This is a genomic window from Bacillus sp. CDB3 (assembly GCF_002081505.1).
Classification (GTDB): Bacteria; Bacillota; Bacilli; order Bacillales; family Bacillaceae_G; genus Bacillus_A; species Bacillus_A cereus_AT.
Genome location: NZ_ALBR01000082.1, coordinates 1 through 57,671, shown reverse-complemented (window position 1 = coordinate 57,671; position 57,671 = coordinate 1). Strand labels below are relative to the sequence as shown.

The window sequence follows — 57,671 nt, the reverse complement described above, 5'->3', positions numbered from 1 at the left end:
CGGTATCGATAGCGAGGGTTCAGGAATTGGTCCAAATTGATCCTCTTTTTTCCAGGGCCATATATTATATTACCATCAAAAGATATTTTGTATTTAGAGGTGGATATTACCGAATATGAGCAGTTACATGCAGAATTATCACAAGTTTATATTCGAGGGAGAAATTTGCGTGCTTTTTTACGAGGCGAATAAAGATTGAATGAAAAGAGAGCGAATGCTGAGTGCAACAAGCTATGCACTTCATGTCATTCGCTCTTTTTATTTCATATTTAAAAGATCATTTCTATGAAAAAAAAAGAAAACACAAGAAAATAGATGAAAGAATATTAATAATAAGCAATGTAAGCGTTTAAATAGCGGAATTTTTTCTTGTTTTAAGTAATTTGCCTCTTTACAAGTTAAATTTAGAGGAGTATATTTACTCTCATAAATCATTCATGAAATTTCCAAAAAAAACCTAAAATCGCTGAGTTCCAGAAATGGAGCGGGGGAACCAATTTTGTGCATCGTCACTTGGGGTGAATCTTTCAATTTTGAAAGTAGGGCTACTCTTTAGGCCCGAATCCGACAGCTAACCTCGTAAGCGTTTAGAGAGGAGGTTTACTTTGTGTTGTTCATTTCGAACACTAAGTAGAGCTTAGTGTTCTTTTTTTGATAAATATATGGTAAATTTTAACAAAAGTGAGGGGTAATTATGTTAGATGTTGTAATGATCGGGATTTTTGTTGTGTTAGTCGCATCGATGGCAAGTCTTGCAAGTTGGTCAGATAAAGTTGTGAAAGAAGGGAAGCAATCATGATGATTGCCTTATCGGTTATTGTTGCAGCGATTACGGTGTACTTAGTGTACGCATTATTAAATCCAGAAAAGTTTTAATTAGGGGGAATCATTCATTATGATTTGGGTTGCAGTCGTTATTACAATGCTCTTGTTTATTTTAGTAGCAAAGCCAACGGGGATTTATTTAGAAAAAGCTTTTCAAGGTAGCAAAACGCTAGATAAAGTATTCGGGCCTTTTGAAAAACTTATTTTTAAAATTACGGGTGTAAAAGAATACAATCAAACGTGGAAACAGTACGCATTATCACTCGTTTTACTCAACGGATTTATGATTGTTGTTGTATATTTCATTTTCAGATTACAGGGTGTGCTGCCGCTAAACCCAGCGCATATTGAGGGAATGGAGCCTACGCTCGCTTTTAATACAGCAATTAGTTTTATGGCTGATACAAATTTACAGCATTATAGCGGTGAAAATGGTTTGTCTTATTTATCACAATTAATCGCCATTACGTTTTTAATGTTTGCAGCACCAGCAACGACGTTAGCGATTGTTATGGCATTTATAAGAGGGCTTGCTGGAAAAGAACTTGGGAACTTCTTCGTTGATTTTACGAGAGCTTTAACGAGAGTTTTTCTTCCAATCGCATTTGTTGCGGCGTTAGCCTTTGTCGCACTCGGTGTACCACAAACGTTAGACGGGGCAGTTACAGCACATACGATTGAAGGTGCAAAGCAAAGTATATTACGTGGACCAGTTGCATCATTCGTTTCAATTAAGGAACTTGGGAATAATGGTGGTGGTTTCTTCGGAGCAAACTCAGCGCATCCATTTGAAAATCCAGGACAAATTAGTAATATTTTGCAAATGATGCTTATGATGTTATTACCAACAGCACTTCCATTTACGTACGGAAGAATGGTAGGAAATAAAAAGCAAGGACGTATCCTTTTTGTATCACTGTTCATGGTCTTTTTACTAGGATTTATAACGATTACGACATCCGAATTACATGGGAATCCAGTATTGAACCAAACGGGTATCCAGCATGTGCAAGGAAGCACAGAAGGAAAAGAAGTACGATTCGGAACCGTATTTTCTTCACTTTACGCGACAGTAACGACAGCTGCTGAAACAGGAGCGGTTAATACGATGCATGATACGTTAACACCAATTGGCGGTTTAGTTCCACTCGTAAATATGATGTTGAATACAGTATATGGCGGCGTTGGAGCAGGCTTTATCAATATTATCATGTATGCAATTATTGCAGTCTTTATATCAGGATTAATGGTCGGACGGACGCCAGAGTTTTTAGGTAAAAAGATTGAAGGTAAGGAAATGAAATTAATTGCGGTAACGATATTATTCCATCCGTTGCTTATTTTAGGATTTTCAGCATTAGCTCTTTCAACAAGTTTAGGAACAGATGCCATTTCTCATTCCGGTTTTCACGGTTTAACGCAAGTTGTATATGAATACACATCGTCAGCTGCGAATAACGGGTCTGGATTTGAAGGTTTAGGGGATAATACGCCGTTTTGGAATATTACGACTGGTTTAGTTATGTTTTTAGGACGTTATTTCAGCTTAATTACGATGCTAGCTGTTTCTGCTTCACTGAAGGAGAAAACGGTCGTACCAGAAACAGTCGGAACATTCCGTACGGATAATAGTTTATTTGGTGGCATCTTCATCGGAACGATTGTAATTGTCGGTGCGTTAACATTCTTCCCGATGTTAGTATTAGGTCCAATTGCAGAATTTCTTACATTGAAGTAATGGAGGGTAAATGATGAGACCGGTAGTAGTAAAAGAAAAACAAGTGAACGAGTCACAAATACATGTTATAGAAGATGAGGTTAGACAAGCGAAAACGTTGGATCGTGATATCGTGACGCATGCGATGAAACAATCCTTTGCGAAATTGAATCCGAAAGTAATGATAAAAAATCCTATTATGTTCATTGTGGAAATTGGATTTATAATAACGTTACTTTTATCCTTTCTTCCAAGTAGTTCGAGTAGCGTACCAGGATGGTTTAATATAACAGTTTCTCTCATTCTATTATTTACAGTTTTATTTGCTAACTTTGCAGAAGCGTTAGCTGAAGGTCGTGGTAAAGCGCAAGCCGATTCTTTAAAACAATCGAAAAAAGATGTATTTGCAAATGTTGTAAAAGAAAATGGAGATATTGTTCAAGTTTCAGCAACTGATCTGAGAAAAGGTGACGTTGTTATTGTAAAACAAGGAGAAATGATTCCAAATGATGGTGAAGTAATTAAAGGATTAGCGTCTGTAGATGAATCTGCAATCACAGGAGAATCTGCTCCTGTTATAAAAGAAGCAGGTGGCGATTTTTGTTCCGTAACAGGCGGTACGATGGTCGTAAGTGATGAGATTACAATTGTGATTACGAGTAACCCAGGTGAATCATTTATCGATAAAATGATTTCTTTAGTAGAAGGAGCTGCTCGTCAAAAAACGCCGAATGAGATTGCTTTAAATACAGTATTAACGAGTTTAACTCTTATTTTCTTAATAGTTGTTGTGACGTTGCCGATTTTTACAAATTATTTAGGGTTTCAAATTGATACAGCTGTACTTGTAGCGTTGTTAGTTTGTTTAATTCCGACGACAATTGGTGGGTTATTATCAGCGATTGGTATTGCTGGGATGGACCGTGTGACAAAATTTAATGTGCTAGCAATGTCAGGGAAAGCAGTAGAAGCTGCGGGTGATATTAATACAATTATTTTAGATAAAACGGGTACGATTACTTTCGGAAACCGGATGGCACATACACTGCTTCCTGTAGGAAATGAAACGATTGAGCAAGTAGGAAAATGGGCTGCGATTAGCTCAGTTTTAGATGAAACACCAGAAGGTCGATCAGTTATAGAATATGTACAAACGAAATCTATATCATATAATAGAGAAATTGCAGAACAAGGTGAATTTGTTCCATTTAAAGCAGAAACGAGAATGAGTGGTGTTGATTTACAGGACGGAACGAAAGTGAGAAAAGGTGCTGTTAGTGCAGTTATTGAATGGGTTCAATCGCAAGGCGGAACAATTCCGAAAGATGTGAATCAAAAAGCAGATTTAATCTCAAAAGAGGGTGGGACACCGCTTGTAGTTGCAGTAGATGATCGTATTTACGGTTTGATTTATTTAAAGGATACAGTAAAACCTGGTATGCGTGAACGTTTTGAACAATTGCGCCAAATGGGGATTAAAACGGTTATGTGTACTGGTGATAATCCGTTAACAGCAGCAACAATTGCAAAAGAAGCAGGGGTAGATGAATTCGTTGCCGAGTGTAAACCGGAGGATAAAATTGCGGTTATTAAAGCAGAGCAAGATAAAGGGAAACTTGTAGCGATGACAGGTGATGGTACAAATGATGCTCCGGCATTAGCGCAAGCTGACGTTGGATTAGCGATGAATAGTGGTACGACAGCTGCGAAAGAAGCAGCGAATATGATTGATTTAGATTCGAATCCAACGAAAATTATTGAGGTTGTAGGAATCGGTAAGCAATTGTTAATGACACGAGGTGCGTTAACGACATTTAGTATTGCGAATGATATTGCAAAATATTTTGCAATCATTCCAGCAATGTTTACACTTGCGATTCCGCAAATGGAAGCATTAAACATTATGAAATTAACATCACCGCTTTCAGCAATCTTATCAGCATTAATATTTAATGCAGTTATTATTCCGTTACTCATTCCGTTAGCGATGAAAGGTATTGCGTATAAACCGATGAGTTCTAATGCACTACTTAGTCGAAACTTACTCATTTACGGGCTTGGCGGAGTGATCGTTCCGTTCATTGGAATTAAAGTAATTGATATGATTGTCGGCTTGTTCATATAAGGAAGAGGGGAAAAAAGATGGCGAAAAAACAAAGTATACTTTCACCAATTATTCGTATTACTTTTACATTTCTAGTCTTGTGTGGACTTGTATACCCGCTTATTGTAACTGGTATTGCGCAAGCGGTAATGAAGGATAATGCGGATGGAAGTCTTATATATAATGATAAGGATGAAGTAGTTGGTTCAAAATTAATCGGTCAAAATTTCACAGATCCACGTTATTTTCATGGACGTGTCTCTAGTATAGAATATAAAGCAGAAGCATCTGGTTCAAATAACTATGCACCGTCTGATCCAGAATTAGCAAAACGAGTTGAGAAAAGTATTGAAGACTGGAAGAAACAAAATCCAACCATTCCAGTTACAGAAGTACCGATAGATTTAGTGACGAATTCGGGTTCAGGGCTTGATCCTGACATTAGTCCAAAAGCGGCTTCTGTGCAGGTAGATCGCATCTCGAAATTAACGAATATTCCGAAAGAAAAGCTGGATCAATTGATTAAGGATCAAACAGAAGGTGCTGCGCTCGGCTTGTTTGGAGAAGATCGCGTGAACGTCTTAAAGTTAAATTTAGAATTACAGAAATTAATGAAATAGTAACAACGCTACCTCAATCTAACGGATTGAGGTAGCGTTGTTTCGAAAGAAAGGCTGTGAGTGTTTTGTATGCGGATGACTATAAACCGACGTTTCAAAGGCGAACGCCAGAAGAGTATTTAGAATATATTCGTCAGCAAAATCGCGGGAAGTTAAAGCTATACGTAGGGGCTGCACCAGGAGTAGGGAAAAGTTATAAAATGCTCTTTGATGCAAGAGAGATGAAAAAAGATGGTATTGATATTGTAATTGGTTTAATTGAAACACATGGGAGAATTGAGACGGAAGAAGCAATTGCTGATTTAGAAAAAATTCCGCTAAAAGAAATAGACTATAAAGGAAAGGTATTTTATGAGCTTGATGTGGAAGGAATTATAAAACGTGCACCGCAAGTAGTTGTAGTGGATGAACTCGCGCATAGTAATATTCCTGGATCTAAAAATAAGAAGCGTTATATGGATGTTCAAGAATTGCTAGAGGCTGGTATATCAGTATTATCAGCATTTAATATTCAACATTTAGAAAGTGTTCATGACATTGTAGCTCAAATTACGAATGTAAAAGTAAGAGAGCGTATTCCAGATTTTATTTTGCAAAAAGCAAATGAAATTCAACTTGTTGATGCAACACCTGAGGTATTAAGGAAGAGATTAATAGATGGAAAGATATATAAGGAAGAAAAAATAGAGCAAAGCTTACAAAACTTCTTTACGCTAAATAATTTAGGAGCACTAAGGGAATTATCGCTTCGTGAAGTTGCAGATGATATGGATGAGAAAATTAGCCAAACAGTTATAGAACCGATTGGGGTGAAAGAAAAAATTCTCGTTTGTGTACAATACAGTTCAACAGCAGAGAAATTAATACGGAGAGGTTGGCGCATGGCTGATCGGTTAAACGCTGAATTGTATGTCTTAAACGTAGAACGGGAAAATATAGATTCACTTTCAGTAGGGAAAAAGCAAACAATTGAAGAGTGGAAATCGCTAACAAATCAATTTGATGCGAGCTTTGTATTAGAAGAAGCGAAAGGAAGAAAGCCAGCTGATGTTATTATTGAAGTCGCGAACAGACTACAGGTGACACAAGTTTTACTCGGACAATCGGCGAGAACACGGTGGGAAGAAATACGGAAAGGTTCTATTGTAAATGAAATTATGAGACAAACGAAGTATATTGATATTCATATCGTTGCTGATCAACGAACTTAAACTAGAGACCTCCTTTGGGGAAATCTCTAGTTTTCTTTTTTGTAGAGTATGGGAATTTTATTCCTGTGAGAGAAAGACATGCACTTAGAAGTAGACCTAGGTTAAGAGAATGAAAATAGTCTAACTTTTTATTGACAATGATAATTATTATCTTTAATATTAATTTGATTTTTCATTAAATTTAGGGGGATATGTATGAAAGTTCGTAAGGTTATTGGAAAGATTCATTTATACTTGAGCATGATAGCTGGGATGTTTATTGTGCTGATTGGATTGACAGGGAGCTTGCTTGTTTTTAAACATGAATTAAATCGTGTGTTACATCCTGATTTATACAAAGTAACAGAAGGCGAAAGGGTTACTTATCAGAAAGCACTTCAAACTGTATTGGCAGTACATCCAAAGGGTGAGATTCAGCGAGTATATACCCCGGATGAACCAAGTGCTCAAGGTGTTTATTTATTTAATTTGAAAGAAGGAAAGGCAAAACAAGAAGTTTACATCGATCCAGGAAACGGTAGGATCAATGGAGAGTTAGGTGAAAAATCATTTTTTAATCAGGTTGAGGAACTTCATTATCATTTACTTCTTAAGGATTTTAAGGGGAAAGAGATTGTTGGCATCATTGGATTTATTTTCTTTTTTATTATTTTATCAGGTTTATATTTATGGTGGCCGGGGATTAAAAAATGGATGCGCGGATTTGTTATACGCCGAAGCAAGAATTCGTATGTAAAACAATATGATCTACATAGAGTCATTGGAGGTGTTTCAGTTCCGTTTTTACTAATCGTTTCATTAACAGGTGGTCTGCTTGTGTATGATAAAACAATTTTTGGATGGTTTGGAGCGAAAGCTAGTGTGGCACCATCAAAAGAGATACTTATTTCGAAAACGCTTTCAGGAGGGAAGCTCCCTCTTGATTACTTGTTGAGTGAAGCTGAAAAAGCAGTGCCAAAAGGAATAATTATGCAAGTAAGAATGCCGGAGAAAGCGAAAAAGGGCAAGACAGAAGGGGCTGTTGAAATCCGGATGAGCCGTTCATATGATCCGGGGAATGGGAATATAAAGGTATGGATGGACCAGTATAGTGGGAAAGTATTAGCAAAGCTAGACCCAAAAGTAGATAGCGGACTAACATATCAAATATGGCGTCTTCCTTTACATACAGGAACATTTGGAGGGGTATTTACAAAGATCTTGTATGTGATTGGTGGGCTTACTCCATCTATTTTAATGTTTACTGGTGTGTATATGTGGTGGTATAAGAAAAAGAATAAGAGAAAGGGGAAAAAGGCCTCGATATCTGCAGCGTAATTATATAATTCATATAAGAGTAAAAATATGATTTGATGAAGAGAGAAAGAGAAGTATTAAAATGGTTAGTGCATACTGATAGGTGTAAGCGTCATATGGAGCATGAAAGGTCTTAAAAATGAAAAATATATAACGTAGAGCTGTGTGGTGGTATCCCACATCCACCAATTTAAGGATTAAGACTATTCTTGAAGTTAAAAGCACGTTACTATTCTCTTATGTTAATGAGAATAGTAACGTGCTTTTTATGAATATGCATCAAAAAACAAGAGTTATCTTTATTTTCCGAAGAGTTATATCGATATGTGTCCCCCGCTATACTTAGTCAATTAGCTATAAAAGTAGGTAGAATGAAACAAACACGTAAGTGCCATGGCACCATTTTTTATCTTAATGTGTATGGTTAAATCAACAAGTCGCTACTACTTCTCTTACTCAACTTTGTAGTCAATTAGAAACTCGTCAGGGTTTATTTGATGTGATGCTATCCTTAGGGAAAGAAAAAACCCCTTCTTTTCAAGTCTTTTGAATATAATTTCTAAAAGAACTCATATATAATAGAAAAAGATACTTAACATAGTGAATAATTAAAGAGTTAATATATATAAAGAGGAGAGAATAACATGCTTGAAAATACGGGGTTAGTATTAGAAGGCGGCGGTATGCGTGGTGTATATACGGGCGGGATACTAGAATACTTTATGGAACAAGATTTATATTTTCCATATGTAATCGGTGTATCAGCTGGTGCTTGTCATGCAGCGTCGTATCTTTCCAGACAAAGAAATAGAAATAAGACAGTAAATATTGATTATGCATCACATCCGAAGTATTTATCGTATAAAAACTTATGGAAAAAGCGTCAATTATTTGATATGGATTTCATTTTTCATGAAATTCCAGAAAAGCATGTGCCGTTTGATTTTGAAACATACTTTAGTAGTCCGGAGCGCTTCCTTATTGGAACAACGGATTGTGAAACAGGAAAATCTGTTTATTTTGAAAAAGAGGGAACGAATGATGATGCACTAAATTTATTGCAAGCATCTAGTTCATTACCTTTCATCGCGCCAGTAGTAAATTACCGTGGTAAGCAGTTGTTAGATGGTGGGATTTCTGATCCAATTCCAGTTCGTAAAGCACAATCAGACGGTTTTACAAAATCAGTCGTTATTTTGACGAGAAACCATGGTTATGCGAAGAAAAAATCAAAATTTGGTTGGGTTGCAACGAAAGCTTATAAAAAATATCCGAACCTAGTTAACACAATGCTAGCTCGTTATGAAGTGTATAATGAAACACTTCACTACATTGAAAAAGAAGAACAAGCTGGTAATTTATTTGTTATTCGCCCCGAAGTGCCGCTTCAAGTGGACCGTATGGAAAAAGATACAGCAAAACTACAAAATCTATATGAGCAAGGATATGAAGATGCGAAGAGACAATTTGCAGATTTACAGGAGTTTTTGCAAAGCTAATAATTAGGCTGTGGAGAAGAATTTCTCCGCAGCCTTTTTTTGCATTACTTGCTTATACGCTTCTTTTTAATAAATGAAAAGGCTAAAGCTGTAATTAAAATACTGCCTTTAATGATATCTTGTGCATAATAAGGAACGTTCATCATTGTGAGGCCATTTAATATAATTCCAATTAATACTGAGCCAAGAAATGTTCCGACAATGTTTGGTTTCTTTGCACCAAACATTGCATAACCGATATAGGCAGCTGCAACTGCATCCATTAATAATGGGGCGCCTGCTGAAACTTGTCCTGTTCCAACGCGGCTACATAGAATGATGCCGCCAATTGAGGCAAGTAAACCGCTGATCATATAAGCATATACACGGTAACGATCAGTAGGGATACCGGCTAGTCTAGCAGCTTCTCGATTCCCACCTGTCATATAAAAGAAACGACCGTACGTTGTTTTTTCTAAAAATAAATATGCAATCAAAACGACGCTAAGCATGATAATGACAGGGACTGGGATCCCTAAAACAGAGCCCTGACCGATAAATAAAAAGGATGGAATAAAATGTCCTGTGGCACCAGACATTCCTTCATAAATAGAAGATCCTTTTGAGAATGTTAAGTGTAGTCCATTCACGATATACATGATACTTAATGTAGCTAGTAAATCTGGTAGCTTAATTCGGATAACGAGTAGTGCATTTAATAATCCAACTAATAGTCCACAAAGAATAGGAATAAGGAGTGTGACTATTAGTTCTTGTCGATATAAAACGAGACAAGAAGCCGCGGTAATCGTGGCTAAACTAGCGGTAGAGCCGACTGATAAATCAAATCCATCTACAATTAATGTAAAGGTAACGCCAATTGCGAGTAACGTTACAATAGAAATAGAACGTAAAATATCACTAATATTGTTGTAGGTTAAAAAAGAATCGTTGGCGATAGAGAAAAAAATTGTAACACCTATAATGATAGCAATCGTGCTAAATTGATAAAAAAGATGGGTAGGTAAATATAATTTCTTAGTTTTAGTTTTATGAATGAGATTCAATGGAAAAGCTCCCTTCAGATAAATGTAAAAGCTGTTCAGGAGATAGGTCATTCGGCAAGTACTCACCTACAAATTCGCCGTTTGCTAGTATGAGAATACGATCGGCGATATGTAGCGCTTCATCTTGTTCTCCTGTGAAATAAATTACGGAATTTCCGCCATCTGTAATGTTACGAATGGATTGAAAAATGTCTTGTTTCGCAGCGACGTCTACACCTTTAGTTGGCTCGTCCAAAAGAAATAGATTAGGTTTGAATCCATTCCACTTTGCAATCGAGACTTTTTGTTGATTTCCGCCACTAAGTGAATGAATAAAGGCTTTTGGATCATTTGGTGAGATGCCGAAAGCAGTAATTGCCGCAGTAGCATTATTTAATTCGGTTTGTTTTCGTCTCCAACCTGATTGGTGTAAATTTGTGTGACTTATAATATCTTCCGAAAGAAATACGCCTTGTTTTCTTCTTTCTTCTGGTACAAGTGCGATTTTCGCTTTAATCGCATCTCGCGGTGTTTTAATCGTTATATTTTGACCGTAGATTTCTGCTTGATAAGTATGACGAGCACCAAATAAAGTTTCAGCAAGTGTTGTTTTTCCGCTTCCAATTAATCCGTATATCACAACAGTTTCTCCTTTTCGTACTGTAAGAGAAAGCGGGGGATGGTTTTTATGTAATTGAAGTTCTTGTACTTTCAATATTTCTTCGCTCCCGAGTTTTGGTGTTGTATTAATAGGAAGTGTAAGTTGTTTTCCAGTCATTGCTTCAACAATTTGTTGATCCGTAATCGTTGTAATGGTTTCAGAAAGTGCGACTTCACCTTTATATAAAACAGTTACCTCATCCGCAAATTTTCGAATCTCTGATAAACGATGAGAAATTAGGATGATGCCAATTCCTTTTGATGTTAAATCCTTTAATAGTTTCCCAAAGGTTTCGACTTCTTTCGGTCCAAGAGAAGAAGTTGGCTCATCTAATAAAAGATAATCTGTATTGTTAGATAGAGCTCTTGCTATGAGAAGTAATTGTTTTTCATGTAATGAGCAGTTTGAAACATCTTCAAGAATATTTAAGTTGGCCTGTACAGCTTGCAAGTATTGTTTAGCGAGTGTCACTAATTTTGATTTTGAAAATAGTGCTTTATTTTGCATTGCTAAATGATCGATTAGTACATTTTCTAATACAGATAATCCAGGAATAAGTCCGTGATCCACTTCTTGTGTTACGAAAGAAATACCATGCTTTTTTGCATCGCGTGGTGAAGTAAAGGAAATAGACTGATTATCAATTTTTATATCCCCAGCAACTGGTTGAATTTCACCAGTTGCTATTTTTAGTAAAGTACTTTTTCCTGCACCATTCATTCCTAGTAAAGCGTGAACTTTTCCTTTTTGTATGTTAATAGAAACATTTTCTAGTACAGGGGTAGAGATGTGATAAGAATGTGTAATGTTTTGAAGAGAGAATGTCATCATTTTTTCTCCTTCTCTAATTTTTTCATCCAAGGTGAATATGCATCTTTCGAGTCTCCCCAACCGTTTATATGTTTTGATAATTGATCCATCGTTATATTTCCTTGTGGTAAACTATTTTTCTTTACTAAATAAGGTTCTAGTGAATAAATATCTGGCGTTTGTTCACCAGCGATTTTCTTGTATAAGAAACGCACTTGAACTTTACCGACTTCAGTTGGATCGGTTGCAGCCGTAGCAGTCCAAGGTGAATTTTCTTTTTGCATGAGTTGTAAATCTTCATTACTTAAGTCAATGCTGTATACTTTTATATCTGTACGACCAGCTTGTTCGAGTGCTTTGACAGCCCCCTTAGCAAATTCATCCCACGAAGCGAAAATAGCTTGTAAATCACCTTTTTTCGGATATTTTTTTAGTAAAGCCTCTACTTGTGTTTGTGTATCAAGTGGTGTGTTATTACTAGCGGTACCAAAGCGTGCAACTTCTTGTATATTTGGATAACGTTTATAAAAAGCATCAATGATAACATTGCGACGTTCCATTGGAGCAAATCCGCCAACCCATACGACGGCGATATTCCCTTGTCCATTCAGATCTTCCGCTAACGTTTTTAATGATTTCCATGCAAGACTATAGTCATCTTGATCGATAATCGTTACGCCTGGTAAGCGTAGGTCGTTATCAAATGCCACTACAGGAATGTTCGCTTGTAATGCCTTTTCTACTCCAGGTTTTAACGCTTCAGATCGGCCATGATCAATTAAAATGCCATCAACTTTTGAATTAATAGCAGTATCTAGATTTGCTGCCATTTTTGCTAAATCATTATCAGAATTGTAGACTTGCACACTGCCGCCGAATAGCTCGACTTGTTTTTTGACACCCTCAATATATTGAGAGGAAAAAGTTCCGATGGACATTTGCATAATTAATGCGATTTTTAATGGCTTTTTTACTTGATTTGGAATTTCTGTTTGTAAATGATTTGCTGCTGTAGTAGCTTCTTTCTTCACCGTTTGTTGTCTTTGTGAAGAGATAGCATCTTGTTCACTTGTGCAAGCTGTTAATGCGAGTAAGAGAATAATGAGTACGGTGGAACATAATTTTTTCATAAAAAATCCCTCCTAAATTAAGAAAAGAGAGGAGGGAGTGAAAATAAAAACGCCTTTTCATATAGAAAAGACGTCTTATCATATTACTCTTATCTTTCAACACAATGTGTTGTAAGAATTAGCACCGTGCCCATAAATGGGTCGGTTGCCGGGCTTCGTAGGGCTCATCCCTCCACCTGCTCTTGATAAGACATCAAATATTTAACTATTTAGAATTATTCCATAAGTGTATACTGTTGTCAAATGTTTTTTGTAAATAAAAAATCCCTCACAACGAGGGATTTTAATGTGGTAAGAAAACTAATTGATAAGCGAACAAGATTCCGAATAAATACACAAGTGGGTGAACAGCGCGGAATTGTCCTTTTGCCATTTTCATAAGTGGGTATGAAATAAATCCAAGTGCAATACCTGTTGAAATACTTGATGTAAGTGGCATGCTTAAGATTACTAAAAATGCTGGGAATGCTTCATCGAATGTATCCCAATCGATGTGGCGAACTGAGCCCATCATAAGACTACCAACGATAATTAATGATGGTGCTGTAATAGCTGAAACGCCAGAAACAGCGCTCACTAACGGTCCGAAGAATGCTGCTAATGCAAATAGAACAGCTACTGTAACAGTTGTTAAACCAGTACGACCACCAGCTGCAACACCAGCAGATGATTCAATGTAAGCTGTTGATGGTGTTGTTCCGAACATAGCTCCAATTGTTGCTGAGAATGAGTCAGATAGAAGAGCTCGTCCTGCTTTTGGAAGCTTTCCATCTTTCATAAATCCACCTTGTTGTGCTACACCAAGTAATGTTCCAGTTGTATCAAATAGTGTAACAAGGAAGAATGAGAACACAACGCCGTATAATCCGTAGTTAATTACATCAGATACAGCAGTAATTGGATTTGAAACTATAATTCCTTCTGGTAATCCAGGCATTGATGTAACGCCGTTTGAGAACGTTAATTGCCCTGTGAAGTAAGCGATAATACCAGTTAATAACATTCCTATAAATAGTGCCCCGTTTATATTTAAAGACATAAGGATAATTGTAATTCCAAGGCCAGCTAATGCTAGTAGAACTGGAGCAGAGTGAAGATCACCAAGCCCAACTAAGTTTGCATCATTTTTTGTAACAATTCCCGTTAAGCGCAAACCGATAAAAGCAATAAAAAGACCGATACCAGCAGTAAGTGCATGTTTTAAGTTTTCGGGAATTACTTCCATTAATTTCGTACGGAAAGATGTGAATGATAACAAAATTAAAATCATACCTGCTACGAATACAGCAGAGAATGCAATTGCAAAAGTCATGCCTTCATGAGCTTTTACAACAGAGTAAGAGAAGTAAGCATTTAATCCCATGCCTGGTGCAATTGCGATTGGTAAGTTTGTAAAGATTGCCATAAATAATGTTCCGACAACAGCGGCGATAATAGTAGCTGTAAATGCTTGTTCAAATGGAACGCCTGCATCCCCAAGGATGACAGGGTTTACGACAATGATATATGCCATTGTTAAAAAGGTAATAATACCTGCCATAATTTCAGTTTTAATAGAAGTTTTATGTTTTGAAAGGTTAAACATATAAACATCCTTTCTTTTTACGAATAATTTTCACAACAGTTATATATAATATTCGTTTTTTGACTTTTTTGCAATAGTTTTGCATAAAAACTTTAGAACAATCCATATTTTATGTCTTAAATTTGAATATTAACCGTAAAAACGAGTGGGAATTGCGGTTTTTCATGTGTAAGTAGTTTTTAATATTGTGCACATTATAAGGAGAAAGGAGTTGAAGGAAGTTATGCCACAGCAAAAAAACTTTTTAACAATGCCAGCGCAACATCAACATAAACAGCCTGGTATTGAATCGTTAATGAATCCTCTTCCAAAGTTTGAAGATCCAAATTATAAAGGAAGCGAAAAGTTAAAAGGAAAGAATGTATTAATTACAGGGGGAGATAGTGGGATTGGGAGAGCTGTGTCCATCGCTTTTGCAAAAGAAGGAGCAAATATTACGATTGCTTATTTAGACGAGGATGAAGATGCAAATGAGACGAAAAAACTTGTTGAAAAAGAAGGCGTGAATTGTGTATTACTGCCGGGGGATTTGAGTAGTGAACAACATTGTAAAGATATTGTGGAAGAGACCGTCCGGCAGCTGGGGAGTTTAAATGTTCTTGTGAATAACGTTGCACAGCAATATCCGCAGCAAGGACTAGAGTATATTACAGCGGAACAGCTAGAAACGACATTCCGTATTAATATTTTTTCTTATTTTCATGTTGCAAAAGCAGCGCTATCCCATTTAAAGCAAGGGGATGTAATTATAAACACAGCATCTATCGTTGCGTATGAAGGAAATGAAACGTTGATTGATTATTCTGCAACGAAAGGAGCAATTGTCGCATTTACAAGATCGCTATCTCAATCATTAGTACAAAAAGGGATTCGTGTAAATGGTGTTGCACCAGGTCCAATTTGGACACCGCTTATTCCATCAAGTTTTGATGAGAAAAAAGTATCACAGTTCGGGAGCAATGTTCCTATGAAAAGACCTGGTCAGCCGTATGAATTAGCGCCTGCATATGTATATTTGGCGTCTAATGATTCGGCATATGTAACAGGGCAGATGATACATGTAAATGGGGGCGTTATTGTAAATGGATAGTTTTCATTTATAAGAGCAAAGTAAAGCTAATTGCATTTATCCCGCTATTTACGGGCAATAAGACTCCATCTCAAAATTTGGCTGGAGCAAAGAAGTTAGATGGGAGCCCTGCTGCCCGTAAACGCCCGATTGGTGCGGGCTAATACTCAGTGGGGGATGGACAAAACCTCCACTGAGTAAAGTTTCACTTTATTATTATGTTAGTGCTAGGGAGGATTTAGATGAAGAAAGTATGGTTGATCATAATCCTATTTTTCTGCCTACCAGCTAGCGTTTTTGCTAATACAGATCATTTAATATTAGTTAACCTTAAAACGAATCAGCTGTCTTTTTTTGAAGAGGGAAACTATACGAGAACATTTCCGATAACGACAGGAAGAGATAGCACCCCGACGCCTGAAGGGAATTTTTGTATTATAACTAAGTATAAAAATAAAGAATACCATCGAAAAAAAATACCTGGGGGTGCGCCGAATAATCCTCTCGGTACGAGGTGGTTAGGTCTGGATAAAAAGGAATATGCGATTCATGGAACAAATCGGGAATGGACGATTGGAAGTCGAGAGTCGAATGGTTGTATTCGCATGCATGATCGGGACATACAATGGTTATATGAACGGGTACAATTACAGACGAAAGTAATTATTTCTCGTTTTTATACGAGTCCCGAATATGAGGCGTATAAGCTTGGTTATCGTGTTGTGAGTTGGAATGGTCGTAAAGTAGAAGAAGAACAAATTGGAACACTTACGCTAGTAGACCGTGTAAATATATATTGGCAAGAACCAAATGGACAATTGACGAAAGTAAAAACGGTATTGCCAAATGAAAAATATGCAGTGTACTCCAAACGAAAAGATGGAATATATTATATAGGAAGCAATTTGTATATTGTTGATGAAACGGGAGAAAAAATTCGTTATGAGCAATTACCTTATTCGACCTTAAGTAATATATATAAAAGAAAATATGATGTTCCGTAATAGCTACCGTGTATAGGCGGTAGCTTATTTGTGATGAAGTGAAACTTAATGGGGGAATTGCTCTTCTTTGCTGATTATAAACTTATACTAATTGGGATTCATGTAAATAGCGGGATAAAAAATTGAAACAGCAACTATTATGTTTTGCTGAATATAATACAGTACAGATTGGGGGGCGGTCACATTATGAAAAGTGAATTTGCATTTAAGATTTTCTTAATCACGACTTGTTTATTTATCGTGTATTTATATGCGTTACTCGTCTTCTCCTTTTATGTTCCATATATTGATTTAATATTGTTCGTCGGATTTATTTGGGCGTTTGTTAAAGCGAGGGAAGGGGAGAAGAGTGTATATCGACGCATCACTTTATGCGGGACGGTCCTTCTCGTTATTTTATACTTTTTTATGATGCATGATTTTTGGAGAGGAATGTAAAAAAGCATACGACTAATCGTATGCTTTTACGTTTAATATTTTGGTTTAAATGTATGGCAACAAGTTTCTACACTCGTTGTTACAGAACTTTCAAGCGTCTCGTTTGTTAAAGTAGCGCTTGTATACGAATCATTTGTATTCTGACCAGCCTCTTGTGCATCCGGTTGAACAACGATTGCACTTGCTTGACAAAAGTTACCTTGTCCCCAAAATGAGCAATTGGAAACAGAGCATTTTACTTCAGGCATAAAATCCCCTCCTTATACATTAGTGTGGGATTTTACGTCCATTTCATGTATAGAAGGAGTTTCCTTTTCTCGTTATTTTTTCGTTTGCTCAAGCCATTCTTTTAATTTGTCTTCCGGTTGTTCACCACTAATACGGCTTACTTCTTTGCCATCTTTAAAGTGAATGATTGTTGGAGTTCCTTTAATTTTATATTCATCCCAAGGAGTATCTAGTTTTTCAATGTCCATAACTTTCATATCAACGTTCAAGTCTTTAGCCATTGGTACTACGATAGGAGATAGCTTTTGACAATGAACGCAAGATGTTTGATAAAAGTATACTGTTTCTTCTTTTTTCTCTTTTAAATTCTTTTGGAGATCTGAAAGAGAGATTTTATTTGTATAGTAGTCAGGGCCATTTGTCTTACTATCAGTAGCATTATCAATTTTTTGGCTAGTAGCGTTTTTTTCTTCCATTTGTGTTACAGCGAATATTGCTGCGAACAAGGCGATAATAATACCGCCAAATATAAGCATTTTTTTCATTCTTTCATCTCCTTATTTGTTTTTGATGACAATAAAGCTACAAACAGCGATTGTGATAAAGCCGATAAGTGCCAAAAACGGGATTGTCACAAAACCGAACCAGTTTATGTATTCTCCCGTACATGGTACACGGCCGCAAGCTGCCCCAGCAGCTGAAAATGCTGCTACTTTTTGAATTGCATAATGATATAAAGAAATACAAGCACCAATACTTGCAATTGGTAAAGAATAACTTGCGATGCGATAATCTTTCTTTGCTACAGCGATACCAAGCCATAAAACGAATGGATACATAAAAATACGTTGATACCAACAAAGGACACAAGGCTCAAATTTCATGATTTCGGAAAAGTATAGACTTCCTAGTGTAGCGATAAAAGAAGCCCCCCACGCGGTAAGTAAAGCATATTCTTGCTTTTTTTCTTGTCCCATATTTTATACCTCTCTTATAATAGTTACATACTAAATTATAGTATGAAGTGGCACAGAAAAGAAAGAAAAAATATGTTTATCAATAAAAGTTTTATAAGGAAAAACTTTTATTGATATCGATATTTAAAAAAGCGCCATTCTCCTGAAGAGAATAGCGCTATATTTTACATTTGAATTTGCTCTACTTCTTCTATATGTGACTTTTGGGATGCATGGTCAATATATTGAAATAGGAGCTGCAATTGTTTATCAACTTCTGGTAGTTCTTTACTGTATTGATAAGCGTGTAAAAAATGCTCAATACGCTTAGAAAATAATTGATCGTTCGTTTGGACCATAAGAACGAGTAATTTATCCCAATTACAGCAATACGTGTAATAGAGAGCTTTATCGTAGTCGTTATATGTTTGCACTGTGTACCCTCCTTACTGAGGAGTTATATATAGTGTGTGACAAGTAAGGAGAAATACACTTGAAAGAATTTGTTAAGAAAAAAAGTGAATGAAAAGAAAAAACGAGGTATCTCCTCGTTTTTTAAGCTTTTGGCATTGGTGTAGGTGTTGGTTTTCCGTATCCTTCTTTGTACTTATTATCAATATAGTTACGAATTTCAAGTGTTGATTTTCCTTTTTGTTTCATGGAAGCAGATTCAACAGCGATTTCTAAGCAATTGACACAAGTCGTTGCGTGGGAATCCCAAACAACTTCACCATTCTTTTTTATTTCACGAATAAAGCAGTTTTTATTATTTTTATGCCCTACACTTTCACCACAACCGCAGTAACATGGAATCCAATCTAATAGTTCTGCATTTTGTCCAGCGACAGTGTAGATATCTTTCATTTGTGGATCAAGCTTGTCTAGGAAGGAGGGAAGTGTGTCGACCCCTTTTGTTTTTTCTTGAATGTCAGCTTGCTGAGTATGTGATGCGTGGTCATGCTCTTCTTTTGATTCAGATGATTTTTTTTCATTTGTACCAGTACTCCCGCATCCAGCAAGAATTAAACTCAGTACGGCAAGTAAAGAAAATACATACTTTTTCATTCGCTTGTCCCCTTTACAAATGTATTAACCAAATTGTATCAAATATCATGGTGTGTCGGGTGAAGATTTTTTCGACTGATTTTTGAAGCGCCATCGTAGTGAATGGTATAGAAATAAAATTGGGATATAAGCGTATACAATATATAAACCAGCTTGAGACAGTACTGTATTTAATGTATTGATACTTTCACGATTTGTGAAAAATAAGGATGAAATAAATATAGCTGTAATAAAAAATGGAAGTGTAATTTTAAATGGTACGTGAAAAGATTTTTTACTAATGCAACAAGAAGACCAAATTGTTAAACAAAGATTAGGTAAAATAATAAGATACCATATGAAAATAATGATGTACTCAAACCTTTGGATAAAAGGAATCTTTATGATTTTTAGCATTGTTAGTGTTGGCCAAATTGTATGATGTAGTTGTCCTTGGCTATAGTACATAAGGGAAACGATGGCTAGTATTACGTATAGAATTGTTGTAAAAGCAATACCACCGTGCGCCCATTTATTTAATGATTTTTCTTTTTTTATAAATGGATAAAAAACAAGAATTGCTTCAAATCCGAGAAATTCTAATGCAGATGATTTCGCTGCAGTTAGAATTTCTAAAGGTGAATGAGTTAGAATTGGGAGAATGTTACGGACATGCGCGTATTTCATTGGGAAAACTAAGAAAAATAGGACGAAAATCGGTATTACGACGCCCCAAAAACACATTCCTGTTACAGAGCGAAAACCACCTTTAATTACGTAGTAAGTCACAAGTAAAAATAATAAAGTTAATTTCCACGGTTTAATTGTAGGGAAGACCCAAACTTGAATGACTTCAATATATGTACGAAGGACAGTAAGGCAAAATAATAGAAGGTATGCAGCAAAGCATACGGACAAAAATGTTCCAACCCACTTTCCGAAACATGTCGTATGAATATTCATTAAATCATTATCTTTTTCTAACATTTTAAGCATGCAAAATAGCACGATATGAGTTGCAATGCCCGCAACAATAAGAGAAATCCAAGAATCATAACCGGCATATTGCGCAATAATCCTTTGGTAACCTAACACACCTACTCCAATTTGAAGGGAGTGTAATAGAAGAAATGTGAAATAAGGGGAAACAGTATGTGTTTTATCTTGTCCAGCCATTACAGCACCTCACTATTCGCCGATACCAGATTGTACGATATTAATTTTCACATTAACTGCAACGTCTACGCTAGGATACATTTCTTGAATTTGTTTCATGCTCCATTTTCTTGAGCGACTACGAATTTCTTCACGTATACCGATTGGATCGATTTCTTTTTCTTGGAATTGTTTTATTAATTCGTTTAAATGTTTTTCAAGTGTTTTTTCTACATGTTTTTTTACGTAAGTTACATTTTCGCTCTTTGATAAATCAAGCCAGTCAGGGGCATTTTTTATAAGTCCATTTAATTTCAGTCGAATGTGAACTTTCGGAATGTCACCGGCGTCGGAAAGGGAACAAACACTATTTCCAGATAAGTTTTGGGTTGCGATTAAGCCTTTATGTTTACCTTGACGTATCGGAACTTCGTAACGTCCATTTTTAGTTGGATTAATGAGTAATTTAAATAAAAAAGATCCTGCTTTATCTGTATACATAGCTACTTTATCCTTTTTTAAAAAAGCGAGTCCTTTAATGGAAGCGGACTTGTCTTCTGCAACTTGAATGTAAGGAAGAAATGGATCGCATCCTGATGAATAAAAGTTATACAAAAAAATATTTAAAGCAGTCCGAGGAATCGTCTCATTTTCTATATTCTGCCCCAGTAAATCAGATAGATATAGCGATCCATTTGTTTTGACATGTTTAAGTAATTCTTCTGTTGAACCGTCTACAAGCGCTAGCTGCACATCTCGGCCAATGTTAGGGTCACGTTGTAAGTTGTTAATAATATCTCCGATTCCACGTTCACCGAATGATTTTCCAAATAGGACAACGCGCATTTGACCTACAGCAATCGTATGTGGTGATTTTGCGTTTAGAAGTGAAGAGATTGTTTCAATGGTACCAGCAGTAGTGGATTGAGTTTCTGGTTTTGATTGCACTCCTTTTGTGTAATCTGGATAGAGAATCGTCCCACGAAATTTCTTCTCTTTCGTTATATCGAATCCACCCACATGAATAATCCGCTGTGTATCTACTATGTTAGGTTGTGTACAGCCAGATAGAAAAATTAAAATGATGATGGAAAAGCGTAATAAAATATTTTTCATTTTTCCTCACCGTCGCGTTTTTCTTTCGCTTGGTTTGGATCGTAGCGCCATTTCTTCTTTGGTCTTAGAAAAGAAGCCCGTCCTGCAGTTTGACTAAATGGAAGACGAAGGAGCCCCTCAGCTGTACCTAACCCGCGGAATGGATATAAAGGTAATAAATAAGGTGATCCAAGTGATTTTAAGCGAATTAAATGAGCTAATATGAATACAAATCCGACGATTAGCCCTACACCTCCAAATGCTCCAGCTAAAATGATGAGAGGAAATCGTAATATCCGGATAGTGGAAGACATTTTTACTGTTGGTGTTGTAAAAGAAGCAAGCGCAGATAACGCAACCGCAATTAATAAAATAGTACTCGTTAAAGCAGCCTCAACAGATGCTTGGCCAATGACAATCCCTCCAACAATACCAATCGTTTGACCAACTTTAGTCGGTAAACGGGCTCCAGCCTCGCGCAGTAATTCGATTGTAATTTCTAAAAAAAGTGCCTCCAAAACAGGTGGAAATGGTACATTGGCTCGGGAATAAATGATTGGTCCAAGTAAATCTGCGGGAATCATTTGATAGTGATACGTTAATACAGCTGTATAAATAGCTGATGAAAATAGAGAGAATGCTGCTCCGAAAAAACGAACCAATCTAAGAAATGAGCCTGCTATCCATGGTAAATAATAATCTTCTGGAGATACGAAGAAATCGAGTAATGTTGCCGGTCCAGCTAATGCGTATGGTGAACCATCTGTTAAAATGACAACACCGCCATTAATGAGTGCATAAACAGAACGATCTAAGCGCTCTGTAGGTAGTAAAACAGGGAAGGGAGAGTTACTATTATCGCTAATAAATTGTTCGATCATAGTCGCATCGAAAGGAACATCAAAGTCAATGCCTTGTAGACGCTGCATTGCAGTATTGACGTGCTGATCATTTGTAATGCCTTCGATGTAAGCAACTACGACCTTTGTTTTTGATATAGAGCCAACTACAACTTCTTTGAAAACTAATTGCTCCGTTACAATACTTCGGCGAAGTAAGTGTGTATTTGTATCAATATTTTCAACGAATCCGACTTTGGGACCAATTACACTATATTCATTTTCCGTATCGTTATATAATCGTGTACCTAAAACTGAACTTTCAGCACGAATAAGTGCATATTCTGCTGATTGAGAATCATTTTTTAGCTGTATGAGCACATACCCACCTAATAATTTTTCACGAATATCGTCAATAGAAGGGCCTGTGATAATCTCCTCAAGTGTGACGATATTTGCTATATCACTTATATTTTCAATGTGACCTAATTCTCTTTTTATAGGTGTTAAAATAAATCGATTAATGAGGAGTGATTCAGCTGTAGATTTGTAATAAAACAAACATAATGTCCCATCGTCTACTACGTTATAAGAAACGAAATCACTAGATTCTGTCATCGTGTGGATAAACTCGGGAATGGAACAGATTGTTTTTTTATTCTTTTTAGATGTTGAACGCAACATTTTCTCACCCCTGACATGCATCATTTACTTGTGTTAGTTTTTGGGAAAGACGGGGATTTATACTTAAAAATTGAAAGTTCATGCCAAAAAGGAAGAGTAATGAATATCTCTTCCTTTTTGGCATATTAATTTGTTTTCTTTTCTTTAATAGATTTCACTAATTTAATCATTTCAGCTCGTATATCTTCTTTTTTAACATTTAATTTTTCTGCAATTTGTTTAATTTCCATTCCATCTTTTTTCATTTTTAGTACATCATCGAGAGGGGTATTACTTTTTTGAGCGATGATTGTTAACACCGCGAGCTGATGTAAGCCGATGTTATACTCTTTCATTTTTTGTTTTAGCTTATCAGGTGTAGATTTGTGCATGTTTGCTAATTCTTGCAGTAGTGCTTTTTTCGTTTCTTTATTCATATGATGTTTTTTCAATTTACTTGGATCTACACCGAAATGCTCGGCTGTTTTCTCCCAAGATTTATTTTGCTTATAGTAAGCTAAAACGTCCTTAATTTCTTTTTTGCTTATTCTTGCAATGTGTGCAGCTTTCCAAATTTCATGTTTGTTATAGCCGAGTTTTTCGAGCGACTGCATTTCTTCTTCTGAAATAGGCTTATGATGGTGCATTGTTACTTCTTTTGGCGTAGCAGCGGAAGCAGGAAAGACAGATATCCCGCACAATAATGCTGCCATAGTCATACTTACTACGATTTTCTTGTACATATAAACTCCTCCTAGGTGGATAATGTGGAAAACTTTACACTTATCATTTCCATAAAATGTGAAAAACTTGTGAACACACCAAGTTTTTTTATTCACAACGAGAAATTAATTTTTTAGCTGTTTTCCAACATAAAACATTGATTAATAGTGAAAAACTAGGTTATAATCGAAATTGAAAATCAATATCAATAACAGAATTATACATATAGATAAAAATAAGGGAGAGAAAAATATGACTACATATACTTCCATCGCAAATGTTATTAAAGAAAGACGCTCTGTTCGTACATTTACAAATAAAGCAGTAGAAAAAGAGCTATTAATTGAACTATTAAACGACGCAACATGGGCACCGAATCATAAACATCGTGAGCCATGGAATTGTAAATTATACATTGGAGAAGGCCGTCAGAAATTAGTAGACGCAGTATTAAACTCTTTTACAGAAGAAGAAAGAGCAAAACGCGGCAAAACTTTATCTGATCGTTTCTTAAGTACGCCTGCACAAATCGTTGTTTACATTGATGAAGATCCGCGTCAAATTCCACGTGACGAAGATTACGCTGCAACATGTGCATTTATGCAAAACTTCCAATTGCTTGCTTGGGAACGTGGCTTAGGCTGTGTTTGGAAGTCAGGTGGATTAAACTACAATCCACTATTTATAGAAGGAATCGGTTTAACAAGAGGCCAACGCATCGTTGGAATTCTTCATATCGGTTATTTCGATAAAGCACCAGAAGGAAAAGTGCGTACGCCGATTACGGAGAAGATGGAGATTATTGAAGGTTAATAGATGAGACATTCTCGTTTTTGCGAGGGTGTCTTTTTATTATGTAATCAATCCTCATGAAAGCTTGTTCCTCATCATACACTTTCTTAAGGGAAAGTGTAAGGAGGGAAAATAATGAGAGCAAGTGATGATAAAGCACTGCAATATGCGATTGCGGAAATTACGGAAATTGCGACTGGATTTGGGCTTGATTTTTATCCGATGCGTTATGAAATATGTCCAGCGGAAATTATTTATACATTTGGTGCATATGGGATGCCGACGAGGTTTTCACATTGGAGTTTTGGAAAGCAATTTTTTAGAATGAAATTACAATATGATTTGGGACTTAGTAAAATTTATGAACTCGTTATTAACTCTGATCCATGTTACGCCTTTTTGTTAGATACGAATTCTTTAATTCAAAATAAATTAATCGTAGCGCACGTTTTAGCGCACTGTGATTTCTTCAAAAATAATGTTCGTTTTTCAAATACGAAGCGAGATATGGTAGAGAGCATGGCGGCAACAGCGGATCGTGTGAAAGCATATGAGCATAAGTATGGAAAGGCAGAAGTAGAGACATTTTTAGATGCCGTACTTGCCATTCAAGAACATATTGATCCATCACTTATGCGTCCAAAATTGGCATGGAGTATTGATGATTTAGAGGAGGAAGAAGTAGACAAGAAAAAGGCATCACAATACGATGATTTATGGAATTTAGATGATCGAAATAAAACGAGGGAACGATCCAATATACGCAAAAAGAAGAAGATTCCACCACAGCCAGAGAAAGATTTGCTCCTCTTTATTGAAGAATATAGCCGTGAGCTTGAAGATTGGCAGCGCGACATATTAACGATGATGCGCGAGGAAATGTTATATTTCTGGCCACAGCTTGAAACGAAGATCATGAATGAAGGCTGGGCTTCCTACTGGCATCAACGCATACTTCGTGAAATGGACTTAACATCTTCTGAAGCGATCGAATTCGCAAAGCTTAATGCAGGTGTCGTACAGCCATCAAAAACAAGCATTAACCCATACTACCTCGGTATTAAAATGTTTGAAGATATTGAAGAACGCTACAACAACCCGACAGAAGAAATGAAAAGGCGTGGTGTGAAGCCTGGTTCTGGTCGTGACAAAATCTTTGAAGTACGAGAAATTGAATGGGACGTATCGTTCCTAAGAAATTACTTAAATAAAGAACTCGTCATGAGAGAAGATATGTACTTGTTCCAGCGCCAAGGAAAAGAATATAAAGTAATAGATAAAGAGTGGGAACATGTGCGTGATCAACTTGTAAATATGCGTACAAATGGAGGTTTCCCGTACTTAGTAGTAGAAGATGGAGACTACTTAAAGAACGGAGAATTGTACATTAAACATAGTTATGAAGGAATTGAGCTCGATTTAAAATACTTAGAAAAGGTATTACCGTACCTTCATCAGTTATGGGGAAGAACGGTGCATATGGAGTCCATTGTGGAGAGTAAGGGCGTTGTGTTTTCTTATGATGGGAAGATGGTGCATCGGAAGTATGTGTGATGAAAAGAACGGACATAGAATTTCTTGTCCGTTCTTTTTTATTTGGAACAAAGTTAAATATGCTATTCTTGAAGAAAGGGAGTTATATATAGAAATGGAGCAATTCAAATGAGCAAAGTAGGGGTATGTAGGGTGGATATTACGCCGCCTTTAGGCATTGATTTTATCGGATATCATAGAGATACAGGAATTAATAATATTGAAGAGCGTATTTACGGGACGGTCTTTGTATTTGAAAAAGATGAAATAAAAACTGTGTTTATAAGCATTGATAACATTGGGATGTTAGTAGAGGATACGAATATTATTCGTGAGCGAGTAGCGAGTAGGCTTCATGTACCATTTGAGCGAATAACAGTTGTTTATACACATACACACTCTGGTCCAGAAACTGTCGGTGATGATCCACTAGTACGGTCGTATAAAACGATTTTAGTAAATAATGTAGTGCACGGTGCTGTTACTGCGAATAACAACTTGAAGCTATGTGAAGTTGGCTGGGTTGTTACGACAGGTGATATTGGGGTAAACAGAAGAGAGAGAACATCTGATGGAAGGGCAAAGATGGGAACAAATATAGAGGGTGTTGTAGATAAACGAATTGGTATGTTAGCAATAAGAAATGCTGAAACGAAGGAGCTATCTGGGATTGTAGTATTTTGTACTGCGCATCCGAATGTTTTAAAAGGTGATAGTGATGTATTATCAGCGGATTATCCAGGGATGACGAGAGAGATTCTTGAGAAAATAGTAAATTGTCCAGTTGTTATTGTTCAAGGTGCTGCTGGAAATGTAAATGCGAAGTATCGAGGTTCACAGGAAGCATTAAAACAAATAGCTTACACACTTAGTGGACATGTATTAACGATGTTGCCAATAGTTACATACAGCCCGATTGTAAATTTAAGAACGATTTCAAGTGCGATGCAAATGAAGTTGAAGGATATTCCCGAAATTGATGAGATACGAAGAATGGCTCGCTCAGCTGAGAGGCAGTGGGGGGTGAATACGGATGAATGGCTTACTATCATTTTAGAGAAATATAAGCAAGGTATTCGGCAGGTAAGTATCGATTTAGAAATTCAACTGTTTCAAATTAATGATGGTATGTTCTCTGGGATACCGATGGAACCTTTTTCAGAAACTGCTTTAGAAGTTAAAGAGAGTCTTCAAAATGAACTAGCTTTCTTTGGTGGATATACGAATGGATATATTGGTTACTTACCGACAAAAGAGGAGTATGCATATGGTGGGTATGAAGTGGAATTAAATCCTGTTGTGTATGGAACGGTTACAAACTTGTTGATGCCGCCAGAGGAGAATACAGCAGATTTCATTGTACAGAAAGTTATAGAACTATACGTAAAAGAACTTGGAGCTATCTAGGTTCTTTTTTGTTTCGAATTTGTGAACAAAAGATATATATATTGAAAATGATTTTTGTATATTTTATTATATACCCATACGGGTATTGGTTTTCTGTTTGTAATACATGGAGAAATTAAATAATAAACAACATGGAGGTTTAAAATATGTCTAGAAAAATTGTTGTAGTAGGTGGAGTTGCTGGTGGAGCATCAGTAGCTGCAAGGCTTCGTCGCTTAAGTGAAGAAGATGAAATTATTATGGTTGAACGCGGTGAATATATTTCATTTGCAAATTGTGGATTACCATACTATATTGGCGGTGTAATTACAGAAAGACAAAAACTATTAGTGCAGACAGTTGAAAAGATGTCAAAGCGCTTTAATTTAGATATACGTGTATTGAATGAAGTAGTAAAAATTAATAAAGAAGAGAAAACCATTACTATAAAGAATGTAACTACAAATGAAACATACAACGAGGAATATGATGTTTTAATTCTTTCACCAGGGGCGAAACCAATTGTTCCACCTATTCCGGGTATTGAAGAAGCGAAGGCGTTGTTTACGTTACGAAATGTACCTGATACAGATCGTATTAAAGCGTACATTGATGAGAAGAAACTACATCATGCGACGGTTATTGGTGGCGGATTTATTGGAGTAGAAATGGTTGAAAACTTAAGAGAACGAGGAATTGATGTTACTCTCGTAGAGATGGCCAATCAAGTAATGCCACCGATTGATTATGAAATGGCTGCATATGTACACGAGCATATGAAAAAGCACAATGTTGAGCTTATTTTTGAAGACGGTGTAGATGCATTAGAGGAGAAGGGGAGTATTGTACGTTTAAAGAGTGGGTCAATTATAAAGACAGATATGCTTATTTTAGCAATTGGTGTACAACCAGAGAGTAGTTTAGCGAAGGATGCAGGATTAGAGCTAGGAGTTAGAGGAACGATAAAAGTAAATGAGAAATTCCAAACATCGGACCAACATATATATGCAATTGGTGATGCGATTGAAGTGAAAGATTTTGTTACAGATACAGAAACAATGATTCCTTTAGCGTGGCCGGCTAATCGTCAAGGTCGCATGTTAGCAGATATTATTCATGGGCATACGGATTCTTTATATAAAGGTACGATGGGAACTTCTATAGCTAAAGTTTTTGATTTAACAGTTGCTTCGACTGGAGTAAATGAGAAAATATTGAGACGGTTAAATATACCCTATGAGGTAGTACACGTACAAGCAAATTCCCATGCTGGATATTATCCAAATGCTACCCCAGTACTAATCAAATTAATTTTTAATAAAGAAAATGGAAAAATTTATGGAGCACAGGCTTTAGGACGTGACGGGGTAGATAAGCGTATCGATGTTATTGCGACGGCAATGAAGGCGAATTTAACTGTAATTGATTTACCGGATTTAGAATTATCATATGCACCACCGTATTCTTCCGCAAAAGATCCAGTAAACATGGTAGGGTATGCGGCAAGCAATATAGTAGATGGTTTTGTGGACACGGTACAATGGCATGAAATAGATCGTATTGTTGAAGATGGTGGATATCTTATTGATGTTCGAGAGCCTAATGAATTAAAGCAAGGAATGATTAAAGGTTCTATTAATATTCCATTAGATGAATTACGTGATCGCTTGGATGAAGTACCATTAGATAAAGAAATATATATTACTTGTCAACTTGGTATGAGGGGATATGTTGCAGCACGTATGTTAATGGAAAAAGGATATAAGGTAAAAAATGTAGATGGTGGCTTTAAACTATACGGAACAGTATTACCAGACCGGATTGTATATTGATATTTGTTCATCTTTCACTTCAAAATTTGGTGGAGGATGAACCCCTATGGATTAAGGTTTCACTTTTTGTTTTGCGAACATGTAAGATGAAAAATAAAAATAGGGGTTTACAAAATACCCTATAGGGTATAATATATTGTCATAAGTTATAAATGGTGACATAATGGTAATGAGGTGATTATAGAATGGAATATAATCAAGACATGAAAAATAGATTGAAACGTATTGAAGGTCAAGTTCGTGGTGTGCTTCGTATGATGGAAGAAGGAAAAGATTGCCGAGAGGTTATTACACAGTTAACGGCATCTCGTTCTGCACTTGATCGTACAATTGGACTTGTTGTTGGAACAAATTTAGAGCAGTGTTTACGTGAGCAGTTTGAAAGTGGCAATGGTTCAAATGAAGAGTTAATTAAAGAAGCTGTTCAATTACTTGTAAAAAGCCGATAATCTGTCAAACATAAGTGTTGACAGATTTTCAAAAACGTTTTAATATACCCCTACAGGTATATGTATATGAATTGTGGAGGAATCGACTATGAGTATAAAAGTGGATATGAGTTTAGATTGTAAGGGATTGGCTTGTCCGATGCCGATTGTGAAGACGAAGAAGGCGATGGAAGGATTGATATCGGGGCAAGTGATTGAAATTGAGGCAACAGATAAAGGATCTACGATAGATATACAAAGTTGGGCGAGTAAAGTAGGGCATCAATATATCGGGACGAAACACGAAGGTGACATACTGATGCATTATGTGAGGAAAGCACACGAGCATGAAGTGAATGAAGTTGTGAAATATCCTCATACAATTACGAATACGGAATTACAGTCTATATTGTCTCGCGAGGAAGAGTGCATCGTATTAGATGTTCGCGAAGCAGCGGAGTTTGCTTTTGGTCATATTCCATCAGCCATGTCGGTGCCGTTAGGCGAATTAGACAGTGCAGCGTTAGATCAGACGAAGCAAATATATGTTATTTGCCGAACAGGTAACCGCAGTGATGTAGCTTGCCAAATGTTGAAAGAAAAAGGCTATTCAAATGTGAAAAATGTCATTCCAGGTATGTTAGAGTGGCAAGGGAATATGGAAAAGTAAAATTTTTTAAATATAAATATACCTATGGGGGTAATTGGATGGACGTTAAGATGTTACAAGCAAAAGATGTTGCAGAGAAAGTTTTATTCGGAGAGTTGTTTATTTTAGATGTTCGTAATGAGACGGATTATGAAGATTGGAAAATTGAAGGGAAACAAATTTCTTCTATTAATAAGCCGTATTTTGACTTGTTAGATGGTGTAGATCATATTGTAGATGAATTACCGAGGGAGAAAGAGATTTTAGTCGTATGTGCGAAAGAAGGTTCTTCGCAGTTTGTTGCAGAACAATTGTTGGATGCGGGTTTCAATAATATTTACTATTTAGCCGGTGGTATGAAAGCTTGGAGTGAATATGTAAAGCCGTTAAAAGTAGGAGATGTGCAGGGCGGAGGGAGTATATATCAATTTAACCGTCTTGGAAAAGGGTGTTTATCTTATATGGTCGTTTCAAACGGTGAAGCGGCAGTTATTGATGCGGTGAGAACAATTGAAGCATACGAAGATTTTGCAAAAGAGCACGGGGCTACTATTACTAACGTAATGGATACACATCTACATGCAGATCATATTTCTGGTGGGCGTAAGTTAGCTGAAAAAGTAGGCGGTACGTATTGGTTACCTCCAAAAGATGCGGAGGAAGTGGTTTTCTCTTACGAACCGCTTGTAGAAAGTACTGTTATTACGGTGGGGGGTACCCTAATTCATATTGATGCGCTATACTCACCAGGGCATACGATTGGAAGTACATCATTTATTATTGATGGGACGTATTTATTATCAGGCGATATTTTATTTGTAGATTCAATCGGGCGTCCAGATCTTGCTGGGAAGGCGGAAGACTGGGTAGGGGATTTACGAAATACTTTATATAAACGTTATAAGGAATTATCTCAAGATTTAATTGTTTTACCGGCTCATTATTCAAAAATAAGTGAAATGGACGACAGAGGCATTGTGAGTGCGTATTTACAAGATTTATTTAAGGAGAATGTAGGGTTAAATATTGTTGATGAGGTAGAGTTTCGTAAAACTGTGACAGAGAACTTACCGCCTCAGCCGAATGCTTATGAAGAAATTCGTCAAACGAATATGGGTAAGATTTATCCGAGTGTGGAAGAAGAGCGTGAAATGGAGATTGGCCCAAATCGTTGTGCAGTTCATGATTCATTATAAAATAACAAACTGGAGGAATAGATGATGAATGTAAAACAAGTATTAGATGCGAAAGGTTTAGCATGTCCGATGCCGATTGTAAGAACGAAAAGAGCGATGGATACTTTACAATCTGGAGAAGTGTTAGAAGTACATGTAACGGATAAAGGGTCAATTAAGGATATTCCAGCGTGGGCAAACAAAACTGGTCATGACATCGTAAAGCATGCAGAAGAAAGCGATGTACTGAAGTTTTGGATTAAGAAGGCGTAGAAAGAAATAATTTTATAAATGTAGAGGGGGAGTTATATGAACACAATATTAAGTACGCTTTTCATTGTACTTGCTGCATCGTTTATTATTTCACGTTTTTTACCGGTGAAAGGTGTTCAAAATATAAATGGAAAAGAATTAAAGAGTATAGTGGGGAAAAAGGGGAAACAATTTATCGATGTTCGTACATTAGGTGAATATAGAGGAAATCATATGAAAGGATTTCAGAATATCCCGCTAAATGAATTAGCTAGTAAGGCAAATCAGTTAGATAAAAATAAGGAAATAATCGTTATTTGTCAGAGCGGGATGAGAAGTAAGCAAGCAGCAAAAGTATTAAAAAAATTAGGGTTTCAGCGCGTTATCAATGTTTCAGGTGGTATGAATGCTTGTAATTAAGAAGGAGACGGGAAATATGAAAGAAATGACTGCAAAAGAATTAGAAGAAAAATTATTACGTAAAGAAGCAGTAAATATCGTAGATGTACGTGAAGTAGAAGAAGTAGCCGAAGGGAAAATTCTAGAAGCATGTAATATTCCGCTAGGACTATTAGAATTTCGTATGCAGGAGCTAAATAAAAATCAGGAATATATTATCGTTTGTCGCTCAGGAGGAAGAAGTGCAAGAGCAGTTCAGTTTTTAGAGAGCTACGGTTTTCGAGCGATCAATATGGTAGGTGGTATGTTAGCTTGGGAAGGTAAAGTCGTATAGTACGAAGATAAACGATTTGAGCCTTTTTATAGACAATCAAATACCCCTATAGGTAATTGGAGGGAGAACAACATGGAACAACAGAAGAAAACGACGATTGTTTTATTTAGTGGAGATTATGATAAAGCGATGGCAGCTTATATTATTGCAAATGGCGCAGCGGCGTATGATCAAGAGGTGACTATTTTTCATACTTTCTGGGGTTTAAATGCTCTTAGGAAAGATGAACATGTGAAAGTAAAGAAGACCTTTATAGAGAAAGTGTTTGGAAAAATGATGCCGCGCGGCGCCGATAAGATGGGATTATCCAAAATGAATTTTGCTGGCATGGGGCCAAAGATGATTAAAGGCATTATGAAAAAACATAATGCAATGCCTTTGCCGGATTTAATTGATTTAGCGAAAGAACAAGGAGTTAAACTTGTAGCTTGTCAAATGACAGTAGATTTATTAGGGTTAAAAGAGGAAGAGATTATGGAAGGGGTAGAGTTTGCTGGGGTAGGAGCATATTTAGCAGATGCTTCGGATGGAAATGTAAATTTATTTATTTAAATTACCTTCTTTTTAGAAGGCGAGGGGTACAATATGAGTTTAACATTACTACTATTTATTATTGGGTTTATAGGGTCATTCATATCAGGGATGGTTGGAATTGGCGGTGCAATCATTAATTATCCGATGATCTTATACATTCCAGTATTGCTAGGATTTACTGGCTATACGTCACATGAAGTGAGTGGTATTACAGCGATTCAAGTGTTCTTTGCAACTTTTGCAGGCGCGTGGGCGTACAGGAAAAGTAATGATATGGATAAAACTTTAGTTGTGTATATGGGGGCTAGTATATTAATAGGAAGCTTTGTAGGTAGCTTTAGCGCGAATTTATTAAATGAGCATACTGTAAACATTGTTTACACATTACTAGCTACTATTGCGGCTATTATGATGTTTGTACCGAAGAAAAATAATAGCAGAGCAGTTAATTATAATAAATGGTTAGCAAGTATGTTAGCGTTTATTGTAGGAAGTGTTTCCGGCATTATTGGGGCTGGTGGTGCATTTCTTTTAGTCCCGATTATGCTAGTTGTTTTAAAACTACCAATACGTACGACGATAGCAACATCTATTGCTATTACGTTTATTTCCTCGGTAGGGATTACGACGGGGAAAGTGATTACTGGACAAATAGTTGTTATTCCAGCTCTTATCGTTGCGACAGCAAGTTTATTTGCAGCTCCTCTTGGGGTGAGAGTAGGGAAGAGAGTGAATCAAAAATTTTTACAATATGTATTGTCTATTTTAATTGTAGGCACCGCTATAAAGATGTGGATCGATATGATATGAATAAAGAAGGATGGTGCTGCTTGCAGCCCATCCTTTTATTTATGCCCAAATAACTTTCATTAAGTTTTTATATTCGTCATTTGCTAATTTATATAGCATTCTCGTATGTTCAAAGACAAGTGCTGGATTAAAGTTTGGTTCTGAGAATGCAAGAGATGTTGAAATATCAATTGCATTTTGCTTATTTAGCGTGAATTTTGCAAATCGGTAAGATGTGTTTAATTCATTGATGACATGTAAAATGTCATTTGTTGAATCAGGTACGTGAGCAACATTGAAGCAGTATATATCCACAGTAGGATTTTCGTTGTCGAAAGCAGCGATAAGTTGAATTTTTGCGCCAGCTTCTGTTTCTAGTCCTACTGAGAAATGTACAGAACCATCATTTTCATCTATATTTTCTTCCATATATATATCGTTTGATTTTAAGTACTCTTTAAAATCTGAAATGTTATGTTTTACTGCAGCTTTCATATGTGTGAGCCCCCTGATAATTGGAATAGATTACTATTATTTATTATAATTTAAAAATATTAAAAAAGATAGTTGGAAAGTTCTGATTTTTTATTTTGAAAGCATTAAAAAGAAGCAGTGCTCTACCTCCATAGAGCACTGCTTCACTTTATTCATTGTTATTAGACGATTTTTCTGTATCTTCACTGCTATTATCATTATGTTTATTGTTACTTGATTCATGTTTGTTTGTATCCTCAGAGTCAGATTCTTTCGTTCTCTCTGAGTTTGTTTTTTTCGAATCGGATGTAGATTCTTTCGTTTTCTCTGAATTTGTTTTTTCGAATCAGAATCAGAGTCAGAGTCAGATTTTGTATATGCAGGTAGCCCAAGGTGACTACGAAGTTCGTTTGTAACATTAGCTAAGTCTTTTTTATCTGGATTGTAGTAGTAAGTTCGGCCACCACCAGGAGATTTACTACATGTATCATCACCTTTTGCCATGTAACAGTCGTCACCTTGAAGTTGTAATTTCTCAATTTCCGAATCCGATCCATATTTATAGAATGAAAGCATGTCATCGAATGTTAAGTTTGTAACGAATTGTCCGTTAATATCATCAATGATGTTTCCAACTTTTGTTACAGACCCAGCGCTTGTTAGTTTCTTTAAAATTGCTTCAATAACGAGTTGCTGACGTTGTCCACGCATCGCATCACTATCAATGTGTCGTGTTCTAGCAAGAGCAAGAGCCTCTTCGCCATTTAACTTTTGAACACCTTTTTTCAGGTGAATGGCCTCAGCATTATCATTGCTATCTTGCTCAGTAAATTCAACTGGTACATCAACTTCAATACCGCCTAAGTCATCGACGATTTTTATAAATGATTTAAAGTTAAATTTTACAAAGTAATCGACAGGAACATTCATTAATTTTTCAACTGCATCGATACTTGCTTGTGGTCCACCATCTTTTCCGTTTTTAGCAGAACCGAATGCATGAGCGTGTGTAATTTTATCTTTTTTCTTTTCTACTGGAATATAAGTATATGTGTCACGTGGAATACTTAATAGTTTAACAGTTTTGCTATCTTTATTAAAAGTTGCAAGTAATAGTGCATCCGTTCTTATAGCTTCACCGTATTCTTTCCCACGGACATCACTTTCATCAACACCCATGATTAAGACAGATACATTGTTTGTAATAGGTTTTACAGCTTTAGCACGTAAATCAGACTTATCACCGCGTGCTAAATCGTGAGCGGCGTTTCGAACAGCAGAAGATGCTTTATTTACTAAAAACCATGTATAACCGCCACCTATTATTAAAACTAATAGAATAACGCTTATAATAATTTTTGTTTTTTCTTACTATTTTTCGGTTTAGTTCGTGTATTTTCTTGTAAAGATGGGTTTTGCTCCATTTCTTGTACTCCTTCATTTGGATTGAAATACGACACTCATATCCACTTATTATAATGAAATTTAGCGAAAAAAAACATTACAAATCATTTACATTTCGTAAAAATTCAATTTATTTATAAAAAGTCAGATTTTCTATATTTTATTTTTGAGATGTAGAATAAGTATAAGTTGTTTTAGTAGAAATGAAAATATGTATTGTGAGAAAGTGATAGAGAAGTAAGATTTGTTGAAATATAGCCAAGAAGATGTGATTAGCTGTATATGTACTTCTTATATAATAAAGAAAGATTTTACGGATGAAGGAGAGAGCATAATGAATAATACATCATTCCGAGCAATTGTCGTGAACGAAAGAGAAAATAATCAATTTGAAAGAAAGATTGTTGAGAGAGAAATTAATACTTTACCTGAAGGAGATGTGCTGATACGGGTTCATTACTCTTCATTAAATTATAAAGATGCCCTTTCAGCTACTGGTAACAAAGGTGTAACGAGAACATACCCTCATACACCAGGCATAGATGCAGCGGGAGAGGTAGTTAGTAGTGAGAATAACGCCTTTCAAGAAGGCGATCAAGTTATTGTAACTGGATATGATTTAGGTATGAATACTTCTGGTGGTTTCGGAGAATATATTCGCGTGCCATCATCTTGGGTCGTTCCTTTACCAGAAGGAATGTCTTTGAAGGAAAGTATGATGTACGGGACAGCCGGTTTTACAGCTGCCTTATCGGTATATAAGCTCATTAGAGCGGGAATTACGCCTAATATGGGAGATGTTTTAGTAACGGGTGCTACGGGCGGAGTAGGCAGTGTAGCAGTTAGCATTTTAGCGAAGCTAGGATATAACGTAGTAGGATCAACTGGGAAAATGGAAGAGGAACAGATGCTGCTACGTCTAGGAGCGAAAAAAGCTATTCATCGTGAAGAATTGAATGATAAGTCTGGGAAACCGATGTTGAAGAGTGTATACGCAGGTGTTATCGATACAGCCGGTGGGAACATGTTAGAAAGTTCTTTAAAGGTAGTTAAGTATGGAGGTTGTGTAACGACGTGTGGTAATGTAGCGGGACATGAGTTAAATACAACGGTATACCCATTCATATTACGAGGTATTAGCCTTTTAGGAATAGATTCAGTGCAATGTCCAGTAGACATGAGAAGAGAAGTGTGGGCATTGTTAGCGACCGATTGGAAAAACTTAGAGCTATTATCTTATACAGAAGAATGTACATTAGAAAAATTAGATGAGAAGTTTGCGCTTATACTGCAAGGAAAGTTAAAAGGAAGAACGGTTGTAAATATGAAATAAAAAAGAGACGCTTACATTAGCGTCTCTTTTTGTAATTATAATGATTGTTTTACTGCTAGTTTACCTTGCTCACCTAAAACACCGTCAGCAATATTTACAGCGTGATCACCGATACGCTCTAAGTTACTTACCATATCAACGAAAATGATGCTTGCATCCCCTGAACAGCTACGTTCGTTCAGACGTAATACGTGACGTTTACGAAGAACACGCTCCATTTGGTCAATTTTACGTTCTTTCGCAATAACTGTTTGAGCTAATTCAGTATCGAAGTTTGTTAAAGCTTCGACTGCGTCTTGTAATGTCGAAATTGTTAATTCAAGCATTTCATTTAGTTCAGCTAGTGCTTCATCTGATAGTGAAACGCGGTTTGAAATTTGGAAATCTACAAGTTCTACAAGGTTTTCTACATGATCACCGACACGTTCAATATCTCCAACAACACCAGCTAAAACGGAATGTTTTTCAGAATCTGCAGGTGAGAGCGGCTTTTCTGATAGTAACACTAAATACTCGGTAATTTTTTTATCTAAATTGTTAATAGCTCCTTCTAATTGAGTAGCCATGTTTTCGTGCTTTTTGTCTTGTGTATTTAAATATTGATTCGCTTCTTTTAATCCGTGTAATGAAAATTCAGCCATACGCACAATCTCTTTTTGAGCTTCAGTTAAAGCGATAGCTGGAGATTGCTCAATAAAGATTGGATTTAAATGTTGCGGTTTGAAGTTAATAGATGAATCTTCACCACGAATGATTTTTGTTACAATCCATGCTAATACTGCAATAAATGGGAACTGAATGATTGTATTTGTTACGTTAAATGTTCCATGTGCAAATGCAATTGTCATTTCTGGATTTAAGTTTAATGACGTTTGGAAATACTGGATTAAACTTGTAAACGGTACTAATAAAATTGTAAAGATAATGGTACCGATAATATTAAAGATAACGTGAACTAATGCTGCACGTCTTGCTGCAATTGAAGTACCGATTGCTGCTAATACTGCTGTAATTGTTGTACCGATGTTATCACCGAACAATACAGGAAGAGAAGCTTGTAAATCGATTGCACCTTGACCGAATAGTTCTTGTAAAATACCGATTGTTGCGCTTGAGCTTTGTACAATTAAAGTGAACACTGTACCGACAATAATTCCTAAAATTGGATTGTCACTCATGCTAACCATTAACTCTTGGAATGACTCTAAAGAGCGAAGAGGTTTCATACCTGAGCTCATTAATTCTAAACCGAAGAATAACATACCAAAACCGAATATTACTTGACCTAAAGAATGTACTTTTTTATTTTTAAAGAAGAATAGTAAGATCGCCCCAACTGCCATAATTGGGAGAGCGTATTCTCCGATTTTAATCCCGATAATAAATGCAGTAACTGTCGTTCCGATGTTCGCACCCATAATAACACCAATTGCTTGTCTTAATGTCATAAATCCGGCACTTACAAGTCCGACTGTTAAAGCGGTTGTTCCTGAACTTGATTGAATTAATACTGTAACTAACATACCCGCTAGTACACCCATAAGAGGGTTTGTTGTAAAACGATCTAGAATATCGCGAAGACGATCTCCAGCTGCTTGTTGCAGTCCATCGCCCATGTATTTAATCCCGAATAAGAAAATACCTAATCCACCAATGAACTGGAAGATCATATCTTGAATATTGTATTCCACGCATTCCACTCCTTAAATTTCATGTACGATGTAATTATTAACTAAACCTAGAGACACTGTAAACGGTTTATTAGTAAAATTTACACTAAATTTACAAAGGGATGAAAAGTTTACAAATCTTTAAAGAAACACCTGTATTTTATTGGTTTTTAACTTTTGTGAATGGTATTTTTGTAAAGAAGTCACACTTTTTAGAATAATATTGTTCGATTACATATGAAAAAAAGCGTCTGCGAGTTCATCGTATATTTTTTGATGAAAGTTAAAAAAATATGTAGGGAAATGCATGTAGTTTTATACCATCGAAAAATGGGGAATGTTTAACGTGTATTGATTAGTATGAGGTTATTGTGAGTTGAAAAAAGCCACTAAATTATCCAGCAGCTTTTTCTTTAGTTTTATCTCCATGCTTTTGTTTTCTTATACTTGTAATATAAATGAACAAGAAAGCAATAAGTAATAAAGAGGAATATCGATATACAGTTGCATAGTTAGTAAAGTGTGCAATGAATCCAAAAATAATCGCTCCAGCACCAATTCCAAGATCAAATGCTGAGAAGAATGTTGCTGTTGCTACTCCTCGTCTGTGTGGTGCTACTCGGTCAATCATCCACGCTTGTAGTGCTGGTTGAATGGCACCGAAACCACTTCCATAACACGCTGCGGCAATAATTAAGCTCGGAATTGTAGTTGTATACGACAGCAAGATAATACCTGTAAACGTAATAATAACTCCTGGAATGATGACAAATGTATGGCCTTTCGCATCATATAATTTTCCAGAAAACGGGCGGGTTACAGCGATTGCAAGCGCATTAAATAAAAAGAAGAGACTAATGTCAGCAATCCCGACTTCCGTAGCAAATAATGTGATAAAGCTCCCAATTCCCCCGTACATTAATGTAATACATAATATTAATAATGAAGGAAGTAAAGCTTTGCGCTCAATAAATCCATCGAGAAAGGTACCAGATGTTTGCTGTGGTGGTTGCGGCGATTTTTTGATTTGAAGTAGTTTCGTCAATATTAATGAAACTATTGTGCATGAAAGTGCGCATAAAAAAAGAATCGTGAAGTTATATGTTTGCATAAGCCAAAGTCCGATAAGCGGACCGAGCGCCATGGCAATAGTTCCAGAAAGACCGAAATAACCCATGCCTTCACCGCGGCGAGCTTGCGGAATTAAGTCTGAAACGACAGTTCCATATGTAGTCGTTGTAATACCAAAGCCAGCTCCGTGTAAAATACGAACGGCAAGCAATAGGAAAACGGTTGAAGCGAAAAGATAACTGCCCATAGCGAGTAAACAAATCGCGGTACCGATCATTAAAATGATTTTTTTATTGAATTTTTGCAAGGCGTTTCCAGTTAGCGGTCTAACAAAAAGTGCCGCAACGGTAAACATGCCGACAACAAATCCGATATTGGAACTTGTGCCACCAATTTCTTTCACATAAACAGGTAAAGTTGGAATTAACATTTGAAACCCTAAAAACATACATAAGTTTGCTAGAATTAGTGCAACAAACTCTTTTGTCCATAACGGTTTTCGTTTTACGAGTATCGCTTCTCCCATATATTCATCCCCCTATATAAAATTTATCTCTGTTCTTTCGAGTATATGTATTGGTCAACATAACAGTCAAGGAAGGTGTCTTGAAAGCGGATAACAATTTTTAAGATGAAAAACTGACAAATTTGTGTAAAAGCTACACAACTATGAAAAAAAGATGTAAAGTATAGATGTATAGACTAGTAGTTGTTATGAATGATAGAAATTGTTTTTTCTTTAAAGAAAGCGGATTCAAATGACGGTGGACGAGAAGGGGATACATACTTTTTCACTGCACATATTTGAAAAGGTTTACAATATGATGAAGAAAGAGGCGTGTACATATGAGACGATTAGGTATTTCTATTTATCCAGAACATTCGACAGTGGAGAAAGATAAGGAGTATGTAACATTAGCAAGTAAATACGGATTTACACGTGTATTCACATGTTTATTATCTGTAGATGGCGAAAAAGAGAAAATTATAGAAGAGTTTAAGGAAACGATCTCTCATGCAAATGCATTAGGGTTCCAAGTATTAGTTGATATTAGTCCAGCTGTGTTTGAACAACTAGGTATTTCGTATAATGATTTATCGTTCTTCCATGAACTAGGTGCTTATGGTATTCGTTTAGATGTTGGGTTCTCAGGTTTAGAAGAATCAATTATGACGTACAATCCATATGGCTTAAAAATTGAGATTAATATGAGTAACGGTACGAAGTATGTAGATAACATTATGAGTCATAGACCAAATCGTGAAAATTTAATTGGCTGTCATAATTTCTATCCACACCGTTATTCAGGATTATCATACGATCATTTCATTAAATGCTCGAAACAATTTAAAGATTACGGTATGAGAACCGCTGCTTTTATTTCATCATTCGATGCAACATATGGGCCTTGGCCAGTAACGGAAGGCTTATGTACGTTAGAGCAGCACCGTGAATTACCGATGACAACACAAGCGAAGCATCTATTTGCGACAGAATTAATTGATGATGTTATTATTGCGAACGCTTATGCTTCGGAAGAAGAATTACAAGCACTAGGTGCATTAAATAAAGAGAAACAAACATTTGATATAGGACTATATGATACAACAACAGAATTAGAAAGAATTATTGTGTTAGACGAACCACATTTTTATCGCGGAGATGTATCTGAATATATGATTCGCTCTACACAAAGTCGTGTGAAATATAAAAAAGAAGAGTTCAAACCGCATAATACTCGCGAAATTAAGCGTGGTGATCTTTTAATTGATAATGAACAGTATGGTCAATATAAAGGTGAATTACAAATTGCTTTAAAAGATATGGTGAATACAGGAAAAACAAATGTAGTTGGCCGAATTGTAGAGGAAGAAATTTTCTTATTAGATTATTTACAAGCTTGGGATAAATTTGGATTTACACTAAAGAAATAATGAGAACGGGATAAAGTGAAGCTTTAATCAGTGGGAATGTAGTTCATCCCACTGATTATTAGCCTTCATTAATCGGGGATAAAAGGGAAAAAACTACTGATTTCAGTGGCTTTTTCCCTTTTATATAAAGAGCGAGAGGAAGAGCTATGACAAAAGTGCATCAGCGATTAATTTCTATTTTAGAGGAGTTTTTAGAAGAGAAATCGATGTTAAATCGAGCTTTTTTAGCGAGCCGTTTACATGTATCAACGAAGACGATTCAAAAGGATATAAAATTATTAAATGATATATTAGAAGAAAACGGAGCGAAAATCGAATCGCAAAGAGGGACTGGGTACGAATTAGAAATTATACAAACGAAGAAATTTGAAGAGCTTTGCGTGAGTCTATTTCAAAAACAGGTGGAAAAGATCCCAACTTCTTATGAAGAAAGAGTAGCGTATATTTTACAACGTATTTTAACGACAGATGAGTATGTGAAGCTTTCGCAATTAGCGGAAGAGATCTATGTGAGTAAATCAACTGTAAATTTAATTATGAAAGATGTTACGGATATTTGTAGTCGTTATGAGTTACAAATTGAAAAAAGACCATATTATGGTATACGTATTGTGGGAGAGGAATTTAATATTCGTTCTTGTTTATCACAATATGGTTTACCACGTTATGACCATACCCCGTTTCATGAGCAATTTGAGCAGACTGACACATATTTATCGTTACCTCATATTTCTCTCATCCGCTCAGTTATACTAAAATACATCGAGGGAGGAACGATATATTTATCAGATATAGGGATTGATAATTTATCAATTCATATTGCAATTGCGTTAAAGAGATGTAGGGATAGTCATTACATTCAAGCACTGCATGTGGAGGAATCTGAACTTATAATAAAGAAAGAATATAAAATTGCGAAACAGATTTTAGGGAATTTAGAGGAAGAGCTGGAACTTCAATTTCCAGAAGAAGAAGTTTTATATGTGACGATGCATTTATTAAGTACTGCTGTTACAGCGAAAGATCGCTATGAAAATGTAGAAGAGCTATTAGGAAAAGAGATATATGCATTCATGCAACATATTCTTTTTAAAGTAGCGGAAGAACGGAATCTTATTTTTTATTATGATGAAGAATTATTATTTGGATTGGGTGTTCATTTAAAAACGTTATTAAACCGTTTGAAATATAAATTAAATACGAGAAATCCTCTTTTGGCAGAAGTGAAAAAGAATTATCCATATGCATTTGAAATTGCAGTTCTCGTTGGAGATATAATTGGTGAGTATACAGGTGACTCGATTCCAGAAAGTGAAATTGGTTATATTGCTATTCACTTCGGTGGAGCGATGAGTCGTTTGCAAGAAAAGAATCAAAAGAAAAGATGCTTATTAGTTTGTGCGACTGGCCAAGGGAGTGCACAGCTATTAAAATATAAAATTCTATCACAGTTCCGAGATAAATTAGAGATTGTAGGAATTACAGGCTATTATCAATTGAAGGTAGAAGAACTGTACAAAGATAAAATAGATTGTATTATCAGTACGATTCATATACCGAGTGGTTTGCCTGTGCCAGTTATAAAAGTGAATTCAATATTTGATGATAAAGAGATTAAATCGATTGGTCAGCAGTTATTTACGCATGTGAATACTAGTGTGCAGCAATATATTAAGGAAGACTTGATCTTCTTAAATCGTAGTGCCTCTACAAAAGAAGAGGTTATTCAGTTTTTATGTGAGAAAGCTGCTTTGAAAGGTTATGTACCTGCAAACTTTTATGCTTCTGTTATGGAAAGAGAGAATACATCTCCGACAGCGGTTGGAAATTTAGTTGCGATTCCGCATCCGATGCAGTTATTAAGTGAGAAAACATTTTTGATGTTTTGTACACTTAATAAAGCAGTTGACTGGGGAGATAAGAAAGTACAAGTTATTATTTTATTTAGTGTAAAGCGCAATAATAATGAAGATTTACAAAAGCTTTATGATTTTTTATACGATATTATGTCTAGTCAAAATACGATAGAGAAATTAACTCAGGCTGAAGTAATTGCAGAATTCCAAGAGATATTATTATCTTTATAAGAAAAGTATATAAAAACTTCCGTTACACAACGGAAGTTTTTTATGTTTAATTGTATGCGTTTTCATAATAAGATAAAAATATAGAAAAAACATAGCTTGGGGGGAATTTTAAATGACTGATATGCAAACTCCATTTGCGTTAATTTTACATGGTGGCAACGCGAGAAGCGCGGCACTTGAAGCAATCGCTTTTGCAAGACAAGGAGATTTTGAGAATGCGAATGAAAAGATGGAACTTGCTAGTGAGGAAATATCATCAGCTCATCGTATTCAAACGGATTTAATTCAAGAAGAAGCAAGAGGCAATCATTCAGAAATAAGTTTATTATTAGTGCATGCACAAGATCATTTAATGAATGCTATTACAGTGAAAGAACTTGCTGAGGAATTTATCACTCTTCATAAACGAGTGGAAGAGAAAGTGACAGTGTAATATGTACATTTTATTATGTTGCGCGGCAGGTATGTCAACGAGTATGGTTGTAAGAAAAATGCAAGAAGAGGCAAAGAAACAAGGGAAGGATTATAAAATTAAAGCAATCGATTCAGAACTTGTGAAACTGGAAATAAAAAATGCTGATGTTGTTTTAATTGGACCACAGGTGAAGTATTTGTTTCCAGCAGTAGAGTTTCTTGCGAAATCATACGATATACCAGTTGCAATTATAGAACAACGAGATTATGGCATGTGTGATGGTTTGAAAGTACTTAAGCAAGCAGAACAATTAGTTTTAGCGTAATTATATTTTTTTAAATATAAACATTATAATGTTATAACTTTTTAATTTCGCCACATTGAACATAGGGAGGGTTATCGATGAATGGTTTTATGAGTTTTATGGAACAGAAGATTATGCCGACAACGCAAAAGATTGCGGGGCAACGACATTTATTAGCAATTCGAAACGGAGTTATTTCTACGTTACCGTTAACGATTGTCGGATCATTTTTCGTTATCTTTTTAAATTTACCAATTGATGCATATATGGAATGGATTGCACCGTTTCGTCATATTTTAGATATTCCATTCCGATTTACAGTAGGCTTAATGGCGTTATACGCAGCGTTTGGGGTAGGGGCTTCACTCGCGAACTTTTATCAGCTCAATCAATTAAGTGCAGGATTATTATCTGTACTCGCCTTTTTACTAGCATCAGTTGAACCAATTCAAATAACAAAAGCTGTACCAGGTGTTATTGATGCAGGTAGATATATTTCAGTAGGAACATTAAGTGCAACTTCTTTATTCGGAGCAATTGTTACAGCATTAATTGCAGTAGAAATTTATCACTTTATGATTAAGCATAATATCTCGATTAAATTACCAGATAGTGTACCACCAGCAGTTGCAAACTCGTTTGCAGCATTAATTCCAACTCTAGTAGTTATTCTTTTATTCTGGGGTATTCGTTACGGTTTGAAATTTGATGTAAACACAACAATCACATATTTAATCGCACCATTAAAATCAGTATTAGTAGGAAATAATTTATTCGGCGGTTTATTAACAGTATTCTTAATCGTGTTCTTCTGGTCGTTCGGTATACATGGCCCAGCGATTTTAGGACCAATCATTCGTCCGATGTGGGATTCAGCAATTCTTGAAAATATGGAAGTATTCACGGCTACAGGAAATGCACATCAGTTACCAAACTTATTTACAGAGCAATTTATTCAATGGTTCGTATGGATCGGTGGATCAGGCTCAACGTTAGCTTTAGTAATTATGTTTATGTTCTCTAAATCTAAGTTCTTAAAAGAGTTAGGTAGATTATCATTCGTACCAGGATTATTCAATATTAACGAACCAATTATTTTCGGGGCACCAATTGTAATGAACCCGATATTAATTATTCCATTCGTTATTACACCGTTAGTTACAACGACGGTATCATACTTCGCAGTTGTTTCAGGTATGATTCCGATGATGATGGCGAAGCTGCCGTTTACGATGTTAGCACCAATTGCAGCTATTATTAGTACGGACTGGACAATTATGGCTGGTGTACTTGTACTTGTTAACTTTGTTATCTCATTCGTTATTTACTATCCATTCTTCAAAATGTATGAGAAGCAACAATTAGCAGGAGAGGAGAAAACAGAATGCTCGGAGCAATTATCATCTTAATTACATTCGTGGTCGGACAATGCATTGCTCATTATTCGAAATGGGTGCAAAGTAAATCTTTATTAGTGTTATTACTAGTTTCAGTTTTATTTATCGGTTGTTCAATGGGTGCATATGTAATGTTAGGTATACACTCGCCGTACGTAATTATTGTACCGACAATTTTATGTGCGACATGTTTATCTGCAAAATATAGATTTACAAGCATGGCATTAATACAACGTGTGAAGGAGATGCAAAAGCATGGAGCGTAAATTAGGAATTTCTCTTTATCCAGAGCATTCAACGAAAGAAAAAGATATGGCATATATTTCAGCAGCGGCACGTCACGGCTTTTCAAGAATATTCACTTGTTTACTGTCTGTGAATCGTCCAAAAGAGGAAATTGTAGCAGAATTTAAAGAAATTATTAATCATGCAAAAGAGTACAATATGGAAGTCATTTTAGATGTAGCACCAGCTGTGTTTGATCAGCTTGGTATTAGCTATAGTGATCTATCATTCTTTGCAGAGTTAGGTGCAGATGGTATTCGTTTAGATGTAGGATTTGACGGATTAACAGAAGCGAAAATGACGAACAACCCGTACGGTTTAAAAATTGAGCTAAACGTAAGTAATGATATTGCCTATTTAGAAAATATCCTTTCGCATCAAGCGAATAAAGCGGCTTTAATTGGTTGCCATAATTTTTATCCGCAAAAATTCACTGGTCTTCCGTATGATTATTTCATTCGCTGTAGTGAACGTTTTAAAAAGCATGGTATTCGCAGTGCAGCATTTATTACATCACATGCTGCTAACATTGGTCCATGGGATATTAATGACGGATTATGTACGCTGGAACAACATCGTAATTTACCAATTGAAGTACAAGCGAAACATTTATGGGCGACAGGGCTTATTGATGATGTCATTATCGGAAATGCTTATGCGAGTGAAGAAGAGTTAGAGAAACTAGGAAACTTAAATCGTTACATGTTACAGCTAAAGGTACAATTTGTAGACGAAGCGACTGAAGTAGAGAAGAGAGCGACACTACAAGAATTACACGTAAGACGCGGCGACATAACGGAGTATATGGTACGTTCTACAGAAGTACGTAAAAAGTATAAAGACGCCGATTTCCCAATTCGAGAAAGTGTACTACAGGAAAGAGGTCAAGTTGTAATTGGTAACAACTCATTTGGTAAGTATAAAGGTGAACTACAAATCATCTTGAAAGAAATGCCGATAGATGAACGGAAAAATATTGTCGGTACAATTGCTGAAGAGGAGTTGTTCTTACTAGATTATGTAGGGGCTTGGACGCAGTTTACTTGTGTGGAATAGGGAAGATAGGAGGGGATGCTACGGCATCCTCTTTTTTCTGTTGAAATAGTAGTCTATCGTATATAGAATGCAAAGAGATAGATTTAATTTGGACGGGAGAGAAGGAGATGGAAGAGTATATAGATGATTTATTAAGGCGGATGGGTGATGAGGAAGCAGGTATTCGACAATGTGCATATGAAGAGGCGAGATGGTTAAATGATTTATCGCTTTTTTCTTGTTTACAAGAGAAAGTAACGAAAGCAAGAAAAGCACATATAAAAACAAATCTATATTTTTTAATTACACAACTTGCAATAAATACTAAAGAGATGTATATTGCAGATTATTTGATAGATCGGTTAGAAAGTGAAGAAAGCAGGGTGGTGTTAGATAGTCTGCTCATAGATTTAAGTAAATTATCTGAAGCAAGCAATGCACATAAAATTATTCCTTACATATATCATAAAAATAGTGGAGTTCGTTATTCTGCTGTCATCGCTTTAAAGTTATGTAAATCGTTGGAAGCAGAAGATGCTTTATTGAAGTTACTTACAGTGGAAGAGAAGCGAGATGATGTTGTAAATATATGTGCTACTTTATATGAGATTGGAACAAAGCGATCAATTCTACTTTTAACGAAACTTTTACACTGCGATAGTGCTTATATTCGTTCAGCGGCTATTGAGACTTTAGCGGAAATCGGAAAAACAGACTTACAAATAGTTTATATTGATGCTTTAGCTGATAGAAATGTCATGGTGAAATATGAGGCCATTCGAGCTATTTATACATATGGAGATGAAATGGCGATTAAGCCAATTTGTGAACGTGTGAATAAGGTTGTTGCCAGAAGACGTAAAAATGAAGTAGAGCCTATTGATGAATCAGAGATCATTATTGCTCTTCGCTTCTTACATCAGTTCGCTGATCAAGAAGAGGTTTTGAAGACGCTTGATAAAGTATATAACAAACGAGGAAATTTATTTATGTCAGAGAGAAAGTGGCTTCGAGACTCTATTTCGTACTTTCAAGAGAAAGAAAGAATGTAAGAATCATAAAAAAAGAGTCAGCCTCAAAGTAGAGACTAACTCTTTTTTTATGATTTAGTTTAAAATTTTCACTGTAACTGTTTGGCGTCCCCAGCTACTTGATGAACCTTTGTCTGGCATTAAAACGTCGATTTTATTTCCTTTAATAGCTCCACCAGTATCACCAGCGATTGCTACTCCGTAACCTTCAACCCATACTTTTGAACCTAATGGAATGACACTTGGATCAACTGCAATTAGTTTCATGTTTGGATTAGCTGTTAAGTTATGACCCATAGCTGATTTTACTTGGTCGCCTGCTTTGTAACCATTTTCAAGTGGATCTGCTGTGTAAGCTGTTGCTTCAACTCTTAACTCACGAGAAGAAGATGGTGCACTTGTTTCAGTTTCTTTTGCAACAGGTTGTTGTGTAGCTGGTTTTTGAGCTTTAGCCGCTTCACGAGCTTTAGCTGCCTCTTGAGCTTTAGCCGCTTCACGAGCTTCAGCTGCTTCTTGAGCCTTAGCTGCTTCACGAGCTTCAGCATCTGCTTGAGCTTTAGCCGCTTCACGAGCTTTAGCTGCTTCTTGAGCTTTAGCCGCTGCTTGAGCTTCAGCATCTGCTTGAGCATTAGCTGCTTCACGAGCTTTAGCCGCTTCTTGAGCTTTAGCATCTGCTTGAGCTTCAGCTTCTGCCTGAGCTTTAGCTGCTTCTTGAGCCTTAGCTGCTTCACGAGCTTTAGCCGCTTCTTGAGCTTTAGCATCTGCTTGAGCTTCAGCTGCTTCGCGAGCTTTAGTTGCTTCTTGAGCTTTAGCCTTTGCTTGAGTTTCAGCTAATTCCCCGGCTTTAACTGCTTCACGAACTTTAGTTGTATCTTGAACGTTAGTTACTTTTTCAGCTTTAACTACTGGCTGAACTTTAACTGGCGCTTTCCCTGTTAAGTAAGGAACGTGTACATAAGCTGTTTGGCCGTTATATTCAAATTGAATCCAATCATTTTGTACTTGGTGTGTTGTTTCGATTACATCATCTTTTTTCAATTTACCAAGAATCGCTGAATCTGTATTTGCTCCAGCACGTACGTTTAATACGTTTGCTGTTACGTAGTAAGTATCTTTAGTGTAGTCAGCGCTTATGAAAGCTTCTTTACCACTATTTAATTGAACTTTTGACCATCCGTTTTCTGTATGTAAAACGTTAACTTTATATCCATCTAATAACTTTCCGACAACTTTTGATTCAGTAGTTGGGTTTTCTCGTACATTTAGTACATCAGTTGTTACAATCGTTTCTGCTTTAGCAGATGTTGTGAAAATCCCAAGACCAAAAACCGCTGCTGTTGCTATACCCATAAATTTTTTCATAATAGCCTCCATTGCATTTGTTTTTCGTTGACCTCATTATAGCAACCATTATTTTCTTATTTGCGGAAAACACAAAACTACAAAGCATTCGTAATGAGGCGTTAATATTCCGTAATAATTCCATTAATATCCTGATAGCGTTTTCTTTGCGGTTTTCGGGGGATTATAACATATGATTCATAAAATCAACACTATTTTAATTACTGATAGATTAATAATGTATCAGTAATATTACCTAAATGTTTCGGTGGTATTACAAAATGGGGGTATTTAACTGTTTGAATCGCAACATGGTTATAAAAATATAATATTTTTGCGTGTGGAGTCATATATATAGGGTGAATTTTAATAAAATAGAGATATAATTGTTACAAAATAAGTTGTAGTATGGAAAAAATTACGCCTTGAATTTGTGTTATTACATAGTATTTTTGCAATAATAGGATTGCAGGATAGTTGTAATGTGAAATGGAAGCTGCAAGGATAAAAAGGTAATCGCAACATGAAACATATATAATAGAAGAAACATGATTTAAAGGGACGATATTGTTATGAATTAGTTCGCGAATTGCTTCAGAGTTATATAGTAGAAGTTAGAGACGCAGATTTTTAATAAAACAGCGATAAAATTGAATTTGCTTTCAATAAAATAAAAAACGTAGGAGTTTACACTCCTACGTTTTTTATTTATTCATATCGTAAACATTCAATTGGATCAAGTTTTGCAGCTTTGTTAGCTGGTAGTAGTCCGAATGCAATACCGATTAGCATTGAAATACCTACTGAAAGAAGTCCAAGTTCTTTTGAGATAACGAGTGGCCATCCAGCAAAGATTGAGACGATCCAAGCGAAGAAGATACCAAGCATGAATCCGATGAAACCACCGAGTCCCGTTAAAATACACGATTCGATTAAGAATTGCGTTAATACTTTACCGCGTGTTGCACCAAGTGCTTTACGAATACCAATCTCACGTGTACGTTCTGTTACAGATACAAGCATGATGTTCATTACACCGATACCACCAACAAGTAAGGAGATAGCAGCGATACCACCGAATACCATTTTCATCATACCGATTGATTCATCTAGTTGCTTCGTAAATTCACCCATATCTTGAGCTTCGAATTTATGCTCAAATTTAGGAGCTTTCATTTCGTTTAGAACAGAAGCGGCTTGTTTTTCTACACTTTTACGTTCTGCTGGTGAAGTTAATATTAATCTTACAGAGTCATACTCAGTTACTCCTGAGATTACAGGAGCGTTTTCAAGTGATGTATAACCTTCTGACATAGCCATTCCGAAATCATTTTTCGTTTCATACACACCGACTACTTTATATGGCTTTCCTTTTATGTCAGTGTATAAATTTGATTCCCAGCCATTAAATAATTTATTGAAAGCTTCTTCATTTAATATAACAGCAGGGATTGCTTGCTTTAATTCACTATCATTTAATTCACGACCGTGAACTAATTTTATTTTCGCATCTGTCATGAAGGCGCCTGTTCCACCTTTTAAATTAAGAGAGACATCCTTTGAACCAGAAGATGCTTTTACTTTCATACTTACATCTGGATAAACATCTTTAACGCCTGGCACAGTTTGAAGACGTTTTAACATATCAGCTGTAATTTTGGCACTATCAGTTCCATAATCAGGGTTGTTGTAGTAAATCGTTACTTCCGTATCTTTTCCTTGGCCTAACTCTTTTTTAAACTTTGCATTTGTACCATCACCCATTGAAATGATAGTAATAATGGCGCTAATACCAATAATAATACCTAGCATTGTTAATATAGAACGCATTTTATGGGCAAAGATAGAGGAAAGGGCCATGCGTATATTTTCACTCGTGTTCAAAATTAACCTCTCCAATCTTGGACGATATTTCCGTCACGAATTACAATTTGACGTGCTGCCGCTTCCCCGATTTCACGATCGTGGGTAATCATAATGATTGTTGAGCCTTGTTTGTTTAATTCGTAAAAGAGGTCCATAATTTGTGTACTTGTTTTCGTATCAAGTGCACCCGTCGGTTCATCGGCTAAAATGAATTTTGGGTTATTTACAATTGCACGTGCGACTGCGACACGCTGCTTTTGTCCACCTGACAATTCGTTCGGTAAGTGAGTAGCACGATCAGCTAAACCTACTTTTGTTAAAGCTGCTAATGAGCGCTCACGTCTTTCTTTTTTATCAACTCCAGCGTAAATAAGAGGCAATTCAACATTTTGAAGTGCTGTAAGTCTCGGTAATAACATGAAGTTTTGAAATATGAACCCGATCTCTTTATTACGAACGTGTGCAAGTTCGGTTTCAGACATGTTTGAAATATTTTGTCCGGCTAATTCATACGTACCTGTCGTTGGTTTATCTAAGCAACCGATAATGTTCATTAAAGTTGATTTACCAGAACCAGATGGTCCCATAATAGAAGTAAATTCTCCTTGGTTCAGTGTTACGTCAATTCCGTGTAATATTTGAACGGACTCTGCACCATTTTGGAAGGATTTCGTGATGCCTTTTAAGTTAATCATTCAACGACAACCTCCATACCATCTTTTAAGTCTTTTTCAGGTTTAGAGATAATTTGCTCTCCTTTTTTCACTCCAGAAACTTTTGCTTCGCTATCTGTCTCGAATTCAACAGTAACCGCTTGTTCTTTCGCTTTACCATCTTTTACAACGAAGACAACATTTTTGTCACCTTTTTTCACGATGCTGCTTTTCGGAACAATTGTACCAGTTGCTTCGCCAGATTTACTTGTTACGTAAACGTGGAAGCCGTTTTGTAATTCTTCACTATTATCTAATGTGACAGTGAATTGATAGTTAGAAACAGTTTTATTTTCGTCCATGCTCTTTAATGGTGTAGAACCGATTTCCGTTACTTTTCCTGTCCAAGTCTTACCAGCGACTGTTTTTGATGAAACAGTTACTTCTTGCCCAACTTTCATACTAGCAAGCTCATATTCAGAAAGTTGACCTTTTACTTTAAATTGACCAGCGTGACGAAGAGTAATTCCGCTCATACCTGTTTTTTCGTCAGCAGTTTTTACGATATCATCAATTACGCCATCAGCAGGGCTTGTTACAGAAAGTGTGTTTACTTTCTCTTTTGCTGCTTTAATCATTTCATCAGCTTTTTCAACTTCAAACTTTTTCATTTCAATTTGTGATTCTAATTGTTGCACTTCAACTTCTGCTGCTTTTAATGCTTCAGCAGGAAGGCCTGCATTTTTATCTTTTTGTAATTTTTGTTTCGCTGCATCAATTTGTTTTTGGAACAACGTTACTTCTTTTTGTGCGATTTTCTTTTGCATTTCTGCTTCTGTTACACCTTGTTTAGCAGTAGGGTCATTGTATTTAAACAGAAGCTGACCTTTTTTCACTTCATCGCCTTTTTTAACAGCTAATTCATATGTTCCTTTTGTTGGATCGAATGAAATAGTTTCAATTCCGTTTGGAATAACTTCGCCACCAAATTTTTGTGCGTTTTCAATTTGTTTTTCCGTAACTTTATAACCGCTATATGCCATTGCTACTTCTGAACTGCCTCCAGCAAATGCAAAGTATGATCCAGCTGCAATTCCGATTGCTACTACACTAGTAATTAACACTTTATTTTTCTTCTTCATCTATTTATCACCTTTTCGTTCGTTTTAGTATCTACATTAAGTATAAAAGAGGTGAAGAATCTGACAAATCGTTTTAGCTTACAATAACCTTACAGTTTTGTAAGGTATGAATATGTAAATGTAAGGTAGAGCTTGTCCTAGTGTAAGCAAATGAATTGACTCGTCGTTTCTTTCTTACAATAATATTGTATGAAAGAGAGGAGGAGGGAAGATGGAAGCTTATTTTAGTGCGCATCCATTAAAACCATTTATTCCATACTCAAGGCAACACGTCCTTATATTATTTATTATGTTGTTGGGGATATTTTTTCTGTATCAATACCAAGATGTATTACGGCAAAGTGAGTGGAATATAACGGTTCGATATGCGATTGCATTTTTATTTATTGGAAGTGAAATTGGACTCCATATGTGGGAATGGAAAGCGGGGATCTTTGATCTAGCCACCTCATTACCATTTGAGTTATGTACGATTAGTTTATTGTTAGCATCGATTATGATTGTAACGAAAAGTTATCGATTATATGAGATTGTGTTTTTTACAGGAATTATTGGTGCATCACAAGCCATTTTAACGCCAAACGTGCAATATGCTTTTCCACATTTTCGCTTTATAGAATTCTTCATTGCACATGTATTACTCATTTGGGCACCACTCTTTATGACATGGGTGGAAGGATATCGTCCGACATTACAATCTATTAAGCGTACGATGATATTTTTAAATATATTGATTCCAATTGTTTCGTTTGTGAATTACAAAACAGGCGGTAATTATATGTTTTTAGCTCGTAAGCCGGAAACTGCTTCATTACTCGATATGTTAGGGCCGCATCCTTACTATATTATTTCATTAGAAATAGCTGCGCTTACGGGATGTTTTATTTTGTATATGCCGTTTGCGAAAAGAGAAGGGCATGCGCATAAAGAATCACTAGGATCATAACCTAGTGATTTTTTATTTTATAAATATTTACAATTCAGAAAATTAAGAATAAAATTAGGGGGTAGATTACATATAGAGAGAAGGGAAAACGTGGTCAAAAAAGTTTTTCTGAATGGGATGGAAGTGACGATTCAATTTATTATTTCGATTTTGGGTATTATTTGTTTAGGGGCACTGCCGAAGTTATTTAATGGATTTGAGCTGCGTGCATCAACGTACATAAAGAGTTTAAAGGGAATATTTGTGAATTTAATGGACATCTCCAATTTTAAATATGTGGGAGATAAATTTTTATTTCCACAGTTGTTTGTCCATTATAAAGAAACGATTGTTATATTTTTAGCAGCTTTTTTCATTTCATTATTTGTAGCATTTTGTATTGTTTATGTGATTATGAGTAGTTCACCGCGTATACAACATCGCATTAAATCATTTCTCATCTTCCTAGAATCCATTCCAGACATTCTTCTTATTTTAGGATCACAAATTTTAGTTATATGGTTTTTTAAACAAACAGGTTTTTTACCTTTTCAAATTGCGGCAATTGGAGGCGAGTCGATTAGAGGATTGCCAATATTTTGTTTGAGTATACCGACTACGATTCTGTTTGTAAAAATGTTAGTGCTTCGTTTTGAAAATGAGCTAGAAAAAGATTATGTACTATTTGCTAAGGCGAAAGGGCTCGGTCGCTTTCATATTTTAAATCGTCATATTTTACGAAATGTGTTGCTTAGTACACTTTTCTTTGCGAAAACGAATATCTTTTTTATGTTATCTAATTTATATATTATCGAATGGATTTTTAATACGGGTGGTATTTTTATGTTTTTGAAATCGTATGAGGGTATTAGGGTTGAGGTTTTCATTGTTAGTGTACTGCTTATTTATATTCCAATTTTTATTTTATTTAAATTGTTTCATTATCTCATTCCAGCTGCGATGAAGGAGAGGCTATAATATGTGGACGTATATAAAACGCGATAAAAGATTTTGGATAAGCATTGGGTTTCTTCTCATATTAGTTCTTTTGAGCATCGGAAATACGATATGGAATGATGGACAGATTAAAAAAGTTACATTGCAATATGATGCGGCTGGAAATCCAGAAGTACCACCGTTTTCACCTTCATTACAATTTTTACTCGGGACAGACCGGAAAGGATATGACCTTTTACATTTAGTCATTGAAGGCGCGAAGTGGACGATTGGTATATCTATTTTAATTGCGGCACTTAGAATGGTAATAGGTGTGTTTTTCGGTGTTGTACTCGGAACGTATGTAAAAAGAGGGTTTTCTAAGATTGAGTCTTTTTTTGATAGTTTTACAGTTATTCCGACAGTTATGATTGCGTATTTCTTTCTTCAATCTGTGAATCTATTTGGAAGTGGAGAGGAAACAACAACTTTTTTTGAAAGGGCTTCGTTTCAAGTTGTATTACTTGTAATGCTTGTGATGCCAGTTATTGCACTGTATGTTGCGAAGGAAGTTCGTAAATTGAGAACGGAAGAATTTATTGATGCTGCGCGCATATTAGGCGGATCAAGAAGACACGTAGTGATAAAGCATATTTTTCCACATCTCTATATGACGTTTATACTCGTATTTCTTCAACAGTTTACTCAAACCTTGACCATTTTACTTCATTTAGGGTTACTTGAGGTGTTTTTTGGAGGGACGGTTCAGTTTGGTGGACCGATTCGAGGGATAAAAGAAATAGATTCTTACACACATGAATGGTCAGGGTTAATTGGGGTATACTTTCGATCTTTAACAGTGCATCCATGGATTCCCCTCGTTCCAATTACATTTTTTGGACTTACTATCTTTTCGGGAAATATGATTGTAAAAAGTATAGAAGAAGCGATGATGAAAGTGAGGTTAGGTGGAGAGATAAAGAAAACAAATGTAGAAGAGGAACAACCTGCTGTGCAGTCGAAAGAAGAGTTGTTTACATTTAAACATACGATGTGAAGAGCCTAGGAGACTAGGTTCTTTTTTATTTTGTTATATTACAATATCGTAAGAGAGATGTAATGAAAATCGATGGGGAAGAAATGTAATTTCGTATACACTTCATGTATAGAGAAATGCGAGAGCGGGTGAAGGTATACGATGGATTTTTTAGAAGTATCAAAACGTAGTATAAAACGAAATGTGAAAGATTATTTTCTATACTTTATTTCATTAGTGGGCAGCATTATTATTTATTTTACATTCGTATCGATTAAACGAAATGAAAGTGTAGTAGCGCTTTTGAAAGAATCGGATAAAGTGGAAACGACATTTACGTTTGCACAAATTTTGTTGATTATCTTTTTAACGATATTTATTTTTTATTGTAATAGCTTCTTTTTGCGAAAGAAGAAAAAAGAAATTGCGTTATACAGTTTATTAGGAATTCGTAAAGAGGAAATTGCTAAGTTACTCTTTTATGAAACATTATTAGTTGGTGCTGCGGCAAGTGTATTAGGTATTATTTCTGGTTTATTTATAGCGAATATATGTGCAGGGCTTCTTGTGAAGTTAATGGGAAGTGCGTTTACTTTTACATTTACGATTTCATTTTTATCTATAGTAGAAGTCCTTATAGCGATAGGTGCGATTTTCTTTATTGCATCATGGAAAAGTAAAAAGTTAATTTATGAGCATCGTTTAGTTGAATTATTGTACGGTGACAATCAGAAAGAAGAAGCACCTACGTATTCAAGTAAGAAGGCAAAACGAGCGATTGTTTTATTAATTACAGGTTATATAATTGCGTTACTCACACAAGCTTTTGGATTTGGAGCAATCTTTATTACAGGTCTACTTATTTTTGGGTGTATTGTAAAAGGTACGTTTTTACTATTCGAGCAGTATACAGTGAAATCACTCCATAAAATAAAGGGAGATAAAACGAAATATTGGAATGGAACGAACATTTTATCGATTTCTTCATTGTTCTTCAGAATAAAAGGAAACGTAAAGATGCTTGCGCTATTATCTTTATTAAGTGCAGTGACACTATGTACAATTGGAATTAGTTCTAGTATGTATTATGGGGCGAAGAAAACGGCGACATTAATGAATCCAGTTAGTTATGAGTATGTAACAACTGGAAAGGAGTTAGATAAGAAAGTTAGAAAAGAAATTCAAAAACATGAGTTAGGAATCAAAAATGAAACGTCTGTAGCTATGCTCTCTATGCAAGGAAAGATTGAGGGAGAACAAATATTAACAGGATATTTAATAGGGAATGGTAATGTACAAGTTATAAAAGTGTCGGATTATAATAAATCAGCTTCTATGTTAGGTAATAAACAAGTTATTCTAGGTTCTGAAAAGGAAGTTGTTTTATTAGATCCGTATAAATCATATAACATAGAAAAGAACTCGCTTGAAGGAAACGACGTATCCTTTGAAGGGATGAAGAATGGTATAACAATCGTTGATCATCGTGAGGAAACAATTGTGAGTGCGAAACTTGCACCAGTTGGACTTG

At 35.9% G+C, this 57,671-nt stretch carries 55 protein-coding genes, 4 pseudogenes and 2 riboswitches (1 of these 61 running past the window's edge); of the genes and pseudogenes, 38 read left to right on the top strand and 21 right to left on the bottom strand.

Features of this window, described 5'->3' with window-relative positions:
- The 10 genes and pseudogenes from CDB3_RS32490 to CDB3_RS20370 form a co-directional block, all read left to right on the top strand.
- A pseudogene (locus CDB3_RS32490) lies at positions 1-192 on the top strand (hypothetical protein); it begins 40 nt to the left of the window's first position.
- Between the two features lie 262 nt (positions 193-454).
- Positions 455-600, top strand: a riboswitch (cyclic di-AMP (ydaO/yuaA leader).
- Between the two features lie 94 nt (positions 601-694).
- The gene (locus CDB3_RS20410) at positions 695-799 is read left to right on the top strand and encodes a SipW-dependent-type signal peptide-containing protein (RefSeq protein ID WP_000887889.1); all 105 of its coding nucleotides are present in this window, start codon (positions 695-697) and stop codon (positions 797-799) included.
- Complete coding sequence (gene kdpF, locus CDB3_RS20405) at positions 796-876, top strand: K(+)-transporting ATPase subunit F (protein WP_000972378.1); 81 nt, start codon at positions 796-798, stop codon at positions 874-876. Before CDB3_RS20410 ends, kdpF begins: the two co-directional genes overlap by 4 nt.
- A 19-nt stretch (positions 877-895) precedes the next feature.
- A complete protein-coding gene (kdpA, locus tag CDB3_RS20400) occupies positions 896-2,563 on the top strand; it encodes a potassium-transporting ATPase subunit KdpA (protein WP_128855758.1) in 1,668 nt (555 codons plus the stop codon).
- 13 nt (positions 2,564-2,576) lie between these two features.
- Positions 2,577-4,667, top strand: a complete 2,091-nt coding sequence (gene kdpB, locus CDB3_RS20395) for a potassium-transporting ATPase subunit KdpB (RefSeq protein WP_128855760.1) — start codon at positions 2,577-2,579, stop codon at positions 4,665-4,667.
- A gap of 17 nt (positions 4,668-4,684) precedes the next feature.
- Positions 4,685-5,266 (top strand): K(+)-transporting ATPase subunit C, encoded by a 582-nt coding sequence (gene kdpC, locus CDB3_RS20390; RefSeq protein WP_128855757.1) that lies wholly within the window; start codon positions 4,685-4,687, stop codon positions 5,264-5,266.
- A 56-nt stretch (positions 5,267-5,322) separates the two neighbouring features.
- Positions 5,323-6,477 carry a KdpD-like non-kinase potassium sensor gene (gene kdpDN, locus CDB3_RS20385; protein WP_128855756.1) on the top strand — a complete coding sequence of 385 codons (1,155 nt, stop codon included), beginning with the start codon at positions 5,323-5,325 and terminating at the stop codon, positions 6,475-6,477.
- A 195-nt stretch (positions 6,478-6,672) separates the two neighbouring features.
- Entirely contained in the window at positions 6,673-7,794 is a 1,122-nt protein-coding gene (locus CDB3_RS20380) for a PepSY-associated TM helix domain-containing protein (protein ID WP_128855755.1), read from the top strand.
- A gap of 247 nt (positions 7,795-8,041) precedes the next feature.
- Positions 8,042-8,266, top strand: a pseudogene (locus CDB3_RS20375) (IS4 family transposase); the annotation flags it as partial.
- Between the two features lie 151 nt (positions 8,267-8,417).
- The gene (locus CDB3_RS20370) at positions 8,418-9,272 is read left to right on the top strand and encodes a patatin-like phospholipase family protein (RefSeq protein ID WP_128855754.1); all 855 of its coding nucleotides are present in this window, start codon (positions 8,418-8,420) and stop codon (positions 9,270-9,272) included.
- Between the two features lie 44 nt (positions 9,273-9,316).
- On the opposite strand, the gene CDB3_RS20365 is transcribed toward CDB3_RS20370, so the two are convergent.
- The 4 genes from CDB3_RS20365 to CDB3_RS20350 all read right to left on the bottom strand — a co-directional run bounded on the left by CDB3_RS20365 (position 9,317) and on the right by CDB3_RS20350 (position 14,483).
- Complete coding sequence (locus tag CDB3_RS20365) at positions 9,317-10,318, bottom strand: ABC transporter permease (protein WP_128855753.1); 1,002 nt, start codon at positions 10,316-10,318, stop codon at positions 9,317-9,319.
- Complete coding sequence (locus CDB3_RS20360) at positions 10,302-11,789, bottom strand: sugar ABC transporter ATP-binding protein (protein ID WP_128855752.1); 1,488 nt, start codon at positions 11,787-11,789, stop codon at positions 10,302-10,304. Before CDB3_RS20360 ends, CDB3_RS20365 begins: the two co-directional genes overlap by 17 nt.
- Positions 11,786-12,898, bottom strand: coding sequence for a sugar ABC transporter substrate-binding protein (locus tag CDB3_RS20355; protein ID WP_128855751.1), 1,113 nt, complete (start codon positions 12,896-12,898; stop codon positions 11,786-11,788). The genes CDB3_RS20360 and CDB3_RS20355 overlap by 4 nt, the downstream gene beginning before the upstream one ends.
- Positions 12,899-12,984: 86 nt before the next feature.
- Positions 12,985-13,090: riboswitch (SAM riboswitch) on the bottom strand.
- 91 nt (positions 13,091-13,181) lie between these two features.
- Positions 13,182-14,483 (bottom strand): NCS2 family permease, encoded by a 1,302-nt coding sequence (locus CDB3_RS20350; RefSeq protein ID WP_071747782.1) that lies wholly within the window; start codon positions 14,481-14,483, stop codon positions 13,182-13,184.
- A 223-nt stretch (positions 14,484-14,706) separates the two neighbouring features.
- Between CDB3_RS20350 and CDB3_RS20345 the strand changes: the two genes are divergently transcribed.
- From CDB3_RS20345 to CDB3_RS20335, 3 genes are all read left to right on the top strand, one after another.
- The gene (locus CDB3_RS20345) at positions 14,707-15,573 is read left to right on the top strand and encodes an SDR family oxidoreductase (RefSeq protein ID WP_128855759.1); all 867 of its coding nucleotides are present in this window, start codon (positions 14,707-14,709) and stop codon (positions 15,571-15,573) included.
- A 221-nt stretch (positions 15,574-15,794) separates the two neighbouring features.
- Complete coding sequence (locus CDB3_RS20340) at positions 15,795-16,556, top strand: L,D-transpeptidase (RefSeq protein ID WP_128855750.1); 762 nt, start codon at positions 15,795-15,797, stop codon at positions 16,554-16,556.
- A gap of 186 nt (positions 16,557-16,742) precedes the next feature.
- Positions 16,743-16,994, top strand: a complete 252-nt coding sequence (locus CDB3_RS20335) for a hypothetical protein (RefSeq protein ID WP_000834189.1) — start codon at positions 16,743-16,745, stop codon at positions 16,992-16,994.
- Between the two features lie 32 nt (positions 16,995-17,026).
- On the opposite strand, the gene CDB3_RS20330 is transcribed toward CDB3_RS20335, so the two are convergent.
- The 9 genes from CDB3_RS20330 to CDB3_RS20290 form a co-directional block, all read right to left on the bottom strand.
- The gene (locus CDB3_RS20330; protein WP_071735124.1) at positions 17,027-17,242 is read right to left on the bottom strand and encodes a DUF1540 domain-containing protein; all 216 of its coding nucleotides are present in this window, start codon (positions 17,240-17,242) and stop codon (positions 17,027-17,029) included.
- A gap of 72 nt (positions 17,243-17,314) precedes the next feature.
- Positions 17,315-17,767 carry a thioredoxin family protein gene (locus CDB3_RS20325; protein ID WP_128855749.1) on the bottom strand — a complete coding sequence of 151 codons (453 nt, stop codon included), beginning with the start codon at positions 17,765-17,767 and terminating at the stop codon, positions 17,315-17,317.
- Positions 17,768-17,779: 12 nt separating this feature from the next.
- Positions 17,780-18,199 carry a disulfide formation protein C gene (locus CDB3_RS20320; RefSeq protein WP_097831307.1) on the bottom strand — a complete coding sequence of 140 codons (420 nt, stop codon included), beginning with the start codon at positions 18,197-18,199 and terminating at the stop codon, positions 17,780-17,782.
- 164 nt (positions 18,200-18,363) lie between these two features.
- A complete protein-coding gene (locus CDB3_RS20315; RefSeq protein ID WP_001195458.1) occupies positions 18,364-18,612 on the bottom strand; it encodes a YhdB family protein in 249 nt (82 codons plus the stop codon).
- A gap of 121 nt (positions 18,613-18,733) precedes the next feature.
- Positions 18,734-19,243 carry a PCYCGC domain-containing protein gene (locus CDB3_RS20310; RefSeq protein WP_128855748.1) on the bottom strand — a complete coding sequence of 170 codons (510 nt, stop codon included), beginning with the start codon at positions 19,241-19,243 and terminating at the stop codon, positions 18,734-18,736.
- A 45-nt stretch (positions 19,244-19,288) separates the two neighbouring features.
- The gene (locus CDB3_RS20305) at positions 19,289-20,398 is read right to left on the bottom strand and encodes a GerAB/ArcD/ProY family transporter (protein ID WP_128855747.1); all 1,110 of its coding nucleotides are present in this window, start codon (positions 20,396-20,398) and stop codon (positions 19,289-19,291) included.
- A gap of 12 nt (positions 20,399-20,410) precedes the next feature.
- Positions 20,411-21,493: a spore germination protein GerYC gene (gerYC, locus tag CDB3_RS20300; protein ID WP_128855746.1), complete on the bottom strand. Its 1,083-nt coding sequence runs from the start codon at positions 21,491-21,493 to the stop codon at positions 20,411-20,413.
- A complete protein-coding gene (locus CDB3_RS20295) occupies positions 21,490-22,995 on the bottom strand; it encodes a spore germination protein (protein WP_128855745.1) in 1,506 nt (501 codons plus the stop codon). The genes gerYC and CDB3_RS20295 overlap by 4 nt, the downstream gene beginning before the upstream one ends.
- A 125-nt stretch (positions 22,996-23,120) precedes the next feature.
- Positions 23,121-23,717, bottom strand: a complete 597-nt coding sequence (locus tag CDB3_RS20290; protein WP_128855744.1) for a hypothetical protein — start codon at positions 23,715-23,717, stop codon at positions 23,121-23,123.
- Positions 23,718-23,949: 232 nt separating this feature from the next.
- Between CDB3_RS20290 and CDB3_RS20285 the strand changes: the two genes are divergently transcribed.
- The 12 genes from CDB3_RS20285 (at position 23,950) to CDB3_RS20230 (ending at position 33,821) form a co-directional block, all read left to right on the top strand.
- Positions 23,950-24,510 (top strand): nitroreductase family protein, encoded by a 561-nt coding sequence (locus CDB3_RS20285; RefSeq protein ID WP_097831302.1) that lies wholly within the window; start codon positions 23,950-23,952, stop codon positions 24,508-24,510.
- Between the two features lie 114 nt (positions 24,511-24,624).
- Positions 24,625-26,043: a stage V sporulation protein SpoVR gene (gene spoVR / locus CDB3_RS20280; protein ID WP_097831301.1), complete on the top strand. Its 1,419-nt coding sequence runs from the start codon at positions 24,625-24,627 to the stop codon at positions 26,041-26,043.
- A gap of 108 nt (positions 26,044-26,151) precedes the next feature.
- Positions 26,152-27,429 carry a neutral/alkaline non-lysosomal ceramidase N-terminal domain-containing protein gene (locus CDB3_RS20275; protein ID WP_128855743.1) on the top strand — a complete coding sequence of 426 codons (1,278 nt, stop codon included), beginning with the start codon at positions 26,152-26,154 and terminating at the stop codon, positions 27,427-27,429.
- A 146-nt stretch (positions 27,430-27,575) separates the two neighbouring features.
- Positions 27,576-29,240 carry a CoA-disulfide reductase gene (gene cdr / locus CDB3_RS20270; protein WP_128855742.1) on the top strand — a complete coding sequence of 555 codons (1,665 nt, stop codon included), beginning with the start codon at positions 27,576-27,578 and terminating at the stop codon, positions 29,238-29,240.
- Between the two features lie 185 nt (positions 29,241-29,425).
- On the top strand, positions 29,426-29,689 hold the full coding sequence (locus CDB3_RS20265; RefSeq protein ID WP_000456206.1) for a metal-sensitive transcriptional regulator: 264 nt from the start codon (positions 29,426-29,428) through the stop codon (positions 29,687-29,689).
- An 88-nt stretch (positions 29,690-29,777) separates the two neighbouring features.
- Entirely contained in the window at positions 29,778-30,338 is a 561-nt protein-coding gene (locus CDB3_RS20260) for a sulfurtransferase TusA family protein (protein ID WP_372708550.1), read from the top strand.
- 38 nt (positions 30,339-30,376) lie between these two features.
- Positions 30,377-31,513, top strand: coding sequence for an MBL fold metallo-hydrolase (locus CDB3_RS20255; RefSeq protein WP_128855740.1), 1,137 nt, complete (start codon positions 30,377-30,379; stop codon positions 31,511-31,513).
- Between the two features lie 21 nt (positions 31,514-31,534).
- The gene (locus tag CDB3_RS20250; RefSeq protein WP_071747801.1) at positions 31,535-31,765 is read left to right on the top strand and encodes a sulfurtransferase TusA family protein; all 231 of its coding nucleotides are present in this window, start codon (positions 31,535-31,537) and stop codon (positions 31,763-31,765) included.
- A gap of 36 nt (positions 31,766-31,801) precedes the next feature.
- On the top strand, positions 31,802-32,164 hold the full coding sequence (locus CDB3_RS20245) for a rhodanese-like domain-containing protein (protein WP_128855739.1): 363 nt from the start codon (positions 31,802-31,804) through the stop codon (positions 32,162-32,164).
- Positions 32,165-32,180: 16 nt separating this feature from the next.
- Positions 32,181-32,477 carry a rhodanese-like domain-containing protein gene (locus CDB3_RS20240; RefSeq protein ID WP_128855738.1) on the top strand — a complete coding sequence of 99 codons (297 nt, stop codon included), beginning with the start codon at positions 32,181-32,183 and terminating at the stop codon, positions 32,475-32,477.
- A 72-nt stretch (positions 32,478-32,549) separates the two neighbouring features.
- Entirely contained in the window at positions 32,550-33,029 is a 480-nt protein-coding gene (locus CDB3_RS20235) for a DsrE/DsrF/DrsH-like family protein (protein WP_002029908.1), read from the top strand.
- A 33-nt stretch (positions 33,030-33,062) separates the two neighbouring features.
- Positions 33,063-33,821: a sulfite exporter TauE/SafE family protein gene (locus tag CDB3_RS20230; RefSeq protein WP_128855737.1), complete on the top strand. Its 759-nt coding sequence runs from the start codon at positions 33,063-33,065 to the stop codon at positions 33,819-33,821.
- A 39-nt stretch (positions 33,822-33,860) separates the two neighbouring features.
- On the opposite strand, the gene CDB3_RS20225 is transcribed toward CDB3_RS20230, so the two are convergent.
- Positions 33,861-34,295 carry a YbjN domain-containing protein gene (locus tag CDB3_RS20225; protein WP_071747805.1) on the bottom strand — a complete coding sequence of 145 codons (435 nt, stop codon included), beginning with the start codon at positions 34,293-34,295 and terminating at the stop codon, positions 33,861-33,863.
- Positions 34,296-34,443: 148 nt separating this feature from the next.
- A pseudogene (locus tag CDB3_RS20220) lies at positions 34,444-35,698 on the bottom strand (LCP family protein).
- 314 nt (positions 35,699-36,012) lie between these two features.
- On the opposite strand from CDB3_RS20220, the gene CDB3_RS20215 reads away from it, so the two are divergent.
- Complete coding sequence (locus tag CDB3_RS20215) at positions 36,013-37,011, top strand: YhdH/YhfP family quinone oxidoreductase (RefSeq protein WP_128855736.1); 999 nt, start codon at positions 36,013-36,015, stop codon at positions 37,009-37,011.
- Positions 37,012-37,046: 35 nt separating this feature from the next.
- On the opposite strand, the gene CDB3_RS20210 is transcribed toward CDB3_RS20215, so the two are convergent.
- Entirely contained in the window at positions 37,047-38,702 is a 1,656-nt protein-coding gene (locus tag CDB3_RS20210) for a Na/Pi cotransporter family protein (protein ID WP_128855735.1), read from the bottom strand.
- Between the two features lie 373 nt (positions 38,703-39,075).
- Positions 39,076-40,278, bottom strand: a complete 1,203-nt coding sequence (locus tag CDB3_RS20205; RefSeq protein WP_128855734.1) for an MFS transporter — start codon at positions 40,276-40,278, stop codon at positions 39,076-39,078.
- Between the two features lie 320 nt (positions 40,279-40,598).
- Here CDB3_RS20205 and CDB3_RS20195 point away from each other — a divergent pair, with 320 nt between their 5' ends.
- From CDB3_RS20195 to CDB3_RS20160, 8 genes are all read left to right on the top strand, one after another.
- Entirely contained in the window at positions 40,599-41,687 is a 1,089-nt protein-coding gene (locus tag CDB3_RS20195) for a DUF871 domain-containing protein (protein ID WP_001253369.1), read from the top strand.
- Between the two features lie 146 nt (positions 41,688-41,833).
- Entirely contained in the window at positions 41,834-43,774 is a 1,941-nt protein-coding gene (locus CDB3_RS20190) for a BglG family transcription antiterminator (protein ID WP_128855732.1), read from the top strand.
- Between the two features lie 112 nt (positions 43,775-43,886).
- Positions 43,887-44,207 carry a PTS lactose/cellobiose transporter subunit IIA gene (locus tag CDB3_RS20185; RefSeq protein WP_128855731.1) on the top strand — a complete coding sequence of 107 codons (321 nt, stop codon included), beginning with the start codon at positions 43,887-43,889 and terminating at the stop codon, positions 44,205-44,207.
- A 1-nt stretch (position 44,208) separates the two neighbouring features.
- Complete coding sequence (locus tag CDB3_RS20180) at positions 44,209-44,514, top strand: PTS sugar transporter subunit IIB (RefSeq protein WP_128855730.1); 306 nt, start codon at positions 44,209-44,211, stop codon at positions 44,512-44,514.
- 77 nt (positions 44,515-44,591) lie between these two features.
- Positions 44,592-45,902, top strand: coding sequence for a PTS sugar transporter subunit IIC (locus CDB3_RS20175; protein WP_071747814.1), 1,311 nt, complete (start codon positions 44,592-44,594; stop codon positions 45,900-45,902).
- Positions 45,878-46,156 carry a hypothetical protein gene (locus tag CDB3_RS20170; protein ID WP_128855729.1) on the top strand — a complete coding sequence of 93 codons (279 nt, stop codon included), beginning with the start codon at positions 45,878-45,880 and terminating at the stop codon, positions 46,154-46,156. The genes CDB3_RS20175 and CDB3_RS20170 overlap by 25 nt, the downstream gene beginning before the upstream one ends.
- Positions 46,146-47,231, top strand: coding sequence for a DUF871 domain-containing protein (locus tag CDB3_RS20165; RefSeq protein WP_128855728.1), 1,086 nt, complete (start codon positions 46,146-46,148; stop codon positions 47,229-47,231). The genes CDB3_RS20170 and CDB3_RS20165 overlap by 11 nt, the downstream gene beginning before the upstream one ends.
- 107 nt (positions 47,232-47,338) lie before the next feature.
- The gene (locus CDB3_RS20160) at positions 47,339-48,262 is read left to right on the top strand and encodes a HEAT repeat domain-containing protein (protein WP_128855727.1); all 924 of its coding nucleotides are present in this window, start codon (positions 47,339-47,341) and stop codon (positions 48,260-48,262) included.
- A gap of 54 nt (positions 48,263-48,316) precedes the next feature.
- On the opposite strand, the pseudogene entC reads toward CDB3_RS20160, so the two are convergent.
- The 4 genes and pseudogenes from entC to CDB3_RS20140 all read right to left on the bottom strand — a co-directional run bounded on the left by entC (position 48,317) and on the right by CDB3_RS20140 (position 53,243).
- Positions 48,317-49,727: pseudogene (gene entC, locus CDB3_RS20155) on the bottom strand (cell wall-binding protein EntC).
- Between the two features lie 563 nt (positions 49,728-50,290).
- Complete coding sequence (locus CDB3_RS20150; RefSeq protein ID WP_483861149.1) at positions 50,291-51,442, bottom strand: ABC transporter permease; 1,152 nt, start codon at positions 51,440-51,442, stop codon at positions 50,291-50,293.
- Between the two features lie 26 nt (positions 51,443-51,468).
- Positions 51,469-52,143 carry an ABC transporter ATP-binding protein gene (locus CDB3_RS20145; RefSeq protein WP_016094728.1) on the bottom strand — a complete coding sequence of 225 codons (675 nt, stop codon included), beginning with the start codon at positions 52,141-52,143 and terminating at the stop codon, positions 51,469-51,471.
- A complete protein-coding gene (locus CDB3_RS20140) occupies positions 52,140-53,243 on the bottom strand; it encodes an efflux RND transporter periplasmic adaptor subunit (protein ID WP_128855725.1) in 1,104 nt (367 codons plus the stop codon). The genes CDB3_RS20145 and CDB3_RS20140 overlap by 4 nt, the downstream gene beginning before the upstream one ends.
- A 211-nt stretch (positions 53,244-53,454) precedes the next feature.
- Here CDB3_RS20140 and CDB3_RS20135 point away from each other — a divergent pair, with 211 nt between their 5' ends.
- The 4 genes from CDB3_RS20135 to CDB3_RS20120 form a co-directional block, all read left to right on the top strand.
- A complete protein-coding gene (locus tag CDB3_RS20135; RefSeq protein ID WP_128855724.1) occupies positions 53,455-54,189 on the top strand; it encodes a YwaF family protein in 735 nt (244 codons plus the stop codon).
- A gap of 90 nt (positions 54,190-54,279) precedes the next feature.
- Complete coding sequence (locus CDB3_RS20130; RefSeq protein WP_128855723.1) at positions 54,280-55,146, top strand: ABC transporter permease subunit; 867 nt, start codon at positions 54,280-54,282, stop codon at positions 55,144-55,146.
- A gap of 1 nt (position 55,147) precedes the next feature.
- Entirely contained in the window at positions 55,148-56,161 is a 1,014-nt protein-coding gene (locus CDB3_RS20125) for an ABC transporter permease (RefSeq protein WP_128855722.1), read from the top strand.
- A 141-nt stretch (positions 56,162-56,302) separates the two neighbouring features.
- Positions 56,303-57,671 (top strand): FtsX-like permease family protein (locus tag CDB3_RS20120; protein ID WP_142263488.1); only part of this gene is annotated, 1,369 nt, incomplete at its 3' end.

What these genes read in the sequence shown, in the direction of transcription:
- CDB3_RS20410 (WP_000887889.1), top strand. Translation starts at nt 695, where the DNA reads ATGTTAGATGTTGTAATGATCGGGATTTTTGTTGTGTTAGTCGCATCG.
- kdpF (WP_000972378.1), top strand. Translation starts at nt 796, where the DNA reads ATGATGATTGCCTTATCGGTTATTGTTGCAGCGATTACGGTGTACTTA.
- kdpA (WP_128855758.1), top strand. Translation starts at nt 896, where the DNA reads ATGATTTGGGTTGCAGTCGTTATTACAATGCTCTTGTTTATTTTAGTA.
- kdpB (WP_128855760.1), top strand. Translation starts at nt 2,577, where the DNA reads ATGAGACCGGTAGTAGTAAAAGAAAAACAAGTGAACGAGTCACAAATA.
- kdpC (WP_128855757.1), top strand. Translation starts at nt 4,685, where the DNA reads ATGGCGAAAAAACAAAGTATACTTTCACCAATTATTCGTATTACTTTT.
- CDB3_RS20380 (WP_128855755.1), top strand. Translation starts at nt 6,673, where the DNA reads ATGAAAGTTCGTAAGGTTATTGGAAAGATTCATTTATACTTGAGCATG.
- CDB3_RS20370 (WP_128855754.1), top strand. Translation starts at nt 8,418, where the DNA reads ATGCTTGAAAATACGGGGTTAGTATTAGAAGGCGGCGGTATGCGTGGT.
- CDB3_RS20360 (WP_128855752.1), bottom strand. Translation starts at nt 11,789, where the DNA reads ATGATGACATTCTCTCTTCAAAACATTACACATTCTTATCACATCTCT.
- CDB3_RS20355 (WP_128855751.1), bottom strand. Translation starts at nt 12,898, where the DNA reads ATGAAAAAATTATGTTCCACCGTACTCATTATTCTCTTACTCGCATTA.
- CDB3_RS20350 (WP_071747782.1), bottom strand. Translation starts at nt 14,483, where the DNA reads ATGTTTAACCTTTCAAAACATAAAACTTCTATTAAAACTGAAATTATG.
- CDB3_RS20345 (WP_128855759.1), top strand. Translation starts at nt 14,707, where the DNA reads ATGCCACAGCAAAAAAACTTTTTAACAATGCCAGCGCAACATCAACAT.
- CDB3_RS20340 (WP_128855750.1), top strand. Translation starts at nt 15,795, where the DNA reads ATGAAGAAAGTATGGTTGATCATAATCCTATTTTTCTGCCTACCAGCT.
- CDB3_RS20335 (WP_000834189.1), top strand. Translation starts at nt 16,743, where the DNA reads ATGAAAAGTGAATTTGCATTTAAGATTTTCTTAATCACGACTTGTTTA.
- CDB3_RS20330 (WP_071735124.1), bottom strand. Translation starts at nt 17,242, where the DNA reads ATGCCTGAAGTAAAATGCTCTGTTTCCAATTGCTCATTTTGGGGACAA.
- CDB3_RS20325 (WP_128855749.1), bottom strand. Translation starts at nt 17,767, where the DNA reads ATGAAAAAAATGCTTATATTTGGCGGTATTATTATCGCCTTGTTCGCA.
- CDB3_RS20320 (WP_097831307.1), bottom strand. Translation starts at nt 18,199, where the DNA reads ATGGGACAAGAAAAAAAGCAAGAATATGCTTTACTTACCGCGTGGGGG.
- CDB3_RS20310 (WP_128855748.1), bottom strand. Translation starts at nt 19,243, where the DNA reads ATGAAAAAGTATGTATTTTCTTTACTTGCCGTACTGAGTTTAATTCTT.
- CDB3_RS20305 (WP_128855747.1), bottom strand. Translation starts at nt 20,398, where the DNA reads ATGGCTGGACAAGATAAAACACATACTGTTTCCCCTTATTTCACATTT.
- gerYC (WP_128855746.1), bottom strand. Translation starts at nt 21,493, where the DNA reads ATGAAAAATATTTTATTACGCTTTTCCATCATCATTTTAATTTTTCTA.
- CDB3_RS20295 (WP_128855745.1), bottom strand. Translation starts at nt 22,995, where the DNA reads ATGTTGCGTTCAACATCTAAAAAGAATAAAAAAACAATCTGTTCCATT.
- CDB3_RS20290 (WP_128855744.1), bottom strand. Translation starts at nt 23,717, where the DNA reads ATGTACAAGAAAATCGTAGTAAGTATGACTATGGCAGCATTATTGTGC.
- CDB3_RS20285 (WP_097831302.1), top strand. Translation starts at nt 23,950, where the DNA reads ATGACTACATATACTTCCATCGCAAATGTTATTAAAGAAAGACGCTCT.
- spoVR (WP_097831301.1), top strand. Translation starts at nt 24,625, where the DNA reads ATGAGAGCAAGTGATGATAAAGCACTGCAATATGCGATTGCGGAAATT.
- CDB3_RS20275 (WP_128855743.1), top strand. Translation starts at nt 26,152, where the DNA reads ATGAGCAAAGTAGGGGTATGTAGGGTGGATATTACGCCGCCTTTAGGC.
- cdr (WP_128855742.1), top strand. Translation starts at nt 27,576, where the DNA reads ATGTCTAGAAAAATTGTTGTAGTAGGTGGAGTTGCTGGTGGAGCATCA.
- CDB3_RS20265 (WP_000456206.1), top strand. Translation starts at nt 29,426, where the DNA reads ATGGAATATAATCAAGACATGAAAAATAGATTGAAACGTATTGAAGGT.
- CDB3_RS20260 (WP_372708550.1), top strand. Translation starts at nt 29,778, where the DNA reads ATGAGTATAAAAGTGGATATGAGTTTAGATTGTAAGGGATTGGCTTGT.
- CDB3_RS20255 (WP_128855740.1), top strand. Translation starts at nt 30,377, where the DNA reads ATGGACGTTAAGATGTTACAAGCAAAAGATGTTGCAGAGAAAGTTTTA.
- CDB3_RS20250 (WP_071747801.1), top strand. Translation starts at nt 31,535, where the DNA reads ATGATGAATGTAAAACAAGTATTAGATGCGAAAGGTTTAGCATGTCCG.
- CDB3_RS20245 (WP_128855739.1), top strand. Translation starts at nt 31,802, where the DNA reads ATGAACACAATATTAAGTACGCTTTTCATTGTACTTGCTGCATCGTTT.
- CDB3_RS20240 (WP_128855738.1), top strand. Translation starts at nt 32,181, where the DNA reads ATGAAAGAAATGACTGCAAAAGAATTAGAAGAAAAATTATTACGTAAA.
- CDB3_RS20235 (WP_002029908.1), top strand. Translation starts at nt 32,550, where the DNA reads ATGGAACAACAGAAGAAAACGACGATTGTTTTATTTAGTGGAGATTAT.
- CDB3_RS20230 (WP_128855737.1), top strand. Translation starts at nt 33,063, where the DNA reads ATGAGTTTAACATTACTACTATTTATTATTGGGTTTATAGGGTCATTC.
- CDB3_RS20225 (WP_071747805.1), bottom strand. Translation starts at nt 34,295, where the DNA reads ATGAAAGCTGCAGTAAAACATAACATTTCAGATTTTAAAGAGTACTTA.
- CDB3_RS20215 (WP_128855736.1), top strand. Translation starts at nt 36,013, where the DNA reads ATGAATAATACATCATTCCGAGCAATTGTCGTGAACGAAAGAGAAAAT.
- CDB3_RS20205 (WP_128855734.1), bottom strand. Translation starts at nt 40,278, where the DNA reads ATGGGAGAAGCGATACTCGTAAAACGAAAACCGTTATGGACAAAAGAG.
- CDB3_RS20195 (WP_001253369.1), top strand. Translation starts at nt 40,599, where the DNA reads ATGAGACGATTAGGTATTTCTATTTATCCAGAACATTCGACAGTGGAG.
- CDB3_RS20190 (WP_128855732.1), top strand. Translation starts at nt 41,834, where the DNA reads ATGACAAAAGTGCATCAGCGATTAATTTCTATTTTAGAGGAGTTTTTA.
- CDB3_RS20185 (WP_128855731.1), top strand. Translation starts at nt 43,887, where the DNA reads ATGACTGATATGCAAACTCCATTTGCGTTAATTTTACATGGTGGCAAC.
- CDB3_RS20180 (WP_128855730.1), top strand. Translation starts at nt 44,209, where the DNA reads ATGTACATTTTATTATGTTGCGCGGCAGGTATGTCAACGAGTATGGTT.
- CDB3_RS20175 (WP_071747814.1), top strand. Translation starts at nt 44,592, where the DNA reads ATGAATGGTTTTATGAGTTTTATGGAACAGAAGATTATGCCGACAACG.
- CDB3_RS20170 (WP_128855729.1), top strand. Translation starts at nt 45,878, where the DNA reads ATGCTCGGAGCAATTATCATCTTAATTACATTCGTGGTCGGACAATGC.
- CDB3_RS20165 (WP_128855728.1), top strand. Translation starts at nt 46,146, where the DNA reads ATGGAGCGTAAATTAGGAATTTCTCTTTATCCAGAGCATTCAACGAAA.
- CDB3_RS20160 (WP_128855727.1), top strand. Translation starts at nt 47,339, where the DNA reads ATGGAAGAGTATATAGATGATTTATTAAGGCGGATGGGTGATGAGGAA.
- CDB3_RS20150 (WP_483861149.1), bottom strand. Translation starts at nt 51,442, where the DNA reads ATGGCCCTTTCCTCTATCTTTGCCCATAAAATGCGTTCTATATTAACA.
- CDB3_RS20145 (WP_016094728.1), bottom strand. Translation starts at nt 52,143, where the DNA reads ATGATTAACTTAAAAGGCATCACGAAATCCTTCCAAAATGGTGCAGAG.
- CDB3_RS20140 (WP_128855725.1), bottom strand. Translation starts at nt 53,243, where the DNA reads ATGAAGAAGAAAAATAAAGTGTTAATTACTAGTGTAGTAGCAATCGGA.
- CDB3_RS20135 (WP_128855724.1), top strand. Translation starts at nt 53,455, where the DNA reads ATGGAAGCTTATTTTAGTGCGCATCCATTAAAACCATTTATTCCATAC.
- CDB3_RS20125 (WP_128855722.1), top strand. Translation starts at nt 55,148, where the DNA reads ATGTGGACGTATATAAAACGCGATAAAAGATTTTGGATAAGCATTGGG.